This window comes from Dyadobacter sp. HNCC25DJ186 (assembly GCF_056895235.1).
On sequence record NZ_JBXHAS010000007.1, the window covers coordinates 57,672 to 115,342 of the forward strand.

The following is a 57,671-nucleotide window of genomic DNA, read 5'->3' on the forward strand; positions in this document are numbered from 1 at the left end:
TCAGTTGCAAGGAGATCATAAGCGGACACCTTCATTTGATCCGCAGGCTGTTGTTCCAAAAAAGATCCGTCCAAAAGCAATGGATTTTTATACACGTGGAGAAAGTCCGAAAGGAGAATTAGGATTTTTCTTCCGAACTGATGGTCGGTCGGATATTCCGGTACGATGCAAAGCCCGCTCCTGTTGTTTCCACAATTTATCTGTAATTGGAGAAATGTCAAAAGGAGCTTTGTTGGCAGATCTGGTTGCGATTATTGGTTCAATTGATGTAATAATGGGTGAGGTTGATCGTTGATTTTTTAGAAAAAAAGTTGCTTCTTTGGAGTCTCGTGTTTATAGAAAAATTCGCGATAGGTTTTTTTGAAGACCCGGCTCCTATGGAGCGAATAATCTGACAATAATTTGGGTTGCTAATTTTAATACCTATTAGTTATAAGAAAAGAGTGACCATCCGGCCACTCTTTTCTCGTTTATAACTTATTTGAAAAACCTTAAACTTCCTGTGCAACACCAACCAACTCGTGTTTTGCAAGAAATTCAGCGATCTGAACTGTGTTTGTCGCTGCACCTTTACGAAGGTTATCAGCAACAATCCATAAGTTCAAAGTTTTTGGCTGAGATTCATCACGACGGATACGTCCAACAAAAGTTTCGTCTTTTCCATGTGCAGTCAATGGCATTGGATAAAGGAAATTTTTCGGATCATCCTGAATGATTACGCCTTCCGCTTCGCTCAAAATCTGGCGAACTTCTTCCAGATCAAATTCATTTTCAAATTCAATATTAACAGCTTCCGAGTGACCACCGATTGTAGGAATACGAACTGTTGTTGCTGTTACAGCAATACTCTCGTCGCCCATAATTTTCTTCGTCTCATTCGTCATCTTCATTTCCTCTTTGGTATAACCATTGTCAAGGAAAACGTCAATATGCGGCAATACATTTAAGTCAATCGGATGAGGATAAACTTTTGAAACATTGCTATCTCCCGAACGTTCCGCAAAAAGCTGATCAACAGCCGCTTTCCCAGTACCCGTTACGGACTGATATGTTGAAACAACAACACGTTTGATTTTATATTTTTGATGTAACGGATTCAAAACCACCACCATCTGAATGGTTGAGCAGTTTGGATTCGCTATGATTTTATCTTCTTTGGTCAACGTTATCGCATTGATTTCTGGGACTACGAGTTTTTTCGTAGGGTCCATTCGCCATGCAGAGGAATTGTCGATAACGGTAATTCCAGCCGCGGCAAATCTTGGCGCCAGTTCCAGAGAAGTACTGCCACCAGCCGAGAATATCGCAATTTCAGGTTTAGCTGCAATGGCATCCTCAAATCCGATTACCTTAATCTGTTTACCCTTGAATGTAACTTCCTTACCAACAGATCTTTCAGAAGCAACGGCCAATAATTCCGTCACAGGGAAATTACGCTCTTCGAGCACTTTGAGGATTTCGCCGCCTACCAGACCGGTAGCGCCTACTACTGCGATTTTCATTCTAAAACCAGGATTAATGTGATTTGTAAAATTGTTGTGACTCAACATATTCCGGTAAAATCTGCCGGATTTGAAAAGTGGTGCAAATTTACGAGGATTTTAATAACAAATTGCGTTTTTATTGTATAAATGCGTTGGATGATAAATTTGAGAATTTCAATTTGTTGGAAAATTAACTTGATTATTCCATAATTCATATGTCACCCCGTTGGGGTTTTAGAGGATTTGAGTTCGTAATTTTTCTATAATACTGCCATCCCTTCGGGATTATGTAGTGGCGAATTTTTCGAAAAGCGATTCATTTCAAAAATCGATTTTAAATGGATATGAAAATCAACATAGGCTATAAAGAGATTTTAAAAAATATTATGAAAACACTGCCTTCCAATTCGCAATCCCGAAGGGATGATATTATTGTAGAGATAAATTAAACAGGTTCAACCTAACCCGGAACAGGTGACATCACCTTAGCCAAATTTGATTTCTTCATCCGGTTTTCCCGAAAATTATAGTTGGAATTTGAAAAACATATTACGAATGCACTTTGCTCCAATCCACAATCCCGAAGGGATGATATTATTGTAGAGGCAAATTAAAGACGTTCAACCCAACGCGGAACGGGTGACATAACCGTAGCCAAATTTGATTTCTTCTCCGGTTTTCCCGAAAATTATAGTTGGAATTTGAAAAACATTTTACGAATGCACTTTGGTCCAATCCACAATCCCGAAGGGATGACATTATTGTAGAGGCAAATTAAAGACGTTCAACCCAACGCGGAACGGGTGACATAACCGTAGCCAAATTTGATTTCTTCATCCGGTTTTCCCGAAAATTATAGTTGGAATTTGAAAAATATATTACGAACGAACTTTGCTCCAATCCACAATCCCGAAGGGATGACATTATTATAGAAGCTCATTATTCACGACTTTCCCAACCCGGAACGGGTGACATAACACTGGCATAATCTTAATTATTGCAGACCAATCCCTGGCAACATTCATTAAGCCTCTAAAATTCGACAACCCCAAAAGGCGTAATACAATAATTCATTGCCACATCAAATGAATCTACGTCATCAATTTCGTCCACTGGATCAAAAAACGATAAACCAATTTTAATAACATCAGGTCTGCATTGAACCAAAAATCTGTCATAATAACCTCCACCATAACCAACCCGAAATCCTTTTTTGTCAAAAGCCAGAAGTGGAATTAGCACAGCATCAATTATCTGAGGGTCGATTTTTAAAGAAAATTCAGGGTCCGGTTCCGGAATTTCCCATTGATTACTGATAAGTATCGTTTCCGGTGTTAGCAGATAATGCTCCATTTTTCTGGTACCGGGAATGGTTCTTGGGGAAATGATTTTTAACTGGTCGAAATTGCGAAGGAAGGAAATGATTCGCCAGGTATCAATTTCAGTTTTACCAAGTTGGGGAAGAAATATATGAATTGTTTTTATTCTGCTTATTTCAAAAAAACATTTGATGTTTTCCAGAATCGCCTCGTTTTTTTCTTCAATTTCCTTTGCAGAAAGTTCCTTCCTCTTTTGTAAAAACTCAGAACGCAGAAGGAATTTATTCATAACTCGGAGCAGAAATTAATGGTCTGGGATATTATTAGGCGTCAATATTAAAAAAATTATCCGGCGATCGTTTACATTTTCTAAGAAACCGGGTAGATCAGGTTTATTGCCGCTTTTTATAGGGCGATAATAGCTTTAGCGCGGTGTAAAATTTGAAAAAATGAATTATAAATTCAAACTTACTTAGTGTTCTGTTTCGCCTTTTCAGTCTATAATTGTACTTTCACCGTCGCATTTCAATATCTTTAACTTTCGAATAGTAAATAATAATCATGAGCAAAATTAAAGTTGCAAATCCCGTAGTAGAATTGGACGGAGATGAGATGACTCGTATCATCTGGAAGTTTATCAAAGAAAAACTTATTTTACCATACCTTGACGTAGATATTAAATACTACGATTTAGGTGTTGAATATCGCGATGAAACCAACGATCAGGTTACGATCGACGCTGCTAATGCGATTAAAGAATATGGTGTAGGTATCAAATGTGCTACCATTACGCCTGACGAAGATCGCGTAACGGAGTTCAATCTGAAACAAATGTGGAAATCTCCAAACGGAACGATCCGTAACATTTTGGATGGAACTGTTTTCCGTGAACCTATCGTAATGAGCAATGTGCCTCGTTTGGTAACAAACTGGACTGCTCCTATCATCGTTGGTCGCCACGCTTTTGGTGATCAATACAAAGCAACAGATTTCGTTGTACCCGGAAAAGGAAAACTTACCGTTAAGTTTGAAGGCGAAGACGGAAAAGTGATTGAACACGAAGTGTATCAATTTCAGGGACCAGGTGTTGCAATGGCGATGTATAACGTGGACGAGTCGATCCGTGGTTTTGCGCGTTCTTGCTTCAATGTAGCAATGGGCAAAGGATGGCCTTTATACCTTTCTACAAAAAACACCATTTTGAAAAAATATGATGGTCGTTTCAAAGATATTTTCCAGGAAGTTTACGATGCTGAATTTGCAGGAAAAGTACATTACGAGCACCGTTTGATCGATGATATGGTTGCTTCTGCACTTAAATGGGAAGGTAACTTTGTTTGGGCTTGTAAAAACTATGATGGTGACGTTCAGTCGGATACAGTTGCACAAGGATTCGGTTCGCTCGGTTTGATGACTTCTGTTTTGTTGACTCCGGATGGAAAAACATTGGAAGCTGAGGCTGCACACGGAACTGTGACACGTCATTACCGCGAGCATCAAAAAGGAAGACCAACTTCTACCAACCCAATCGCGTCAATTTTTGCCTGGACACGTGGACTTGAATTCCGTGGAAAACAAGATGGCAACCAGGAGCTTATCGATTTCTGCCAGACTTTGGAAAGAGTTTGCATCGAAACGGTTGAAAGCGGAAAAATGACAAAAGATTTGGCTGTTTGTATTCACGGAAATAAGGTGAATCACGGAGAGCATTATCTATATACAGAGGAATTCCTTGAAGCAATTAACGACAATTTGCAAGCTGCGTTAGCTTAATATAATTGAGGTAAACACTTTTATAGCCGTCAGTTCTTCTTAGAGCTGGCGGCTTTTTTTGTTGATTAATTTTCAAAACGGGGTTATTTTTCAGACTTAGAAAAAACTTAGAACTCTTATTTTCTGGTACAGAATTTGTATTTTAAACTACATTTGGACTCACCTCATCCGACTTATAAACTTGTACAAAGCCGTTCCATTTATTTTTTTCTTTACGGTCTTCAACGCCTTTTGCTTGAATATTCAGGCGCAGGTAGTCATTCCGGCACAGTCTTCCTTGCGTGTGGAAACGAGTGTTATGCCGGACAGTTCCGGCGTTCTAGACAAGGTTGAGGATAAAGATATCATGGACATACTTGGTCAGCTGAAACGGAAAAGTAAAACAGAGTTGATGGAGGCCCGGGACAGAAAGCCACAAAAAGTACAGTATTCTATAGTACCAGCGATCGGATATACGCTTTCGACGGGTTTTGTAGGTTTGTTAAGTGCCAATGCTGCGTTCTATGTAAGCGATTCCGCAACAACAAATATTTCCAGCGTCAGTACCAGTTTTAATTACTCGCAGTATAATCAGATTACAATACCTATTCAGGCAAATATCTGGACCAGGGATAATGCATATAATGTGATTACAGAGTGGCGCTACTTCAAATATCCTCAGGACACGTATGGTTTGGGAGGTCAAAGTCTGTTGGAAAATGCTGATCGAATAGATTATTCTCATATCCGGTTGCACCAAACGGTATTGAGAAATATTACGGGTGCTTTTTATTTAGGCCTTGGCTATCATCTTGATTATCGCTGGAAAATTAAACAGGAAGGAATCAATAAAGATGTTTCTGCTTACGGTTTGCCCTCAAAATCTGTTTCGTCGGGCGTCGTTGCCAATGTTTTATATGACAGTCGAAAAAATTCAATCAATCCAATAGGCGGAGTGTACGCCAATGCTCGTTATAGAAATAATTTGAAGGTACTAGGCAGCGATACACATTGGGAGTCACTCGTTCTGGAATTTCGAAAATATGTGAACTTCCCAAAAGGCAGCAGAAATACGTTGGCATTCTGGGATTTTAACTGGCTGACGCTATCGGGAAAACCGCCGTATCTGGATCTGCCCAGTACCAGTTGGGATCCTTCAAATAATACAGGCCGTGGATATATTCAGGGAAGGTTCAGAAGTCCGAATATGCTGTATTTTGAGTCCGAGTATCGGTTCGCAATAACGCAGAATGGATTATTGGGTGGTGTCGTTTTTGGTAATGCGCAAAGTTTCTCAAACTGGCCGGCCCAAAAATTCAACAAAATAGCACCCGGTGCAGGTATGGGTATCCGAATAAAAATAAATAAAACTTCAAGAACGAATATTGCTGTGGATTACGGTTTTGGAGTAAAAGGTTCGAGAGGATTGTTTGTAAATTTGGGAGAGGTTTTCTGAGAAAAATGTGTTAAAGATCTGTCCATTGAACAGAAAATATATCCAGCAAACAGTACTTGATTTAATATGATCGCTTCTATTGAAATTCAGAATTATCGTAATCTTAAAAACATCAACATTGATTTGACAGGACAGTTAAATCTTATTACCGGAAAGAATAATACCGGAAAAACCAATTTCCTCGAATCGATTTTTTTCTACGCATCACAGAAGGAAATTCATTTGGGAGAGCGGATTATTATCAATGATCAGGCAACAGATTTGCTTCCGGACGACGAAATTCTGAGCCCTCAGAATGTTAAATTTATAAGGGCTCATTCAAGTATTCAGAGTCTGCTTCATGAAAATTCTTTTGACTGTTTTACCAATTTAATTACTGAGAAGGCTGTTAAATTTTTAAAGAGAATTGATGACCGAATTTCAGAAGTTGACTTTCTCGCTGATAATCTTCGTAACCCGATTGCAACTTTTAAGGATGGGAAAACGGTCGCGTTGTTACGCATGGGGAGTGGCGTTCATAGAATTCTGACAATTCTGCTGGCATTAAGCACTTCGAAAAATGGCATCGTTCTGATTGATGAAATTGAAAACGGTTTTCACTACGGTGTCGAAGAAGAACTTTGGGCGCTTATCTCAGCCATTGCAAAGGATCAGAATATTCAGGTATTTGCTGCCACGCACAGCATCGATACGATCAGAGCTTTTGGGGAAATAATTAATGACGAAAAGGAGGCCAAAGTACCAGGCTTGCTGATTAAATTCGAAAATATTGAAGGTATCATTGAACCATTGACTTTTGATCCAGAAGAGTTAAAAGTTATCGTGGATAATTCAATTGAGGTTAGGAAATAAATTATTGATTATCATCAAATTAAGTTGATTGTTGGTGCTGAGTTCATATCATCTGGAAATAGATTTTCTCAGGCATATATTCTTTTTTTTCTTTAAGACCTCCTATTTCTTCAACTCTTCCAAAAAAGCAGTAACTTTGCGGGCAATTTGTTGATGCAGGTCACAACTTATTCAGTTTCAGTGACCAAATCTTCAAGCCCTATATTTTCATTTAACTTAATTTTTGTTGCAATGTCCGCAGTAGCAGAGCAAACCCAGGTGCTGGCCGACCGTATCAACGCCCTCGAAGAATCTTCGACGTTGGCGATGACGAAAATGGCCCGTGAATTGGCTGCCCAAGGCCACAAAGTGATTAGTCTGAGCGTGGGAGAGCCAGACTTCAAAACGCCCGCATTTATCTGTGAGGCTGCCAAGAAGGCAATTGATGATGGATTTCATGGATATTCGCCGGTAGCAGGTTACCCTGACTTACGAAAGGCGATTGCTGATAAGCTTAAGCGCGACAATAATATAGATTGGAAACCTGAAAATATCGTGGTTTCTACAGGAGCAAAACACTCTCTTGCCAATGTGATCCAGGTTTTGGTAAATCCAGGTGATGAGGTACTTATCTTTGCTCCTTACTGGGTTAGTTACTCCGAAATGGTGAAACTGGCAGAAGGAAAATCGGTGATCGTGGAAGGTGCTTTTGAAAACGGTTTCAAAGTAACGGCTGCACAATTGGAAGCAGCGATCACACCTCGTACAAAAGTGGTGATGTATGCCTCTCCAAATAACCCGACCGGTGCTGTGTATTCAGAAGCTGAGTTGAGAGAAATTGGCGCTGTTTTGGAAAAACATGAAGGAGTTTATGTTTTAGCTGACGAAATCTACGAATATATCAACTTTACGGAAGAAGGACATTTCAGCATGGGATCAATTCCTGCTCTGAAAGACCGCGTGATTACCGTGAACGGCGTAGCAAAAGGATTCGCTATGACAGGATGGAGAATCGGGTTTATCGGTGCTGCAAAGTGGATCGCTGATGGTGTTGAAAAATTACAGGGACAAGTTACTTCCGGTACCAATTCAATCGCTCAAAAAGCGGCTACGGCTGCATTCAACGGGCCTTTGGATACTACAAGAGAAATGACAAAAGCATATGCCCGTCGTCGTGACCTTGTTGTTGGTTTGCTGAAAGAAATTCCTGGTTTCAAAGTAAATGTTCCGGACGGAGCATTTTACGCATTTCCTGATGTAAGTTATTATTTCGGCAAATCGGACGGGACAAATCTGATCAAAGATTCGGATGATTTCTGTAACTGGTTGCTGAATAATTCTTACGTTTCTACCGTTGCTGGTTCAGGTTTTGGTGCACCAAATTGTATCCGGATTTCAACTGCGGCGTCTGACGAATCATTAGCAGAAGCAGTACAAAGAATCAAAGATGCGGTTGCAACTTTGAAATAATATAGAATAAATTTATTGCCAGGCCTCATGGATCTTCAACACCATGAGGCTTTTTCTTTTGATAAGCGAATTACATTTAACCATTTATTGTTAGAGATAAAAAGCACCATAAACTCTGAAATATCAAAGGCCGACTGCTGATAGCCGAAAGCCGACCGCCAATTCACCATGAGCAAATATTATTTTTTAAAGGTTAAAGAAATAGAAAAGGAAACGGAAGATGCATCGACAATCCATTTTTGGCATCCTCTGAATGAAGTAGTTGCCTATCGTCCGGGACAATTTATTACGCTTCTTTTGCCGGATGGAGACAAAAAAGTACGGAGATCTTACTCCATGTCGAGCTCACCCTATACAGATGTTTCACTGGCGATCACGATTAAACGTGTTCCAGGTGGATTTGCCTCCAATTATTTACTGGATACAATCAAAGTAGATGACGTACTGGAAGCCATGGAACCCATGGGAATATTTTTTCCAAAACAGGAAGATGATCAAACCCGTCAGGTTGTTTTTATAGGTGCCGGAAGTGGAATTACGCCTTTATTCTCAATTGCCAAATCCATTTTGATGGTGGAGCAGGAAAGTGAAGTTGTACTAATCTACGGCAGCCGGACAGAATCGAGTATCATTTTTAAGGAAAAGATCAGACTTCTTCAGGAAAAATATAAGGAGCGTTTTAAAGTGATTTATACGCTTAGCCAGCCTGACGACAACTGGGAAGGCGAACGTGGCCGTTTGAATAAAAGCCATATTCTGAAAATCATGGAAGGTTTGCCGGATCTGAAAGTCAGTGAAGCGGAATATTTTCTATGCGGACCGGAAGATATGATGGAAGAAGCAAACCGTGCCTTGGCAATTCGAGGCGTTGCATTAAATAAAATCAGACAAGAGAGTTTTCTAACTGCCACTACGCCAAGTCATGGAGAAGTAACATTGGAAGAAACAGACGATTCCCCGAAAACGCACGAGATTACGCTATTTTATGAAGGAACGGAATATAAAGTTCCTGTAAAACCTTTCGAAACCGTTCTGGAAGCTGCAATGAATATGGATATCGATCTTCCCTATTCTTGCCAGGCGGGAATGTGCACGGCCTGTATGGGGCGTTGTGTGTCTGGAAAGGTGGCGTTGGATGAGGAAGATGCTTTATCAGAAGCTGAGTTAAAAGAGGGTTTTATTTTAACCTGCGTGGCCCATCCGATGAGTGATGATGTGGTGATTGAAGTGGAGTAATCCGATACAAAAGAACTTAATGATACAGTGCTATACAAAAGGATATTGACGCTCCTATTGTATAGCACTTACTTTTTTACGGACTAATACGGGTAACTTTGCATTTTATTTGAGAAACAAACATCTTCAAAGGAAATACTATGGAAATAGGAATTGATAGTTTCGCCGCCATGTTCAGTGGTGAAGCGGTTTCAACAATTGATGATGTGGATGCCATGGCTCAGTTACTGGAAAGAATAGAACACGCGGATCAGTGCGGTCTTGATGTATTCGGAATTGGCGAGCATCACCGGAAAGGATTTCTGGATTCTGCACCTTCGATGATACTCGCTGCTGCGGCTTCGCGGACGAAGAAAATTCGTTTGACAAGTGCGGTGACAGTATTGAGCGCTGCGGATCCGGTACGGGTTTTTCAAAATTTTGCGACACTGGATCTAATATCTCAGGGAAGAGCCGAAATGGTTGTAGGTCGTGGTTCTTTCACGGACGCATTTCCTTTGTTTGGATTGAACCTGCAAGATTACGACAAGTTGTTTTCGGAAAAACTGGATTTGCTGCTCAAAATCAGAGATAATGAATTTATAACCTGGTCTGGTAAATTTCGGCCTGCGTTGCAGAATCAGCCTGTTTATCCAAGACCATTACAGGAAAAAATACCGATCTGGTTAGGTGTGGGCGGTACGCCCGAATCTTTTATCCGTGCCGGTGCACTGGGTTTGCCTTTAATGGTAGCGGTTATTGGTGGCGAAACGCACCGTTTTCGTCCATTGGTTGATCTTTACAGGGAAGCAGGAAAAAGAGCAGGATTCAAACCTGAAGAACTACAAGTGGGTCTGCATTCGCTTGGTTACGTAGGTGATTCGACGGAAGAAGCGATCGAAGAATTTTTCCCGGGATATTCTGAATCATTCACAAAAATAGGAAAAGAACGTGGCTGGCCTCCAATGACGAGGGCCCGATTTGAATCTCAAATGGGACCGGAAGGGGCATTATTGGTAGGTGGACCAGAAGAAGTTGCAGAAAAAATACTTCGCCATAGTGAAGCACTTGGCGGAATATCGCGACTTACTTTTCAAATGGATAACGCTGGAATATCACATGAAAGACTAATGAAATCGATTGAAATTATTGGTCAGAAAGTTTCTCCTTTGGTTAATAAAAAATAGAAAATTGTTAAAAACAGACCGGCTTACTACATTAAGAGGCAATAGGCCGGTCTATCCTTTTTGTTATCTTTTAACCGGTGCAGGTGGTGCCGGCGGAGTTTTTGGAGAAGATGCCGGTGCAGCAGGCGCGGGAGGAGCTGCCATGACAGGTTTCATCTTCGCTTTCGGTGCTCTTGGAGGCCTCGGTGGCGTAGGATGCAAATCTTTAAGTCCCAAAGATGCCAATCCCATATCCGCTCCAATTTTATCTATTTTGCTACCCAAGTCTTCCATTTCTTTTTCCATCTCCCGATAGGGTTCTGTCGCTTTTTCTGCTTCCTTCAAATTGTTTGCAAGATCAGCGTTTAATTTGGTAACAACCAGTTCCTGCGCTTTGATCTGTTGTTCAAAATCAGCCAGTTGTTTTTCCAGATCTGCTTCATTTAATTTTGTTTTGGATTTACTATCCGGGTGTAAAAGAGCAGAACGTTTTTCCAGTAATCCCTGACGGATCTCATTCGCATTTTCTTTTTTCCAATCAATTTTTTCGCGGTCTCTGTCAAAATGTTCCATTTCAAACTGACGTTTTTCCATTTCAAGTTGAAGCTCGTGCATACGGCTCTGCAACGGCTCCATTTGTTTCTGTAGAACGGCCATTTTTTTATGGAATTCATTCATCTTATTTTTAAGAGAATCACTCATAAACAGAAGTTCCGATTCATCAAAATCTTCATTAATGTTTATATTGATGTTTTCATTGATCTCAGGTATTTCAATATCCGTTTCCGGTTCAACTTCCACAACCACTCCGTTTTCATCTCTTACTGAAACATTTCTGGATTGTCTCGAGGCAACCTGATGTGTTCTGGCTTTCGCTTTTTTCTTCTTTAAAGTATCTTGTCCAACAGCATAAACAGAAACGCCGATCAATGCTGCTATAAATAACATCGTAACCGGTAACCCGCCAAAAATTCTGGTCGACTTAGGAGCGACGCCCAATACGCGTTTAACACGTTGTAATAAAAGTGGTTTTTTAGATGCAAAAGCCATAGCCAATGAATGATTTGTTTTAAATTCAGCAATTCCAACCAATGCATGAGCTAGCGAAAGACGATCTCCACATGCTTCAATCGCTAGATCATCGCAGCAATGTTCACGCTCAACTCTCACGCGCTCGGACAACCACCAAAGTGCCGGATGAAAGAAGAAAACGACTTCCACAAAAGATTGCAGCATATTAACCAGATAATCGTGGCGGCGAATATGCGCCAGTTCATGTGCAAGAATGGCTTCAATCTGAGCCGTAGGAAAACCCAACAATAATCCGATTGGAATTAATACCACGGGCTGTAAGGTTCCGATGACCATCGGGGTCAAAATTTTCGAAGATTCTTTCAGTTCTATGGATTGATAAACTTTTAGTTTCGCTGTCAAAACACCAAATCTCGCTCTCCATTCCTTGTTCATAACCAGACGTGCATTATGACGAAGATATTCTGTGTAAATCCATCCTCCCAGAAATCTTACAATCAAAACAGCAGCTCCTATAAGCCAGCATATAACAAGTTCCTGAATATGTGCTGTCAGCCAAAGCTGAACTTTTGAGGTAAGCGAAAGTTCGTAGGTTAATGTTTTCCAGTCCGCTACATTGTGCGCAGTATTCTTAAATGCAGTGCTTAAAACTTTGGGAGTTGAATTATAGTAATAATAAAGAAATGTAACAATTGAAGAAATGACCTGAGCAGAAAGAGCCAGAATTCCTACATTGTAACGTATTGCAGCTGGACTTTTTCTGAACAAATGAAGAATAATACTGGTAATCAAAACCAGCAAAGCGCCTTGCCACAACGAATGAACCAGCATCCATCCAAAGGATGAAACCAGCGCGTCAGAGAATAAGTTGAAAAACGATTTCATGGCTATTTTTTGTTTTCAAGGTTGTTTAACAATTCACGAATTTCATCTAATTCTTCTTTCGACGTGGAATGATTTCCCAAAGCCTGCATGACTAAACGGGCAGCCGAACCACGGAATGTTGATTCAACAAAACGGCCCAAAAGATCCTGCTGTGTTTCTTCTTCGTCCAATAATGCTACATAAATGTGAGAGCGGCCGTTTTCAGTTCTGTACAAAACGCCTTTGTCATGCATAATCTGCATCAGTTTAAGCGTTGTTGTGTAACCTGTGTCTTTGGATGCGGAAAGGAAATCATGAACTTGTCTCACGGTAGAAGGGCCTTCTTTCCATAAGTAGTTCAGAATTTCCAATTCAGATTCTGTTGGTTTTATGATCATGGCTAATAAAATTTTATTAAATTGATTCTCAATTCGAAAGGTCAAATTGGCTATGTACGATTTAGTTCGTAGCAAATCTCTACGAAAATATTCGTATTTGCAAGAGCCTATTACGATTATTTTCGTACTTAGGTATTAATTTTTGGGTTTTTGAATCTAAATAACTGATTAACAGATATATAAAAAATGCCAGCAGGAATTTCCTACTGGCATTTTTTATTATTTTAACAAAAATTAAGATAGTCGAATATCTCAATTTCGATTGGTATAACTTCTAAACGTAAGTATTTAACATTACCGGCATCACCAGCATAAGAATATCTTCATTTTCTTCCTGATCAACCGGGATAATTAAACCAGCACGATTAGGTGCAGAAAGTTCGAACGTAATGGTTTTGCTTGACAAGTTTCCAAGTACTTCGATCAGGAATTTCGCGTTGAAACCGATTTCCATGGCATCACCATTGTACTCGCACATCAAACGTTCGTTCGCTTCATTAGAGTAATCAAGATCTTCCGCAGAAATCACAAGATCATTCAAAGACATTTTCAAACGAACCTGGTGTGTGGTACGGTTTGAATAAATGGAAATACGACGTAATGAGCTCAGAATTTCCATCCGGCCAATGGTCAATGTATTTGGATTATTTGTTGGAATTGCATTTTCGTAATCCGGGAAACGCTCATCAATCAAACGACAGATCATACGGATATTTCCAAAACTGAAAAATGCGTTGGAAGCAGTAAATTCGGCTTTCACAGGCACATCATCAGAAGGCAGACAAGACTTCAGCAAGTTTAAAGCCTTACGCTGAATGATCATAGACGTGTCAACATCTGATTTGATATCAGAACGACGGTAGCGCACCAAACGGTGACCATCCGTAGCTACAAATGTTGCATTTTCAACGCCCATCTGAACAAAAACCCCTGTCATAGCAGGACGAAGGTCATCTGTGCTGGTTGCAAACAATGTATTAGCGATTGCAGCTCCCAAAGCAGAAGAAGACAAATCAACAGATTGTCCGCGGTTTACAGACGGCGTTTTCGGGAAATCGATCGGATTTTCACCAGACAATTTATAACGACCGTTGTCAGAAATAATTTCTGTTCCGAAAGTTTCGCTGTTAACCTGAAGCGTAATTGGTTGTTCAGGAAGACCACGTAATGTATCCAGTAAAAGTTTTGCAGGAACCGCGATAGCGCCTTTTTCTGTGGATTCTACTTCGATTTCAGTAATCATAACCGTCTGCAAATCGGATGCAGTAACAGTCAGGCGATTACCTTCAAGGGAAAGTAGAAAGTTTTCTAATATAGGTACGATAGGGTTCGTTGAAACGACACCATTAATTGCAGACAGTTGCTTGAGCAGTACCGATGACGAAACGACAAACTTCATAATTCGTGACGGAAGTAGTTAATTAAAAAATTATAAAAAATCCAGGCAGATCTGAAAATCTGTCTGGTAGGGAACAAAAGTAAGAAAAAAAATGTACTCCGCCGACTTATTTGTCAGGCAAATTTGCGCTTGCGGATATAGTAACGGATCGCTCCGAAAATACCGAGAATCACCAGTGGCAAAAGAAGATTCAGGACCTGCCAGAATTTTTTGTCCTTATGCACCGCAATCTTATCCAGCGCACGAATGCTGATCTGTTTGCTGCGTGAATTGATGATCCCATTTTCATCCGTCATATAATCCAGGGCATGCATGACAAAATCTTTATTGCCAAAAACATTGGTTGAAGCACGGTCATAACCTAGTGGAAGCGGCGTGTTTCTGCGGTAATCAAAATCATTCACAACGACATCGCCGTCTGCGCAAATGATAATTTTCCCCTGCCCCGTCGCTTTAAAAGTCTTGGAACGCGGATCGTTTGGTAAAATTCTGTTTTCAAAAAGTGAATTAAACGAACCTTCTAAAAGAACAGCAGCCAGCATTATACCTCCTTTGTACTCAGAAGGATCAGGCTGTTGACGCGCTTCATTATAACCCACCAAAGCAGGCGTATTAACCAGATTTGTATAAGGCGAAGTCATCAAAAGTGGGATTTTCTGAATTCCTGGCGCACCTCCTACGGTATCAAGAGAACTTAAAAATCTGGAATAAACGGCATCCGTATTTCTTGTAATTGGACTTGGCCCAAAATTATTCAGCAACGGAAAAAACCGCCATGGAACGGCTTTGATCTCAGGTTTGTCGCCCATGTTTCCAACGTTCATTGGAATCGTTGCGCTGTTCAAATCCTTGACAAGATTGTTATTAATCCGCGCTCCCCATCGGAAAAACAGGTCATTCAGGTTTAAATCAAGCGGTTGTACATAATTTCCTTCCAGACTGACACTATCCACTTTGGCACCATCGACAAAGAAAAGTGCTTTGCCGCCGCCGATGACGTACTGATCCAGTTTGTATTTTTCTTCCTCAGAAAACGGAACATCCGGTTTTAAAATCATCAAAGCATCAAGTCCCTCATAAGTTTCCGGATCATTGACGACCATGAATACATCATAACTTTGCTGCATCGTCGCGATCAGATCGCTTAGTCGGGCCGGCGGAAGTTTTTGTGTATGATTTACAAGTAAGCCAACTTTCTTTTTTGCAGGATTATCAAGAACGCGAATCGCGGATGCCAGTTGAAATTCCACGTTTTCATAAGATTGATTCAATTGTTCTTCCGGAGAACTGCTTTTATTTCCTTTCAAAAGTTGAACAGGAATCGCAAGCGTATCTGCCTGAACGATCGCTCCCGGAAAAATCAGTTTTTCTGTACGTTTCCCATCTTCGTTCGCGAAAAGATTAGTGGGCGTTAATCCACGATCGACCAGATTCTGATATTGTTTTTTCCTTTCGTCTTCGCTAGCTGCATCAGAAGGATCTGAAAATTGGAAGGATAAGTGTCCGTTGGAATAGGTTTTAAATTCTTCAAGTGTTTCGCGGGTAGCACTTTCCAGGCGTTCGAAACCCGGTGGGAATTCACCGGAAAGATAGACGTTGACAATCACGTTTTTATCCAAATTGCTCAACAGCTGCTTGGTCGCGTCCGAAATGGTATATCGCTTATCTTCTGTTAAATCCCAGCGGAAAAAGAGTACAGAGGCCAGCCAGTTGAGTCCGGCCAGGATGATCAATACAAATAAGAACCTGAAAATTGTTTTTTTCATGAAGCAGTAACGCCCGTTTTTCAGCAAAAATATAAAAACTAAACGGAGTTATTGCGGCAGGAGGTTATTTCTTGTATTTACAGCTTTTATTATCAGCAGATCGGTAGTATGATTTGTAGTTGGAAGCTTTCGGATCCATACAGCCTTTCAGGTTCAGGATTTCTATATCTTTAAAATCAATCGGGTGACTTTCAGCCTGTAAAGCGATATAACCACTCGTTAGGGGCGTGCCATCTTTTTTGATCCATTCTTCGGCATTACTGAAATGTCCGGCTTTAAAATCGTGATCTTTTCCTACATAACCGCCACCGATTTTAGGTTTGGTAAAAGTGAAAACAACTTCGCCGTTGATGATATGATGAACAATAGAATCGCCCAGAACAATGGCCTCGGCAGAAACCCATTGATCGCCGTCATAAGTTTTGGAAGTAGAGTTAATACAATGTGCCTGATCAATTTTACCATTAACCTCAACGATGGTGCCCGGCGTACAAAGATTTCCAGTGGTGCGTTCTCCGGCATTCAGTCCGCCCAGATATTGCATTTCCAAAGAAACCGGGAAATCCTGGTCAAGTCCTAAACTCGCAGCAGATTGTGAATGTAACATGATGCCGCTATTACGAACATTCCAGGAAGCGCCGCCCGGAACCTGATTTCCTGTAAAGCGATATTTTAGGCGTAAACGGTAGTGCGAGTATGGTTTGTTGTAATAGATGTGCCCATATTCTGTGCTGAAAGTTTTATATTCCTTATAATTAACGCGGATCATGCCGTCTTCGACGATGAAGGTATTTTTATAATTGTCGTTGACTTTATGTCCTGCAATTTTAATATCCCAGTTTTTTAGATCCTTCCCGTTAAACAAGGATTGCCACTCTTCTTTGTCAGGATTATTTTGTGCGAAGGTGGTATAAGAAAGTAATAAAAGTATTGCAATGAGTTTACCGCGAAAAGTCATGTCTAAATCGATTTTTAGAGAAAAGGGATGGTAATAACTTTAATACTTATTTTCTTGCCACGAATACACGAATTTTCACTAATTGAGCACGAATATTATTTTTAGAGGATCCTATCTGATTTGATTTTGAACAGAATTAACACAACTCAAAAAGCCGAATTAGTCAGAAATGTATCATCCGTGAAAATTAGTGAAAATTCGTGCATTCGTGGCAGGAGAAAATCAGGGGCATTCAAAACCAAAATCTTTAATCTGTAGGAAAAAAGAGACATTTTCCAATGACCTTATTTTAATAAAATATCGAGGATATTTATTATAGTAACATTATCACTTTTCCTGCCACGAATACACGAATTTTCACTAATTGAGCAGTCATATTATTTTTAATGGATCTATCTATTTTGATTTTGAATAGAATTGACTCAATTAGAAGAATCGGATTATTCTGAGAAATTCTATCCGCAACATTAGTGAAAAATTCGTGCATTCGTGGCAAGAGAAAATCAGGGGCATTCAAAACCAAAATCTTTAATATGTAGGAAAAAAGAGACATTTTCCAATGGCCTTACTATAATAAAATATTGAGGATATTTATTATAGTAACATTATCACTTTTCCTGCCACGAATACACGAATTTTCACTAATTGAGCAGTAATATTATTTTTGACAAATCCCATTTTTTAATTTTGACTAGTTTAATGCAATTCGAATAATAGGATTGTTCTGAGATGTTTCATCCTTCAACATTAGTGAAAATTCGTGCATTCGTGGCAAGAGAAAATAAGAGGCGATTCAAAAAACCAATCTTTTATATTCAAGCTTTCCCCGGCCAAAGTTGACCAGAAGACCAAGTTTATTACCTGAAACTTTCAAGTAATTAATGGTTTGGGCGGTATGTTCATCTGTAAGCACAGAAACACATTTAACCTCCAAAATTATTTTTTCAAATACAACAAGATCAGCCCAAAATTTATGGGCTAACATGATTCCTTGAAAATATACAGGATATTCTTTTTCACGCAGATATGGAATTCTGTATCGCTTAAATAAAATTTCCAGAGCGTCCTTATATACAATCTCTGAAAATCCATGTCCAAGCTCATTATGAACTTCCATGCACCTACCTATGATTTCATAGGATTCTTCTTTATAAACAATGTTCATTTAGTGTGTGTTATATTAGCCAGGAATTTTAACTCCCGGCCAGGTAAAAAATTTTAAGTTTTACCTTCTCCTGCGTTTCGGTTTTGGTTCTGATGAAGCAGGTTTCTTTTTACGATCCGAAGATTTTCTTTCTCTTCCGGAATCCCGAGAAGAAGAACCCCGAGAACTTCTGCCACTTTTTTCATCAAATCCACCACCATTTCGTGAGCGAATGGAAGAAGTTGTGTTGCCAGCCAAATACAGATCCATGCTTCTGCGAGCCAGGTTCGTGTCTTTTACCTGCACTTTTACGGCATCGCCAAACGTGTAAATCTTTTTCGTACGCTGGCCGATCAGACGGTAATTGTCTTTATCATGTTCGTAATAATCATCGCCCAAGTCATTCATTCTGACCAAGCCTTCAGAAGCTGTTTCTGTTATTTCAACAAAAATCCCGAATTCCGTTACGCCGGTAATAATACCGTCAAAAACACGATCCTTGTCCATCGTGCTCATGAATTCAACCTGTTTGTATTTGATCGAAGCACGTTCTGCGTCAGACGCTAATCTTTCGCGTTCCGATGAATGTTTGCAGGCACCTTCGTACGTTTCGCTGTTTACCGATTCTCCGCCGTTCAGATAATGCTGCAACAACCGATGCGCCATGACATCCGGATACCGGCGAATGGGTGAGGTAAAATGCGTGTAACGCTTGAAAGCCAAACCAAAGTGACCCAGATCTTCAACGCTATACCGCGCTTTCGCCATCGTTCTCACGGCTAAAGATTCTATCAGATTTTGTTCTGGTTTTCCTTCCACTTCATGCAGCATACTGTTCATGGATTTTGCGATTTGTTTCTCGTCGTCCACTTCCAGTTGATGCCCAAGTTTGGCAACAAAAGAAGCAAATGTTTTCAAACGATCCGGATCCGGTGCCTCATGCACACGATAAACCATGGTATTTTTATTAGGTCCTTTGGACAGTGAATAGACAAATTCAGCCACGCGTTTATTCGCCAAAAGCATAAATTCTTCGATCAGCTTATGTGAATCGTGACGTTCTTTTTGATAAACACCCAATGGTTTTCCATTTTCATCCAGACGGAAGCGAACTTCGGCGGTTTCAAAATTGATTGCTCCGTTTTTAAAGCGTTCTTTCCGTAGTATTTTAGCGATGCTGTTCAGCAACGTTAATTCGTTTGGATAATCTCCTTCTTTTGTATCCAAGACCTGCTGCGCTTCTTCATAGGAATAGCGGCGTTCAGAATGGATGACTGTTCTTCCAAACCATTCTTTTAAAATTTTACCTTTCGGGCTCAATTCAAAAACAGCGGAAAAAGCTAATCGATCCTCATTTGGACGAAGTGAACAAAGATTATTGGATAATTTTTCAGGAAGCATCGGCACCGTCCTGTCGACAAGATATACCGAAGTTGCACGACGGTTTGCTTCTTTTTCAAGTTCCGTACCCGGTCGCACATAATGCGATACATCAGCGATATGCACGCCAACTTCCACATTTCCTTCATCCAGATAACGCACCGAAAGCGCATCATCAAAATCTTTCGCATCAGCCGGGTCAATCGTGAAAGTTAAAGTCGCACGCATGTCGCGGCGTTTTAAAATTTCTTCTTTCGGAATAACATCCGGAATTTTCTGTGCTTCTTTTTCAACTGATTCGGGGAATTCGTAAGGCAAGCCAAATTCAGCCAGGATCGCGTGCATTTCTACATCATTCTCTCCTGCTTGTCCTAAAACATGCGTCACTTCGCCTTCCGGTTGACGTGTTCTTGTCGGCCAGGTAGTCATTTTTATAATCACCTTATCGCCATTCGAAGCGCCATGAAGATGTTCTGGTTCGACGAAAATCGGATCAAATAATTTTTTATGATCAGGTTGAACGACAGCATATTTCGGCCACACTTCAATAATCCCGACGATTTCTTTTTGTGATCTTTCAACGATTTCAACAACACGGCCTTCCACTCTGGTTTTTCCTGAATCTCCGCGGCTCGTTTGTTGTCTTCTTCCTGATTTGGAAAGAATCTGAACCTTCACGATATCGCCATCCCAGGCACCGTTCAGCAATTCAGTTTCCACATATATATCATCTTCGCGACCTTCAATAATCACAAAAGCAAAGCCCTTATTCACTCGGTCGACACGACCGATCAGGCCAGGGTCTGCCTGTGGTTTATTAGGAGCGGCTGTAAATGTTCCGTCAACATTCGAACGGATCTGGCCGGATTCCTGAAGTTCATGTAAAATCTCGTTAAAAAGCGCACGAACTTTGCGGTCCTCTACGCCAAAATGCGCGTGTACGTCAAATGGACGAAAGGAATGTTCGCTATTTAAATCGAAAAAAGCGGCAATATCAGCTTTCAAACTATCGATATAGGAAACAATGCCATGCGGCGCTTTGACTGTCTTATTTTCTTTAAATTCTTTATTTGGTTTTTTCTCTCTCATGAAGTTTTATGAGTAATTGTTGATTAAGGAAGGTGGAATAATCGTCTTGTTAAACTAATAAATTTATTCCACTCTTGTAATATTATCGGCTCGTACGGGCTGAAAACTATGCATTTTCAAATATAATTGCGCCAGTACGACCACGTCTTCTCTGCAATATCGGCAAATTTTAGCGAGATCGTTCTCCTCGTAATAAACGCGTGTGACCTGATCGCCGCTCATTTCATTTTTGCTGCCGGGTATATCAAAAACCGCAGCCAGCAAATCCAGCGAAGTATAACTCTTGTAATCACCGAATTTCCAGAGTTCCATGGTATCCTGATGAAGGATTTCCCAGGGCTTTTTACCTGTGATCTGTAATGCTTTTGGAATTGCAATGCCCAGGATCAGCATGCGGCGACAAAGAAACGGGAAGTCAAATTCTCTTCCGTTATGGGCGCAAAGAACTAATTGTTCTGCCGGATATTTTTCTATAAGTGCTTTAAATTCAAGCAAAAGCTTAACCTCATCATCGCCGGAGAAGCTGCGAACTTTGAAGGCTATTTCATTATTTTCATCCCAATAAAATGCACCAAAAGCGATGCACACAATCTTGCCAAATTCTGCGTAAATAGCACTCCGGTCGTAGAAATATTCTTCATTCGAAATGGTATCATCACCCTTTTTCAGCATTATCGCTTTCTTGCCCCAAAGCTTTTGCATCCGCTCCGGAAGCTGATCATAGGACGCATGACCAGCTACGGTTTCAATGTCAAGAAGGAGAAAATTTTTTGCTTTGCGGCGAAATTCATCTGTCATCGTGTGTGGTTAATTAAAGCTTTAATCATGCAGGACACCTTCCAGTCCCAGTGGCTCAATTTCAATGATATTGTCCTCCACGATACTGTCCGGCACGAATATAAACTTTTTATCGTAAATCTGATTACCAAGGAAATAGCTGATCCAGAACTCGTTATTCAGGTGAAAAACTTCCGGCATGATCGGTTCTACAACCACATGATCCTGTGCTTTAATTTCAGGGAAAAAGTGACGCAGGGTTGATGTTTTTATCCCGGCGTTTTCACCCGATTCCGTATTCCCATATCCTTTTGAAGTAACAAATACGCCGGTGATTGGCTGATCGTTTCTATTAATTACGATCACATTCCATTGCGCCTCATTCAATTCGTCGATTGTGCGAACAATTGCCACCTTCACGCCTTCTACCGGATGAAATATAATATCCTTCTTCATTCTTTTCCTTTCTGCTTAATTTTCTAAAATATCTGTTTTTGAACAATATGGATTTGTCCAGTTCATTTCAAAAAGACTACCTAAGTGATTTTTTAACTGTGCGGAAACTTCATCAAACTCAACTTCGTGACCAAGTTCCTGAGAAATCGACGTAACCGCCTTGTCTTCAATTCCGCAGGGTACAATATTTCCAAAGTAAGCCAGATCCGTATTCACATTCAAAGCGAAACCGTGCATCGTCACCCATCGGCTTGCTTTCACGCCCATTGCGCAGATTTTTCTTGGATTTTTTTGTTCAACAAAATCAAGCCAGACGCCCGTTAACCCACTGATTCTCCCTGCACTAATGTTATAATCGGCCAGGGTAAGAATGATCGCTTCTTCCAGCGTCCGCATATATTTATGAATATCTGTGAAAAAATTGTCAAGATCAAGAATCGGGTAACCAACCAGTTGTCCCGGACCATGATAGGTGATATCACCGCCGCGGTTGATCTTATAAAATTTCGCCTGCTTCTGGCTCAGATCTTCTTCATTTAACAACAAATGATCCTGTTTGCCGCTTTTTCCCAAAGTATAAACATGGGGATGCTGACAAAAAATCACACGGTTGGGTGTAAGTAATTGTCTATCAACCGGAAGTGTGCGGTTTTGTGTTTTTATCGAAAGCGTTTCTGCAAACAGTTTTTCCTGATAATCCCACGCCTCCTGATAATCGATCAGACCTAAATTCTGGAATTCTACTTGTTTATTAATGAGGGTATTCATGTCTGAAGGAAATCGATTTGATCACGGAAAATATCAAATCAAATGGTTTGAAACAAATTACGCCTTTTTGGCTGTGGCAAATCAAATGCTGTTTTAATCAAAGATCGATTAAAACGTATAATCGATTTGGGATTTCTTTTACTTACTACGTTATAACACTATTTTGTACTAAAAATGTTCGAATGGCTATACACAACACAACCGGAAGCTGGGGTGAAACCCAGGCAACAACCTTTTTGGAAGGAAAAGGTTATGAAATTATTGAAAAAAACTACCGCCACAAACATGCGGAAATTGACCTGATCGTCAAGAAAAACAAAACGTTAATTTTCGTTGAAGTCAAAACCAGAAGCGGCACAGGTTTCGGAATGCCGGAGGAATTCGTGAATTATACCAAAGCCAAGTTAATCATGAAGGCGGCAGAAAATTACATTTATACCAAAGACTGGCATTTTGATATCCGATTTGATATTATTTCCATTTTGATTCTTTCGAGCGGTGGAATTAATATTAAACATATTGAGGATGCTTTTTCGTGAGATAGTATGGTTTTGGTGTTTTTGAGTAATAAGATTAGTCTGGATTCTTTGTTTAAAATATGGAATCCAATTATTGTTAGGAGTTTATGGAATTTTCAGGAGACTCCTACGGAGTCGGGAGTTGCCTGGGTAAATGCTATCTATAAACAGGATGCTCCTATGGAGCGGGATAATTCTAGATGACTGAAAATAGAATGTTTTGATTTCAAAATGCTTGTCATATTCCAGAAATTCCCCAGCAACTTCGTGGCTTCCTGTTTATAGAAAACGCTGTTAACCATGACAAATCCTGGCTCCGTAGGAGCCTCCTGATGCGTGATCTGATGATGCTTTAATTGGTGGAAATCAAGCATGTTAAGGATCCATTTTTGGAAAATATGATTCAAATGCTTTGGAATAAATAAGAAAGGGAAGGAAAATATAAAAGAGCAAACCGTCGATATTTCCAGACGACTCCTGCTGAGTCAGGAAAGCGAGTAATAAGATTTAAGCTATAAACAGGATGCTCCCATTGCAGCGGGATAATTCCTGAAAAGCAAAAAAAAACGGAAATATTAGATTCAAACTTTTGCAATAATCCAAATATTTACCAGCCACTTCGTGGCTTCCTGTTTATAGAAATGATGTTAACCACGCCCGAAATCCTGGCTCCGTTGGAGCCTCCTGATCTTGTTAAATATTTAAAAAAAATATGAATAGAATTCTCTGTCCAATACTCTTAATGCTGGTGGCCATAAACCTCCGTGCTCAGCCAGTAAAAATACATGACCTCCAATTTGATTCGCTCGCTACCGTTTGGGACGAAGCAATTCCGCTGGGAAATGGTACCGTAGGCGCATTACTATGGAAAAACGGAGAAAAATTACGGTTCTCCCTGGACCGTGCGGACATCTGGGATATGCGCCCGATGGCTGGTTTGCACCGAAAGGAATTTAGCTACAAATGGGTGCAGCAACAGGTTGAAAAGAAAGATTACAAACCCGTTCAGCAATATTTTGATGCACCCTATGACAAAGAGCCGGCTCCATCAAAAATTCCTGCCGGCGCACTGGAATTCGATTTTGCGGAGAAAAACAAAGTGAAATCCGTCCATCTTTCGTTGGACAAAGCTTTATGCGAAGTGCAATGGGAAGGCGGAATGACGTTGAAAACTTTTGTTCACGCCACGGAACCTGTTGGATGGTTTAAGTTTGAAAATGTCAAAACCGATATTATTCCGCAGCTAATTGCGCCGAAATATGAAGGCAAATTATCGGGAGGTGAAGTAAATTCCCTGGTAGGCGATGATCTCTCCAGATTGGGTTACAAACAGGGAGCTGTAAATCGACAGGGAAATAGCATTACTTACAAGCAGGAAGGCTGGGGCGGTTTTACCTATGAGATAACGGTTCAATGGAAAAAAACTGGAACAGAAACAATTGAAGGTGTATGGAGTATTTCGTCACAATACCCTGAGAAAAAGCTGAATCCTGTCTCCTCTTCACTTGTCAAGACAACTATATCGCATGGATTTGAGAAAGACTTTGTTAGTCATGCGAATTGGTGGAAAAAATTCTGGAACCAATCAGCGATCCACGTCCCCGACCCTGTTATTGAAAAACAATGGTATCTCGAACAATATAAATTCGGTTCTGCCGCCCGTCGTGGCGCTCCTCCGATTTCTTTGCAGGCTGTCTGGACGGCAGATAACGGCAGAATCCCGCCATGGAAAGGCGATTTTCACCATGATTTAAACACGCAGCTTAGCTATTGGCCAAGTTACAGTGGAAATCATCTGGAAGAAGGATTAGGGTATTTTGATCATCTGGACGAAAATCTGGCTAATTACAAGCGTTATACCAAAATGTATTTCGGCGTTGACGGACTGGCCGTTCCCGGCGTAACCACGTTGGATGGAACGGAAATGGGCGGCTGGATTCAATATTCACTTTCGCCGACGGTTTCGTCCTGGCTTGCGCATCATTATTATCTGCAATGGCGGTATAGTATGGATACCAATTTCCTGAAAACACGCGCTTATCCCTGGATAAAAGAAGTTTGTACTTTTCTTGAAAAGATAACGGTAAAAGACGAAAATGGTCAGCGAAAACTTCCGATCAGTTCAAGTCCGGAAATTAAGGATAACAGTCTGGAAGCCTGGTTTCCACAAAATACGAACTATGATCTGGCACTGATGAAATTTTCATTCGGAGCCGGAGCTGAACTTGCTTTGGAGCTGGGTTTGGTAGCCGAATCAGATCATTGGAAAGAAATACTTTCTCAGTTTGGTAACTATGCGATCACGGAAAATGAAGAATTAATGTTTGCACCCAATTTACCTTACCAGGAATCTCACCGCCATTTTTCACATATGATGGCGATTCATCCTTTGGGTTTGATCAAATGGGAAGACGGCGAAAAATCGCAGACCATTATCAAAAATACGATTGCGTTACTGGATAAAGTCGGCCCGGATTATTGGTGCGGATATTCCTATGCGTGGCTGGCCAATATGAAAGCGCTTGCCAAAGATGGTGAAGGTGCAGCCAAAGACCTTTCCATTTTTGCCAAAGCTTTTGTACTGCCAAACAGTTTTCATGTCAATGGCGATCAGACAAAATCCGGTTTGTCAAAATTCACTTACCGGCCTTTTACGTTGGAAGGGAACTTCGCTTTCGCGGCTGGTTTGCAGGAAATGCTGCTTCAAAGTTATGCCGGATTTATAGAGATTATGCCAGCAGTTCCCGAAACTTGGAAGGATATTGCTTTTGAAAAACTTCGGGCAGAAGGTGCGTTTTTGATTAGCGCGAAAAAGGAAAATGGTCAAGTCACAGAAGTTAAAATAGAAGCGGAAAAAGATGGCGTTGCTACTTTAAAATTACCCTTCAAAAAATATCAGGTATTGTCTGCCAAAACAGTCACAACAAATGCCGTGGAAGACGGTTTTGTGGAATTAAAATGTAAAGCTGGTGGGAGCGTTATAATAAAAGCAGAGCTTTAAGAAAAAGCAAAACTTTATTTTGTCAAATGATTTAATGTGTAAGGTATTGACCATTCAAATATAATTTAACGGAATTTAAAGCAAATGAAGTATTTTTATTAATACCGGTTCTTTTAAAAAATCAGCGGGTCAAATTAATTCAGTTCCTGACAATGAAAAAGTGGCATTTTATTGGTTTGGGTGTGGCGGTGGTTTTACTATCGTCTTTCTCATGGTCGGGATTTTTCGATCATCAGGTGGATTATAATGAGGAGGTTAAACCGATATTGAACAAAAACTGCATGGGTTGTCATGGCGGCGTGAAGCAGGCTGGAGAAGTAAGTTTTCTGTTTGAACATGAAATGCTGGAACCCGGTAAATCCGGTAAAATTCCTGTGGTGCGTGGAGATGCGGATGCCAGTGAAATGATACGCCGAATTTTGTCCAAAGATCCGGATGAAAGAATGCCAAAAGGTGGTGCGCATTTGAAGGAAGAGGATATCAAAATCCTGAAAAAATGGATCAATCAGGGTGCGAAATGGGAAACGCATTGGGCCTATAAAAGAATTGAAAAACCGGAAGTACCTTCTAATAAAAATCTTTGGAATCTTTTTGGCCTGATCAATACAGGGAATGCCCAATGGCCCAAAAACGATATTGACGAATTTGTTCTTCAAAAATTAAAACAGGAAAAACTTTCACCTTCTCCCGCAGCGGATATGGCGACATTAATCCGTCGCGTAAGCCTGGATCTGACCGGCTTGCCTCCTACCGAAAAAGAAGTTGCTGATTTTGAAAAAGATAAGTCGCCGGATGCTTATGAAAAAGTTGTCGATCGGTTGTTAAAATCACCATCCTATGGTGAACGCTGGACTTCCATGTGGATGGATCTGGCGCGTTATGCCGATACCAAAGGCTACGAAAGTGACGGAGGCAGAAATATCTGGCGTTACAGGGATTATGTGGTGAAATCTTTCAATGCAGATAAACCTTTTGATCAATTTACGATTGAGCAATTGGCCGGTGATCTGATGCCGGAAAAGAAAACGGGAATGCCTTCGGATGAAAATATGATTGCCACGGCTTTTCACCGGAATACGATGATCAATAATGAAGGCGGAACGGATGATGAAGAATTCCGCGTAGCTGCTCAGATTGACCGGGTTAACACTACCTGGGAAGTTTGGCAGGGAACTACTTTCGCCTGCATTCAGTGCCATAGTCATCCGTATGACCCGATTCCGCATGAGGATTATTACAAATACATGGCATTTTTCAACAATTCCCGCGACGAAGATGTGTGGGATGAATGGCCTAAACTTCGTTTTTATAAAGGCGATGATTCAGCAAGGGTTGAAAAAGTGAAATCCTGGATCACTAAACATGATCCAAAAGAGACGCAAAAATTCACGCAGTTCATGCGTGTCATGGAGCCGAAAATCAATGCGCATAGTATCGTTAAAGGAGACGAATCAACAGTTTTGCTGATTTCTTACTATGGTGTGAAGGATAAGGGAAATGCAAAAATCCCGAATGTTAACCTGACCGGTGCTGGCAATTTGGTGATGAATATTTCTACCAAAGCGGAAAATGCCGTGATGACTTTTCATCTGGATAAAATTGACGGACAAATTATTTCTACCGTAAATGTTCCGACCAGAGACACGGTTCTGGTAACACCAATTCCAAAAATTGCCGGTAAACATGACATTTTTCTAACACTAAAAAGTACCAAAAATCCAACAGAATGGGTGCGGATTACCTGGCTTGCATTTCAGGAAGCTTTGCCTGGTGCAGGAGAACCTGAATATCCGGAAATCGTGAAAGATTATTCTACGATTTTAACCAAGTCAACAGAAAGTATGCCTGTTGTTTGGGAAGGAACGGGAGATTTTGCCAGGAAAACCAATGTTTTTGTCAGAGGAAACTGGTCGGTAAAAGGTGCCGAAGTAAAACCGGATGTTCCGAAATTATTGGCGCCTATGCCAAAAGATTATCCAAAAAACCGGCTTGGATTAGCAAAATGGATGGTTAGTCGCGATAATGCGTTGACTGCCCGCGTTATCGTAAACCGTTTTTGGGAGCAGTTATTTGGGAGAGGAATTGTGGAAACGGTAGAAGATTTTGGTTCTCAGGGAGCCGAACCTTCACATCCGGAATTGCTGGACTGGCTGGCTGTAAACTTTATGGAGGAAGATCATTGGAGCGTTAAAAATCTTCTAAAAACCATGGTCATGTCGGCGACTTATCAGCAAAGCTCAAAATCAGATAAAGCCAGACAGGAACAGGATCCGTACAACCGGTTTATTTCAAGAGGTCCGCGGGTAAGATTGAGTGCAGAACAGGTTCGCGACCAGGCGATGGCTGCCTGCGGTTTGCTTTCCAAAAAAATGTATGGTCCAAGCGTTATGCCGCCGCAGCCGGAAGGAATCTGGTTGTCGCCGTACAGCGGTGAAAGCTGGAAAGTGAGCGAAGGAGAAGATAAATACCGGAGAGCCGTTTATACTTATTGGAAACGTACGGCACCCTATCCTTCGATGACCACATTCGATGCACCAAGTCGCGAGTTTTGTCAGTCGAGGAGGATTTTAACGAATACGCCTTTGCAGGCTTTAGTGACTTTGAATGATCCGGTGTATCTGGAAGCTGCCGAGAAGCTGGCGACAACCATGCAAAAACGAGGGAAAACGCCTGAGCAACAACTTCGGGAGGGTTACAGACTTTTGACTTTTCAGCCAATCAATGATAAAAGTTTACAGGTTCTGGTAAAAATATATGGAGATGCTTTGAAATCTTACCGGGCCAAACCGTCCGATGTGGATAGTATTCTTGTATATGGGAAAGAAAGAAAATCGCCTGAACTGGCCGCGCTGACAATTTCCGCCAATGTGATGCTAAACCTGGATAATGTAGTGACTAAGGAATAACCGGAGATTTTCTCTGATTCTAATACTGATTACAGCTATGGAAAAGTTATTAAAAGAATTACAACATGCTGATCTGCACAGCCAGACGCGCCGGCATTTTTTGCAGTCGGCAGGTTTTGGCCTGGGTGCTTTGGGATTAGGTTCGCTTTTGGGGTCCTGCGGTAATTCAAATGCAGAAACCAGTGCAACCGCCGAAGCGATGGGAGCGAAGATTCCACAATTTGCACCAAAAGCAAAGCGTGTCATTTATATCCACATGGCCGGTGCGCCTTCCCAGCTGGAATTGTTTGATTATAAACCTGAACTTGAAAAATATCACGGGAAAGATTGCCCGGCTGAATTTTTGGAAGGAAAGAAATTTGCCTTTATTCAGGGCGTACCTAAAATGCTGGGTCCGCAGGGGAAGTTTAATCAATACGGACAATCCGGTGCCTGGATGTCTGATTATATTCCTTATTTACAAACCGTTGCAGATGAAATTACATTTATCAAAGCCATGCATACGGATCAGTTTAACCACGCTCCTGCACAGTTGTTGTTGCATACAGGAAGTGCACGGTTGGGTCGCCCGAGTTTAGGTGCGTGGTCCGTTTATGGGTTAGGATCTGAGAATCAGAATTTGCCCGGATTTATTGTTTTGGCTTCTGGTGGCAGACAACCGGATGCGGGAAAAAGCGTTTATGGAAGTGGATTTTTGCCGTCCGTTTATCAGGGCGTGCAATGTCGTACCGGAGGAGATCCGGTTTTATATGTGACCGACCCAAACGGGATGAACCGGAATATGCGGAAACAGACGATTGAAGCGATTAACGAGATTAATAAACAAACCTACGACGATGTAAAAGATCCGGAAATATTGACCCGGATTAGTCAGTATGAAATGGCGTTCCGGATGCAAATGTCTGTGCCTGAGGTAATGGACGTTTCTAGGGAACCACAGTTTATTCTGGATATGTACGGTGTAAAACCAGGCGAGGGTACCTTTGCCATGAATTGTCTTTTGGCAAGAAAACTGGTTGAAAATGACGTGCGTTTTGTACAACTTTTTGACTGGGGCTGGGACGGCCACGGTACTTCGGCGGGAGATAATGTCGAAGGAGGGTTAAGAAATAAATGTCGTTTGTCTGACAAACCTGTTGCTGCTTTGATTCAGGACTTAAAAATGCGTGGTTTGCTGGATGAAACCTTGATTATCTGGGGAGCTGAATTTGGCAGGACGCCGATGCAGGAGAACAGGAACGGTGTTGTAATGCCGTATATGGGCCGTGATCATCATTTGGAAGCTTTCACGATGTGGATGGCTGGCGGCGGTGTCAAAAAAGGTTTTACGCATGGAGAAACGGATGAATTAGGTTATTATGGAGTAAAAGACCGCGTTCACGTGCATGATTTGCAGGCTACAATTCTTCATCTGATGGGTTTTGATCATGAAAAATTCACCTACCCGTTCCAGGGACGAAATTTCAGATTAACTGATACGGAAGGAAAGGTTGTAAAAAATATTATTGCTTAACCGGATATAATCGATCAATTGTCGCCTTAAGCCTGAAATCAAACTTGAATCCAATGCAAAATGGTACCGTGCTTGCTTTCCGCATGCAATTGAACAAGGGAAATGAAGCGGAATACAAAAAAAGACATGATGAAATCTGGCCGGAATTGTCAGAATTGTTGAAAAATGCCGGGATTCAGGAGTATTATATTTTTCTGGATGAGGTTACGCTGGCACTTTTTGCCTTTCAAAAACTTTCGCCAAATGCAGACACATCCGGTTTATCGTCGCTGCCGATCATGAAAAAATGGTGGGATCATATGGCTGATCTGATGGAAGTTAATCCGGATAATTCTCCCAAAATTGTCGCGTGCCCGGAAGTTTTCCGGTTATAGTTCATTTTAATTGTTCTCGTTTTTCTATGCTAATCCTCTTTCAGGCCACAGACTGGACTTATTTTATTGGACGTTTTCATCCGGTTCTGGTGCATTTGCCGATAGGATTTTTGCTGATCGCGGCACTTTTGGAGATTGGCAAGCGTACAGGTAAAATTTCTGTAAACGATTCTTCTGTCACCTTTATCCTGTTTTGGTCGGCCATTGGTGCAACGATGGCTTGTATTGCAGGTTATCTTTTGTCGCTGGGTGGCGGATATGATGAGGAATTATTGAGTGACCATCAGTGGCAAGGAATTGGCGTGGCGGTTTTTGCCTGGATCGCCTGGTTATTTAAGTCAGGAAAAATTTCGATCGGTTCCGCTATCTATCTTCCGGCGTTAGGACTTTCCACGATTTTAACCTTTACAGCCGGTCATGACGGCGGCTCGCTCACGCATGGAGATGGTTATTTGACCCAATATACGCCTGAACCATTCCGGTCGCTGGCGGGAATTCCGCCTCGAACAGAAGAAAAGACAGAAATAAAAGCGATCCCGGACATTAACCAGGCGGTCGTCTACAAAGATATTGTTCAGCCAATTCTGGAAATGCGTTGCGTCCAATGCCATAATGCGAACAAGCAAAAAGGTGGTTTACGTATGGATAATATGGCTATGTTGCTAAAAGGTGGTGAAGACGGCCCGGTATTTGTTTCTGGAAAAGCATTGGAAAGTGCCATGATCAAGCGCTGTCTGCTTCCTGAAACAGACGACGACCATATGCCGCCAAAAGGAAAACCACAGCTCTCAGAATCACAAATCGCCTTATTGAGCTGGTGGATTGAACAGGGAGCTTCGGCAGAAAAAAAAGTGTCTGAATTAAAAATTACTGAAGAGGTTAAGCCTGCTCTGGCGTCGTTGACGTCTGGTTCCGGTGGTGAAAATTCAAAAAGTGCTGACTCTCCGGTTTTGAGTTTACAAGTTCCTATACCTAATGAAAAAGCTGTAGAGGCTATTAAAAAGGTTGGACTTCTGGTTATGCCGATTTCACATGATAAGAATCTGCTGGAAGTGAGTGCCGTGAATGCCTCAGCTTTTGGTGATCAACAGATCAATTTATTCTCGCCTTTATCGGAGCAGATTATCTGGCTAAAACTAGGCAGTACCAAGGTGACTGATACATCCCTGAAAGAACTTAGCAAGTTAAAAAATCTGAATAAGCTGCATTTGGAATATACGGCTGTGACCGATGCGGGTTTGACTTTCTTGAAAGATTTGCAACACCTGGAATACATCAATTTGGTGGGAACAAAAGTTACCGACGCCGGTTTGAAAAATCTTGCTTCATCGAAAAGTCTGAAAAATATCTTTATCTGGAAATCTGCGGTTACTGAAAATGGTGTTGCCGAAGTGCAAAAATTACATCCTGATCTACATATTGTGAGTGGATTTAATGAGGCGAAAGTTGCAGAATTTCTAAAGGCCGGAGATACGATTAAGAAGGAGGAAAAGCCAAGAATTCAATAAGGTATAAGCAGTATTTCGTGGTATATAGCAGCAGAGCTGCGAAATATTTGTAGACAAAGATAATTCCTGAGCTAAAAAGGTGCAGCGCACCGAAACATTTGCTAGCTGCATTTTATCAACGGTTTAACACATTTAATTTGTTTTACAATCCATTACGAAATGAATCGTAGAAAATTTATGAACACTGCAATCACCGGATTAGGCACCTTATCAGCCATAGAAACAATCGCTCAGGAAAATGCTCCGTCGTTTGAAAAAGTGAATGCGGTTTCTTTGAAAATCCTGGCTACGAACTGGGGTTACGAGGGTTCTGTTGACGCCTTCTGCGCAGATGCCAAAAAGGAAGGTTATGATGGTGCAGAGTTTTGGTGGCCGCAGAATCAGAAGGATCACGACGAGCTATTCGCAGCATTAAAAAAACACGATTTGCAGATTGGATTTTTATGCGGATCCGGACTAAAAGATTACGCAGCACATCTGGATTTTTTCAAAAAATCAATTGATGAAGCCACAACAAAATCAGAAATCAAACCACTATACATCAATTGTCATAGCGGAAGAGATCATTTCAGTTATGATCAAAATAAGGCATTTATAGACCATACCAACGAAGCTTCGGAGAAAAGTGGAATTCCGATTTATCACGAAACACACCGGGCAAGAATGCTTTTTGCGGCACATATTGCGAGAAATTTTATTGAGAAAAACCCAAAATTAAAATTAACGCTTGATATTTCGCACTGGTGTAATGTAGCGGAGACTTTGCTGGAAGATCAGGAAGAAACGGTGAAACTTGCACTTTCACGGGCAGGACATATCCATGCGCGTATCGGGCATCCGGAAGGTCCGCAGGTTAACGATCCGCGTGCTCCCGAGTGGGAATCCGCGTTAAAAGCGCATTTGGCCTGGTGGGATGTTGTGGTGGAAAGGAAAATAAAAAGCGGAGAACAAATTACGTTTTTGACAGAATTTGGTCCTCCGCATTATATGCCAACGGTTCCGTTCACAAATCAGCCGCTAGCCGATCAATGGGGAATTAATGTTTTTATGATGCACTTGCTAAGAAAACGATATAGCAAATAGCTACAATTTTCTTTCCAGAAGCGTTAAAATGCTTTGCAAACCTTCAGCATCTGTTTCAGAGAAATCATTTAATTGGTCGCTATCAACATCCAGAACCATGGCTATGGTACCGTTTCTATGAAAAACCGGCAATACGATTTCGGATTTGGAGGCAGAAGCGCAAGCGATATGACCGGGAAACTGATCAACATCCGGCACGATAATCGTTTTTTGCTGCGAATAACTTGCGCCGCAAACGCCTTTATGGAAAGGTATACGTGTACAGGCAATTGGTCCCTGAAAAGGTCCCAGAACGAGTTGTCCTTCTTTTGCTATATAAAAACCAACCCAAAAAAAACCAAAAGCTTCTTTCAGTGCAGCAGCAATATTGGCAAGGTTTGCAGTCAGATCGCTTTCTGTTTCGATCAAAGCATTAATTTGTGGTAATAAAGCGTCGTAAATATCTTTACGATCCGTTCCTGCGGGGATTATTAGTTCTTCGGCCATTTCTGTGGATGTACTATTTGATAAGTTCAACAGCGATTTCTTTTAAAAAGTTGGACGAATAGCGAGGAATTTTAACAAGACGGACACTAAAAATGTGTTATTTAGCGCATTATTATTCCGTATCCATTGAACAAATGAATCACCGCCATATATTGCTGATGGACGGCCCGGATCACAAAGGGCTCATTTATCAGGTAACCCGCGTACTTTTTGAGCACAATCAAAACATCATTCGAAATGATGAGTATGTAAGCCCTTCATCGTATTTTTTCATGCGGACAGAATTTGAAGGGAAAACGGATGCGACTGAATTATTACAAATCCTTCAAAAGGAACTGCCGGCTGGAATTAATCTGCGCTTAAATCCAAAAAAGAAAAAGGATATTGTCGTTCTGGTAACCAAAGAACATCATTGTCTGGGGGAGTTGTTGCTTCGATATGCTTTTGATGAGCTGGATGCCAACATTCTGGCGGTGATCAGTAATTATAATACCTTGCAACCGCTGGTCGGCAAATTCGGGATACCTTTTCATTTTATCACACATGAAAATAAAACCCGGGAAGAACACGAAGAAGCGATTTTAAGAACACTGGATGTTTACCGTCCGGAATATCTGGTCCTGGCAAAATATATGCGGATTATAACGCCGGAATTTGTCAATAACTTCCCGGATCGCATCGTCAATATCCATCATTCATTTTTGCCGGCATTTATCGGTGCAAATCCCTACCGACAGGCATACGAGCGTGGCGTGAAAATCATTGGCGCAACAGCACATTTTGTAAACAATGATCTGGACGAGGGCCCAATTATCGCTCAGGACGTGAAATCTGTTGACCACAGACAAACGGCGAGTGATATGTCAACGTTGGGGAGAGATACTGAAAAACGTGTGTTAACTTCGGCCTTAAAGCTGGTTTTCAACGACCGCGTTTTCATTCATAATAACCGGACAATCATTTTATAAACGAAAAAAAAGCCCTTAGTCAGACTCACCGAGGGCTTTTTGTAATCTGATGGATGTTATTGATATGTAATGTTACAAAAAAGCATTGTAACATCAAATTCATATTCAGGTAATTATCCAAAATAATGTATGGAAAATATTAAGCGATGACAACGGTACGTGCCAAATCCACTAAATCTTTATCGTTAACTTCTTTCTTCAAATCGGCTACATCAAGGAATTTTTTGTAAAGATCATCAAGGATCGCTTTCTCAAAAGTAAAGCCCAGAAGCTCTAAACGGTGTTTTAAAGCGTGGCGACCGCTTCGTGCTGTCAATACGATATCCGATTTATCAACACCCACATCCTGTGGATTCATGATCTCGTAATTCAGCGTATTTTTTAGGTGGCCATCCTGATGAATTCCAGACGAATGTGCAAAAGCATTACGTCCTACAATCGCTTTGTTGGCCTGAACTGGCATGCGCATCATTTTCGATACCAACTGACTTGTAGGATAAATCAATTGCGAATTCACACCCGTTTCGTAACCCAGTTCTTTGTGAACATTCAAAGCCATTACTACCTCTTCCAAAGAAGTATTTCCTGCACGCTCGCCTATTCCATTCATGGTAACCTCAACCTGGCGCGCACCTTCGCGGATACCAGCCAATGAGTTAGCGGTCGCTAAACCAAGATCATTATGACAGTGAATAGAAATTGTTGCGTTATGAATTCCTTTTACGTTTTCGAAAATATATTTGATCTTGGCACCATATTCCTCAGGTAAGCAATATCCCGTTGTATCAGGTATATTTACCACTGTTGCTCCCGCGCCAATCACAGCCTCAACCAATTGTGCAAGAAAAACAAGATCTGCTCTCCCGGCATCTTCGCAATAAAACTCTACGTCTTCTACCTTTCCTTTGGCATATTTCGTAGCAGCAATGGCTCTTTCAAGAATCTTCTCTCTTGTCGTATTGAATTTATGCTGGATGTGAATATCTGATGACCCAATCCCGGTATGGATACGTCCTCTTTTTGCAAATTCAAGTGCATCTCCGGCAGCGTCGATATCGCCGGTTACCGCACGGGAAAGCGCACAGATAATTGGTTCACGAACGGCTTTTGAAATTTCTACTACGGATCTGAAATCACCAGGACTTGAAATAGGAAATCCGGCCTCAATAACATCTACCCCCAGTTTTTCGAGTTGTGTAGCTACAATTATCTTTTCTTCTGTTGTCAATTGGCTTCCCGGTACTTGTTCGCCGTCGCGTAATGTTGTGTCGAAGATTTGAACTCGTTGACTCATTGTGGGTACTGTGATTAAAGATTGAATTACGAATTTACTAATTTTAGGACAATATAAAACCCTTTCCGTGTTAGAGAAAGGGTTTTTGATCTATTCAAGACAATGCCTTTCTCCTTTTTACGGGTTACTCTGAATGAGCAGAAAAATGCAATTGTCTAAAAGTTTCATCTTTATTTTATTTGCGAAAATTCGCTAACTGCGATTTTCTTCTGCAAAGTACTAAGAAGATTTTGGTTGCACAAATCATTCTTAATGAAAATTCAAAAAAAGATGTATTTTATAATGAAACGTATTTTTTATATTAAATACGTTTCAAAATCTCTTCTCCAATGGCGTCTGTTCCTAGAATAAATTCTGGGGCAGTGGTTGAATCAGCAATATCACGTGTACGGAAACCAGCTTTTAAAACCTGGTCAATCGCAGAGATAATAGCGTCAGACTCAGCCTTCAAACCGAATGAAATATCAAGAAGCAAAGCCGCAGAAAGTACCGAAGCCATTGGATTAGCAACACCCATACCAGTAATATCATGTCCTGAACCATGAATTGGTTCGTAAACACCTGTGCTGTCTCCTACCGAAGCAGATGCCAACATGCCCATAGAACCAGCGATCTGGCTTGCTTCATCTGTCAGAATATCACCGAATAAATTTGCTGTTACAACTACATCGAAACGGCGTGGATCTTTGATAAGCATCATCGCAGCAGAATCAACAAACTGGTGTTCTACGGTGATGTCCGGATATTCAGGAGCAAGCGCCTGAACGACTTCTCGCCACAGTCTGCTTGTTTCCAAAACGTTTGCTTTATCAACAGAACATAATTTTTTGCCACGTGTACGGGCAGCTTCAAATGCTCTCCGTGCAATACGTTCTACTTCATAACGACTGTATTCAGCGATATCGTAAGCAGTGTCTCCGTCGTTTTTACGGCCTTTTTCTCCGAAATAGATATCACCAGTCAATTCGCGGAAGAATAGGATATCAGAACCTTTAAGGATTTCTGGTTTGATTGAAGAAGCTCCCAATAGTTCATCAAAAAGTTTGATAGGGCGTAAATTGGCATACAAACCAAGTTCTTTACGCATTTTAAGCAAACCTTGCTCCGGACGAACTTTTGCAGTTGGGTCGTTATCATATTTTGGATGACCAACAGCTCCGAACAAAATCGCATCAGAAGCGCGCATTTTTTCCAAAGTTTCATCAGGAAGTGGATTTCCTGTTGCTTCAATCGCAACGTGGCCCATTAATGCTTCGTCATAAGTAAATTCGTGTCCGAATTTCTCAGCAATTTTAATTAGAACTTTTTTTCCAACTTCTGTAACTTCCTGTCCGATTCCGTCACCAGGTACTATTAAGATGTTCTTCTTCATTATTATGGTTAAAATTTATAACCCGTCGGCAGGCTAGCTGGCTTTACGGGTTATTATGGTTTTTGATTTAGATTTTATAGTATTCGTTATCAAGGTAATATGCCGCCCCTATGGGGCTTAAAGTTTTTGGCGGTCAATCATTTTTCTATAATAATATCACCCCTTCGGGATTAATTGCTTGTCAACAATCCCAACGGGATGACATTATTATAGAAATGGATAGATCGGGCTAAGATTTTAACCCTGAAAGGGTGACATAACCGAATTAACCTCTTCCAACTTTGGGCTCAAATTAAGCGCACTGGGGACCCCCAGCAAATTCAGCATTTTCTGCGTTGCCTGAATCGCAGAAACCGTTTGGTCAGAATCCAAACCTCTGGTTTTTACATCCTTACCGTTTATTTCCCAGGTAATGATCGTTTCGCAAAGTGCATCCGTTTTTCCTCCCGGCGGGATCCGCACGGTATAATCCGTTAACATCGGCAAAGAAATTCCTTTTTTCGCATAGATCTTTTTCAACGCATTCATGAACGCATCATACTGACCATCGCCCTGCGCATTTTCCTCAAAAATCTCGTCTCCAAAATTAATCTGTAAAGTTGCGGATGGTTTCAGATTTTTTGAATGTGTTAATACATAATTCAGGATGACAACCTTTTCTTCGATTGCATTACTATCAAGCACGTCGGAGATGATATAGGGAAGATCTTCCGGCGTTACAACCTCTTTCCTGTCGCCCAGCTCGATGATCCGCTGAGTAACTTTTTTAAGGTCAGCATCGGATAATGTAATCCCGATATCTTTCAGGTTATTCTCAATATTCGCTTTTCCGGAAGTTTTACCGAGAGCATAAGAACGCAATCTCCCAAAGCGTTCCGGCATCAGATTACTGAAATAAAGATTGTTCTTTTTGTCTCCATCAGCGTGAATACCAGCAGTTTGTGTAAATACGCTTTCGCCAACAATTGGTCGGTTTGAAGGAATTCTTATACCTGAAAATGTTTCAACGATCTTACTGATTTTATATAAAGAACGTTCAACAACCGAAGTTTCAACCTCCGGCATAAAATCTTTTATTACTGCAATCGTACTGGCCAAAGAGGCATTTCCAGCTCTCTCGCCCATACCATTTACGGTCAAATGAAGTCCATGTGCACCGGCGCGAATTGCTTCCATCACGTTTGCAATGCTCAGATCGTAATCATTATGCGCATGAAATTCGAAATGATTATCAGGATATCGATCGACGATTGATTTTACAAATTCATAGGATTCAGTAGGCGTAAGAATTCCTAATGTATCAGGCAACAGAATCCGTTTTACAGGCTGCTTTGTTAAAAAGTCGAGCGCGGCAAAAACGTATTCACGTGAAGTACGCATACCATTACTCCAATCTTCAAGATAAACGTTACAGCTTATTCCTTTCGATTGTGCAAGTTCGATAACTTGTTCAATATCCTCAAAATGCTGTTGCGGAGTCTTTTTTAACTGAAAGGTGAGGTGGTTCAAAGAACCCTTGGTAAGCAGGTTCATCACTTTTGCACCGGAATTGAGCATCCAGTTGATGGATGCGTTTCCGTCGACAAAAGTCAAGACTTCGATTTTATCAATAAAACCGTTTTCATTTGCCCAGGTTGTGATTTTTTTAACGGCTTCAAATTCTCCTTCTGAAACTCTAGCAGAAGCAATTTCTATCCGGTCAACTTTTACTTCTTGCAACAAGAGCTGAGCAATTGTCAGCTTTTCAGATGCGGAAAACGACACACCGGATGTTTGTTCTCCATCCCGGAGTGTCGTGTCCATTATTTCTATATAGCGTTTATTCATGGGGCTTTCGGCAGTCGGCTTTCGGCCTTCGGCTATCAGCCAAAAAAGCCGATTGCCGAAGGCCGATAACTAATAGCCATTTAGTATAGTCGCTGTGCTTCAAATTCCGTGATATCGCTTTTCATCGCCTGCAAATAATCAATATCATCAAAACCATTGATCATATTATGTTTTTTGTAGCCATTGATATCGAAAGACTCATGTTCTCCTGACGAAAGAATTGTGATCGTCTGGTCAGGAAGATTTACTTCAAGTTCTGCATTTGGATCCGCTTCGATTGCCTGGAATATTTTGTCAAGAAATTCTTCACTAACCTGAACTGGTAAAATTCCTATATTCAGAGAGTTACCTTTGAAAATATCTGCAAAGAAACTTGAAACGACACAACGGAAACCGTAGTCATAAATCGCCCAGGCAGCATGCTCACGGCTTGATCCGCTTCCGAAGTTGCGTCCGCCGACAAGGATTTTACCTGAATAAATCGGGTTATTCAATACGAAATCTGCTTTCGGAGTATCGTCGCCGTTGTAGCGCCAGTCTCTGAAAAGATTATCTCCAAAACCTTCACGTTTTGTAGCTTTTAGAAAACGTGCGGGTATGATCTGATCCGTATCAACGTTTTCAATCGGCAAAGGAACTGCCGTACTTTTTAATATGGTGAATTTATCGTAAGCCATTTTTAATTTTTTTAGGTTACACAGAGTTTCACTGAGATTGAAGGAGGGACACAGAGATTTTGTTTTTTATCAAACTCAATCTCCGTTGCGCTCTTTTTAAACTCCATGGTTCTCTGTGTCACGGTCAGTTTATGAATCTTTTTATACCGTTTTTTAATACTGAAACATTGAAATTGATTAACAGGCCTGCGTTCATTTCGGAAAATCTCATAAATGTGAGAATTTGAGCTGTGTGAACGTTATTAATTATTTCAACACTTTTCAATTCTACTACTACCTGATTTTCAACGATGAAATCCATCCGGTAACCATATTCGATTTGAATTTCTTTATAGCGAATGGGTAATGGCTTTTGTCTTTCAAAAAACAAACCCGAATTACTTAATTCGTAGGCCAGACATTCTTCATAAGCAGATTCAAGTAATCCAGGACCTAGTTCCTTATGAATTTCAATACAACACCCAATAATCTCTCCGGTAATTTCATTAATTTCCATTATTACTTTGTGGTTATGATTCAACATCATATACCACAAACTGATACTCAGGTCACACGGAAAAGGTTAGTAATATTTGTTCAAAAAACCTCTTTGGTTCTCTTTTTTTCCGCGCGGCGGCCGCTCTGAGAACCTCTGTGTAACCTTCAACCAGTTAAAGCAAATCCCTAGGATCCGTAACAACTCCCGTTACCGCGGCTGCAGCAGCAACCAATGGACTAGCCAAAAGCGTACGTGCTCCCGGGCCCTGACGACCTTCGAAGTTACGGTTTGATGTGCTCACAGCATATTTACCAGCCGGGATTTTATCATCATTCATCGCAAGACAAGCCGAGCAGCCTGGCTGACGAAGTTCGAAACCTGCTTCGGTCAGGATGTCAAGAATTCCCTCTTCTTTGATCTGCGCTTCAACAATATGAGAACCTGGTACTACCCATGCAGTAACGTTATCCGCTTTTTTACGTCCTTTTACGATCGATGCGAAAGCACGGAAATCTTCGATACGGCCGTTGGTACAGCTGCCGATAAATACGTAGTCAATCTTTTTGCCCAACATCGACTCATTTTCATGGAAGCCCATGTAATTCAATGATTTGTCGTAGGTTGCTTTTCCGCCTTCAACTTGTTCTGATGTAGGAATATTACGTGAAATCCCCTGACCCATTCCCGGATTTGTTCCGTAGGTGATCATCGGCTCGATATCCTCTGCGTTGAAAGTATATTCTTTATCAAAAACAGAACCTTCATCCGTTTTCAAAGTTTTCCAGTAAGCCAATGCCTTGTCCCATTTCTCACCTTTTGGAGCCTGGTCGCGGCCTTCGATATAATCAAAAGTAGTCTGGTCAGGAGCGATCATACCACCACGGGCCCCCATTTCGATACTCATGTTACAAACCGTCATACGGCCTTCCATGGACATATTTTCAAAAACATCACCAGCATATTCTACGAAATAACCCGTAGCGCCTGCCGTTGTCAGTTTTGAAATAATATATAAAGTAACGTCTTTCGGCGTTACCGCTTTACCTAGTTTTCCATTTACGTTTACACGCATTTTCTTAGGTTTTGGCTGCATAATGCACTGAGAGGAAAGTACCATTTCAACCTCAGAAGTACCAATTCCGAAAGCAATAGCGCCAAATGCGCCGTGCGTAGACGTGTGTGAATCACCACAAACAATCGTCATTCCTGGTAATGTAATACCATTTTCTGGTCCAACGACGTGAACAATACCATTTTTCACATTACCCAGACCCCAGTGCGAAATACCGTATTTTGCAGAATTTGACTCCAATGCATCCAGTTGTTTTGCTGAAAGCGGATCTTGTACAGGAAGGTGTTGGTTGATAGTAGGTGTGTTGTGGTCAGCCGTTGCGAAAGTACGGTTCGGATAAATAACACCAACATTTCTGCTTTCAAGTCCCAGAAACGCAACCGGGCTGGTTACTTCATGGATAAAATGACGGTCGATAAAAAATACGTCCGGGCCATCTTCAATTTTACGAACAACGTGTGAATCCCACACTTTGTCAAAAAGGGTACTCGCTTGATTACTCATTCTCAATTTATGGTGAAATAGGTAACTAATATTAACTTTTACTGATTTATAGCTGAAAACGAGCTACTTAAACCGGAATATGACCGGTAAAATAATTAGGGAAACAAATTTCATTAGAATACTTGAATTAAGTATAACGGGAAACGTTCAAAAAATAGTGTTTTTGGTTTGAAAAGGCAGGTTGAGCGGAAATCTTTATTGATTTCTGGGAATTTTTTTAAAATAGATTGGGTGAGTGCTATTGTGAAGGAATTTTGTCCGCAGATACTTTGGAGGTTTAACAGCGAATATTGATTATATTTAAAAGAATATCTTAGTATAAACCACTACTTACCCAAGTTCAAAATAATAGCGCATGTTATAATCTAATATGCTAAATTTGATCTGAGATAGATTTTATGTTATAACATTATGAAGACAAACATTATTAACATTGGCAATAGTCAGGGAGTTATCCTGCCTGCGTCAATATTGCGCCAGTTGAAGTTGTCACTAAAATCTGCTGTACAAATTGAAGAGGAAAATGGCGTAATTGTAATAAAACCTGCACCCCGTCAGGGCTGGTCTGATGCCGCAAAACAAATGAATGACTCGGGAGATGATTCTCCTCTGTTAGATGAAAGTTTGTCGAATGAATTTGATCAGGAGGAATGGACATGGTAAAAAATCTTCTTCAGTATGAAGTTTATTGGATATCACTGAACGCTACTCAGGGAAGTGAAATTGCTAAAACGCGGCCGGCTGTTGTGATTAGTCCCAATGAAATGAATCAATTTTTAAGGACCGTGATTATAGTTCCAATTACTTCAACTGTGAAAAGTTATCCTTGGCGTTTTGATTGTGTAATAGCGGAGAGAAACGGATCCATTGCAACAGATCAGGTAAGAGTTGTTGATAAAGCAAGAATCGGTTCGAGAATTGGGAAACTGTCAAAAGCAGAAATTTTTCAATTAAAAGAAATTTTGAAGCAAATGCTTATTGACTAATCGTTTATACATGCTTCTTAGGCGTTACCCCAAACTTTTCCTTATACATTTTTATAAAATGCGACACACTTTCATACCCAATTTCAGTACTGATCTCCGTAACGTTTTTGGTATTATTTCTTAATAAAAAGTCAGCGTAATCCAGTCGTTTATTTTTCAGCCAAAGCGCTGGTGAAGTTTTGAATTCTTCCTGGAAATCTCGTTTGAAAGCAGACAAACTTCTGCCGGATAGTCTGGCCAGTTCGTTTAATGTAAGCGGTTTGAGATAGTAACTGTTCATTAAAAATGACAGATCCACTTTTTCTCCGATATACAAACTGTAAAGATTTGCTCTCAGTTGTTTTGATTTATCCAATTCTAGCAGGTGAAGCAATAACTCCTGGAATTTCAACCTGAGAAAATGGTTTTTCAATTCTGTTCTCGATTTGAAATAAGGAAAAACAGACTGAATAAACTTTTCAAAATTCTCATCTGATTTCAGCGGCAGAATAGGATTTTCGAGGGTATTTGTTGCTTCGTCAGGATTAAAAAGTTCAGGGTGGAGGTTAACAAATTCTCTCAACAACTTTTCATCAAAAAAGAAAACGAGACTTTTGTAAGATTCATTAATTGATTCAGACATCAGATAAAAACCGCGCTGAATGAAAAGAATATCTCCTTTTTCAACATAAACTTCCTGTGTCGGGCTGCTGAATTTTTTTTCTCCTTCCAGAACCACAATCACGGCATGTTCCTCAAAAAAAACCTCGTAACGGGATGGATATACTTCATTGCGGTAAGCAACAAAAGTCATATCCTGAATCTTTAAGGATTCAAATTCCTGGGAGCTTATGTGGGACGGGACGCGTAGCAAGGGTTTTCAATTAAAGATCAATGTATTCAATTTCTTTTCTTACCTCACGTTGGACAAATGAAGCCATGCCTTCCCAAGTTAAAGGATCAACTTTTCTTTTGAGATTTTCTTCTAACAAATCTGCTAAATTCATATAGTTGCGGTATGTCTTCATTCCTGGCTTGAATTCAACAAGCAAGTCAATATCACTATCTTCCTTTTGTTCTCCTCTTACGAAAGAACCAAATAAGCCTAGTCGTTTAGCACCAAGTTTTAGAATATCTTGGGTAACGGTTTGTATTGATGTGATAACTTCTTTTTTGTTGTGTACCATTATAAAATCACTAAACCATAAACTGAAATAAATCCGGCTGATCATTCAAATATTCATACACAACCCTATTCTCATTCATCCGCTCGATCAACGGCTCAAAATCCTCACGATTTTTCAATTCAATTCCTACCAATGCTGGTCCTTGTTCTCGGTTGGTTTTCTTTACATATTCAAATCTTGCGATGTCATCATTGGGTCCAAGGACATTCAGGAATTCCCGAAATGCACCGGAACGTTGCGGGAAACGGATGATGAAATAATGTTTTAATCCTTCATAAAGCAGCGAACGCTCTTTAATTTCTTCGGTACGCGTAATATCATTATTTCCGCCGCTGATTAAAGCAACCACATTTTTTCCTTTGATCTCATCTTTTACCATATCCAGCGTGGCCACGGTTAATGCACCAGCCGGCTCGGCTACGATCGCTTCTTCATTGTAAAGTTGAAGAATTGTTGAGCAAACTTTTCCTTCCGGAATCAGTAAAACCTTATCCAAACTTTTGCTGCAAATCTCAAAAGTGATATCTCCTGCACGACGAACGGCTGCTCCGTCTACAAATTTATCAATGTGATCCAAAGTTACCACATGGCCTTCTTCAATAGATTTTTGCATCGTCGGAGAACCAAGTGGCTCTACACCGATCAATTGTGTTTTGGGAGAAAGTTGTTTAAAAACCGTCGAAATGCCGGAAGCTAATCCACCGCCACCAATTGCCATTAGCAAATAATCAATTCGGAAATTGGCATCTTTAAATATTTCCAATCCAACCGTTCCTTGTCCTTCAATAACTTGTAAATCATCAAAAGGATGGACAAAAGTGGCGTTATTTTCTTTTTGATATATAACTGATGCGTGATAAGCATCGTCGTAAGTATCACCTACCAAATGCACATCAACCCACTCTTTACCAAATAAACGAACCTGTTTTACCTTTTGAGCCGGTGTCGTTGTTGGCATAAAAATGGCGCCTTTCACTTCCATTTTCCGACAGGCATAAGCAACGCCTTGTGCATGATTTCCTGCGCTTGCACAAACCACACCACCCGCTAATGCCTCCGCGCTCAGACTTGCCATTTTGTTATAAGCACCTCTGATTTTATAGGAACGAACGGTTTGAAGATCTTCTCTTTTTAAGTAAATATTAGCTTCATACTGCTCCGATAAATGAGCATTATAAAGTAATGGGGTGTGATTTATGATTCCGCGAAGCCGTTCGGCAGCGAGAAAAATGTTGTCGAGTGTTGGTGATGAAGAATTCATTATTTCGGAGTGCAATGACTATTTATTGACCAAAAAACAAATCAAAAATTACTTTTGGATCTTTATTAAGGTGTTCAGCAATATCTTTAACGATACCACGTAAAGTATTTATTTTTATGGGTTTGTGATTGGGAATATTAGTATAATGTTGAAGGATTAGCGATATCAAAATGACATTCAAGAACCTCCTGAATATTATTTTTAAGTTCTTCCATGGTCTCTGCCTCGGTAAAAATGGACACTCCTAACGCTCTGGCAGTATATCCACCTTCTTCGGCTTCATTTATCAAAAAAACTATTTCCTTCATGATATTGTCTTAGTTGCTTACCAAATATACATTTTTTGAATCAGACAGCAATTTGAACTTTCATATTAACAGTTTGAGCAAATGATACTCAATCACAAAATCTAAATTGATAAAATACGGAGAAAAAAAAGCTTTAGAAGCTAAAAAAGTACCCCTGACTCTTAACGAAATCAGGGGTATATATTTTTCAAATTTCAAAAAAGAAACCTGACTCAAATCAATGAATTATCCGCGCTCCGGACGAAGGCTACGTACCGTAGCGCCTGCCTGCCAGATTTCTGATTCACGAAGTTCAGCCAATTCTTCTTCCAATTTCACACGGTAGTCAGGTTGTGAGTTACGGGTGATGGAAATCGTAGCTTGTTCGCCTGATTTTACTGAGTTGTAAAGTTGTTCGAAAACAGGCTTAGTAGCGTCACGGAATGGTTTCCACCAGTCCAAAGCACCACGTTGTGCTGTTGTAGAGCAGTTTGCGTACATCCAGTCCATACCGTTTTCAGCAACAAGAGGCATCAATGATTGCGTCAGTTCTTCAACTGTTTCATTGAAAGCTTCTGATGGTGTGTGTCCGTTTGAACGAAGCACTTCATACTGAGCAGCAAAAATTCCCTGAATAGCACCCATCAAAGTTCCGCGTTCGCCAGTAAGGTCAGACGTTACTTCACGGTAGAAATCAGTTTCGAACAAATAGCCTGAACCAACACCGATACCCATTGCGATACATTTTTCACGTGCTTTTCCAGTTGCATCCTGGAACACAGCGAAAGATGAGTTCAAACCTTTTCCTTCTACGAACAAACGACGAAGAGAAGTTCCTGATCCTTTTGGCGCTACAAGATATACATCTACGTCAGCAGGAGGAACAATTCCAGTCTGGTCTTTATAAGTTACACCGAAACCATGTGAGAAATACAATGATTTTCCGGCAGTCAAATTAGCCTTAACAGTTGGCCATAATTCGATTTGAGCGGCGTCAGAAAGAAGGTAGCAAATGATTGTTCCCTTTTGCAATGCTTCTTCAAGTTCGAAAAGTGTTTCGCCAGGAACCCATCCGTCAGCAATCGCTTTATCCCATGATTTTCCACCTTTACGTTGTCCAACGATAACGTTAAATCCGTTGTCACGCATGTTTAAGCTTTGACCAGGACCTTGAACACCGTATCCGATCACGGCAATGGTTTCAGTAGATAGTACTTCGCGGGCTTTTTCTAGTGGGAACTCTTCGCGGGTAACTACTTCTTCTTCGACCCCGCCGAAATTTAATTTTGCCATTGATTATTAATTGAATTATTGATTACTACAAAATAAAAGACAATACTATGAAAATTATGTTACTACATATAATATTCCCATTCCGCTTCCGGCAGGTAATCCACCAGCGTTTGAGGAGATTTGCTCACCGCAACACGTCCTGAGCGTACAAATTCAAGGATTTCATGTGGTTTGATATAATTGAAGAATTCGAAAATTTCTTCTTCCGTACCCGTTTTCTGAATGATCACATAAGTCAGGTGCCAGTAAACAACCCAGGCTTTGTACGTTTTGTTAATCGTTTCAATATCAAGCGGTTTTGCGCCGATGGGTGTTGAAATCTTGAACATCGCAATTTCATTGTAGGCGATATCGTCGTTCAGGTAACCGAAAACCGCAAGCACTTCGATGATCTTACGGATCTGGCGAACAAGTTTTTCAACCGCTTCGCGCGATTCATGACGAATGACGATGGTGAAGCGGGAAATACCCTTACGTTCCGTTTCCGAAACCGTCAGACTTTCAATGTTGATCCGGCGACGGGTGAAAATGGTTGTGATCTTGTTTAATATCCCAATCGTATTTTCCGTAAATACGCAAATGGTGTAAGTTGTCATGATTCTTTTAATGTCTAGTGAAAAAATGCAAGTGATTTTTATAAATTCATTTACATTATTCCAGTCTGATATCCGCTACACAAGCTCCCGTTGGAACCATTGGGAATACGTTTTCTTCTTTTTCAACCAATACTTCCAATAGATATGGTTTGTCGGAAGCAAGCATTTTATCAAGCGAATCGTTCAGGTTTTCTCTAGCTCCGCAGGTATGTCCGTCGATACCAAAACCTTTAGCGATTGTGATAAAATCGGGATTTTGCAGCTCAACGAATGAATAGCGTTTTGCGTGGAAAAGCTGTTGCCACTGGCGAACCATTCCAAGGAAATTGTTATTCAAAATGATGATCTTAACAGGCAAACCACTTTGCGCAATTGTTCCCAATTCCTGAATTGTCATCTGGAAACAACCATCACCGATAATCGCAACAACCTCACGGTCAGGTGCTCCTACTTTTGCTCCGAAAGCTGCTGGTAACGCATAACCCATCGTTCCTAAACCACCCGAAGTAATAAAGGAGTTTGGCTTTTTAAACTGATAATAACGGGCCGTCATCATCTGGTGCTGACCAACATCCGCTACAACTACCGCTTCACCTTTTGTTTTATTTGAAAGTGAACGAATCACTTCCGCCATTTTTATTTTTTCTGTTGTTGGAGCAAGTTCTGGTTGCGTGATTTTTTCGTCTTCAATCGCATCAAATTTCTTGAACTCTGCTCTCCACTCTGCATGATTATTTTCATTCACGAGCGGCAAAAGCATTTCCAAAGCGCGTTTGGCATCACCTACAACCGGCGCATCTGCTTTTTTGATTTTATCAATTTCCGCAGGATCAATTTCGATGTGGATAACTTTCGCCTGTTTCGCATAACGGCTCAAATCGCCGGTAACACGGTCATCGAAGCGCATACCGATCGCGATAATCAAGTCACAGGAATTGGTAAGGACGTTTGTTCCATAGTTTCCATGCATTCCTAACCAACCCACATAATTCGGATGATCAACTGAAACGGAAGAAAGTCCTAACAAAGTTGAAGCCGCAGGAACGTCTGTTTTTTCAATGAATTGCAATAATTCCTGTTCAGCACCAGCGATTTGAACTCCGTGTCCGAAAAATAAAAACGGACGTTTTGATTCATTGATAAGCTTTGCAGCCGCTTCCACCTGATCTTCTTTCGGTGACAAGCGTGGACGATAGCTCAGCAGTTTTTCACATTTTTTATAGACGAATGATTTTGACATCAATTTCAGCTGCGCATCTTTTGTGATATCAATCAGTACCGGACCAGGACGGCCAGATTTTGCTATATAAAACGCTTTTGCAATAATTTCAGGAATTTCATCAGGATTCGTGATCTGGTAGTTCCATTTTGTAATTGGAATGGTCACACCCATAATATCCGTTTCCTGGAAAGCATCCGTTCCCAGCAAATGTGATCCAACCTGGCCAACAATACAAACCATCGGCGTTGAGTCAATGATCGCATCTGCGATTCCGGTTACCAGATTCGTAGCGCCAGGACCTGATGTTGCCAAACATATTCCAACCTCACCGGTAATGCGGGCAAATCCTTCGGCAGCATGTGCGGCCCCTTGCTCATGACGTACAAGGATATGATTAATTTGTTCCTGATAATCATAAATAGCATCGTAAACCGGCATGATCGCGCCGCCCGGATATCCGAAGATCGTTTTGACACCTTCGATAATCAATGACTGGATCAGTGCGTGAGAACCGTTGATCAGTTCTGGTGCTGCTACCGAAACTGGCTGCTCAGCGATTTCGGCTGTTTGTGTTTGGTTTTCATTAAATTCCATGACCTCTACTTATTTAGTCGGATGAATTTTTTTTAATCTCAATTTTATAATTCGTGTTTTCGCATCGCGAAAACAGTTCTGTCCATTTTCGGAGGATTATTCAAATCAAATTGGAAAGCAATACTATTCAGGTAATTAGCCGCCATCAACCTTTCAGCTGACGTTTTAGGCTGATTTTTCGCGTAGTATTTTTCAGTTTCTTCATGCGTTCCGGCATGAGAAGCTGCTCTATCTAATTTGAATGTTTGTTTATTCACTCCGTTTTAATCTTTCAATATGTCAAAATTTCATTAAGGCCAGTTTTAACCTGACGCAATTCATCATCAGTTATTTGACCAATTTTATTTATCAAGCGACTTTTACTGATTGTCCTGACCTGGAATGAAATAATTTCAGAATCCTGCTCCAACTGATTTACATGGTCTTTTTTCAAAATCACACAACCAGCAAAATTTTTAATTTTTGATGACAAGGGGCAAACAATTGCTATATCTAAATGATCATTCATTGTATTCCCACTAATGATTACAACTGGTCTTTTTCCTCGCTGTTCGCTGCCTTGGACCGGATTTAGATCAGCCCACCAGATTTCCCTTTGCTTCATTCTTCAATCATTTTTAAATAATCTCCCAAGCCGTCCTCGGCAAGTTCAATTATCTCCGGCTCACCCTTTGCTTTTTTAAAAGAGGCTATATATTCCGCTTTTTTTATTTCTTCGAAATAATGGGTAAGAGCGGTTTCAATGACATCTTTTTTGCTTGTCTTCAACTTAGTTGCTACGGACTCTAATTCCTTAAGTAGCGTGTCTGGTAATTTGCTGGTGTATGTAACTTGCATAGTTGTAAATACTTTTTGTAAATATAAAAAATATTTACGCTTCGTCAGTAACACATCCTTCACTGGCAGATTTTACCGTGCGGATATATCTTCCCAACATTCCTTTTGTGAATTTTGGCTCTGGTTGAACCCATGCCGCTTTCCGTGCTACCATTTCCTCATCAGAAATATGCACAATCAGCTGACGCGTGTTTGCATCAATCGTGATTCTGTCGCCATCTTTCACAAGCGCGATCGGACCACCGTCAAATGCTTCCGGAGTAATATGTCCAACCACAAATCCGTGTGTTCCGCCTGAGAAACGACCATCTGTGATCAGTGCAATTTTATCGCCAAGTCCGGCTCCCATGACAGCAGATGTTGGTTTCAACATTTCCGACATTCCTGGTCCGCCTTTTGGTCCTGCATTACGGATCACTACCACATGACCTGCTTTGATTTCTCCTTTGGAAAGCATGGTAATAATCTCTGTTTCGTGCTCGCAAATTTTTGCTTCACCATCAAAGGTCAAACCTTCTTTTCCTGTAATTTTTGCAACAGAACCCGTTGGGGCCAGGTTGCCATATAAAATCTGGATATGTCCTGATGACTTAATCGGGTTTTCCAGCGGGAAAATAATTTTCTGGTTTTCAAAATTCAGGTCCGGTGCTTCGGCTAAATCTTCTGACAGGGTTTTGCCTGTTACAGTCAGACATTCACCGTGGATCAATCCTTTTGAATAAAGATATTTCATGACAGCCGGTACGCCTCCGATTTCAAGGATGTCTTCCATGAAGTACTTACCGCTTGGTTTAAGATCGGCGATGAAAGGCACTTTGTTGGAAATTTCCTGGATATCATCCAATGTCAAAGGAAGGTCTGCTGCACGGGCAATCGCAAGAAAGTGCAATGCTGCGTTTGTAGAACCACCCAGAGCCATCACCACTGTCAAAGCATTTTCAAGCGATTTTTTGGTAATAATGTCCCTTGGCGTAATGTTTAGTTCAAGCAATTTTTTCATTGCCGCACCGATTTTCCTGCATTCTTCCTGTTTTCCTTCGTGGGTTGCAGGGTAAGAGCTGCTGAAAGGCAAACTTAACCCCATCGCTTCAATCGAAGCCGCCATGGTGTTTGCTGTGTACATACCACCGCAAGCGCCTTGGCCAGGAATTGAATTTTGAATTACACCTTTATAATCTTCGTCAGAAATATTGTTGGCAAATTTTTGTCCGAGCGCTTCAAATGCCGAAACAATATCCAGTTTTTTACCTTTATAATGTCCTGAACGGATTGTTCCACCGTAAACCATAATCGCAGGACGATCGAGGCGCGCCATCGCCATAACGGCTCCGGGCATATTTTTGTCACAACCTACCACCGCGATAACCCCGTCATACCATTGCGCAGCAACAACCGTTTCGATTGAATCCGCAATGATGTCACGACTTGGAAGAGAATAACGCATCCCGTCATTTCCGTTGGTCATACCATCGGAAACGCCAATGGTATTGAAGATCAGGCCGACCATATTATTAGCCGTAATACCTTGTTTTACGTAAACAGAAAGTCCGTTTAAGTGCATGTTACAAGGGTTTCCTTCATAACCTGTACTGGCAATACCAATTTGTGGTTTTGCCATGTCCTCTTCTTTTAATCCAATGCCGTAAAGCATGGCCTGAGCTGCCGGATTAGTAACTTCCTGGGTTAAGGTTTTCGAAAATCTGTTTAGTTCTGTCGCCATGGTGATTATTAATTTAATAAAAAAACACCTCACTCAGCGGGTGAGTGAGGTGCGGATATATGCCGTTAACATCTCACTCACGTCAGGGACGTGACTACGATCAGTAGGAAGATGGAACGTACGATTAACATAAATCAATAAGAAAACGAAAATATAGTTTTTAGCGAAATTTCGCTAACTCTAACTTGGTGTTACAAATTAGGAGCCTATCTTTTTATTTTCCAAATTTTAGGGCAAATTTTTGCAGATATACTTAGATAAATCCCATATTATTTATTTGGTAAAGGTTGGTTCACAGAAAATAATTAATTTTGGATTTCAATCAATGCAACATTCCATGCTAACAACCGAATCGTCATCTCTCTACAATAATCTCGATCAGATGAGTGTCAATGAAATTTTGAACTCAATAAACCGGGAAGATCAGACGGTGCCTAATGCCGTTCAAAAGGTAATTCCTCAAATTGAAGCTTTGATCGAAGAGATCGTTCCGCGTATGAAAAAAGGCGGTCGTTTATTTTACATCGGTGCCGGAACGAGCGGTCGTTTAGGGGTTGTGGATGCTTCGGAATGCCCTCCAACCTTTGGCGTTCCATTTGATTTAGTTGTCGGAATTATTGCCGGCGGGGATATTGCGATTAGAAAAGCAGTGGAAAATGCAGAAGATAACTGGACACAGGCCTGGATTGACCTGGCATCCTACAATTTAAATGAAAACGATACTTTAATCGGACTGGCCGCTTCCGGTCGCACGCCGTATGTGATTGGTGGATTAAACGAAGCGAAAAATGCTGGTTTGCTGACAGGTTGTGTGGTTTGCAACAGCGGTTCTCCTATCGCAGCCGCTTGTGAGTTTCCTGTTGAAGTAGTTGTCGGGCCGGAATTTCTGACGGGAAGTACCAGAATGAAATCTGGTACAGCCCAAAAACTGGTACTGAATATGATCTCCACTGCTGTGATGATCCGTTTAGGAAAAGTGAAAGGAAATAAAATGGTGGATATGCAGATGACCAATGAAAAACTTGTAAATCGTGCAATTCATATGATTATAGATGAATTAGGTGTTTCTCCGGATGAAGCAGAATCCTTGCTGGATCAGTATGGAAGTGTTCGTGGCGCGATAGAGGCGGTGAGGAAGTAGTAGCTGCTAATCAAATTTTTCATATCATATGAATTGTTTGATTAGGTTATAAGCCTGAGATATTTTCTGTGTAGTAAATTGTATATTAATCCCTTGATAAATTATCCGTTCGATATTATCAAGGGATTTCACTTTTACGACATACACTTATGCAGGAAGTATTAAAGTCCGAAATTATCAACACGGAGAAAAGCAGATATAATCTCGAACTGATAAAAACGGCAAACGGTTTGTTTTATGTCTCAATTGGTCAAAGCGTATTTGTTCATCAATTGGATACAATAGAATCACATATCAGAATAAGGCCGTCTGACTTGGATGAGATTATTCAAATCTTAGTAAGCTATCAGTTAGAAATCAGAAAGAATCACCCTAGAAAGAAGGTATTTACGGATTTTAGGAAAAAGGAATTAATAAACAGATATCTAAACAAATGTTTGGAAATAGAGACTTTGGCTGTTCAGTTTGATTGTTCTGTAACTGAAATTAAACAAATATTTTTTGAAAATAATATCGCAGTTACTTCAAATTCCATAGCAGAGGACAAGCCTGTCAGCAGGAGGAGATTTTGGAGAAGAAAAAGAAAAAGGTCAGAATAATCGGAATTATCCCGATGATCCTGACCTTTTTCAAAATATTGTTAACAAATTAAATGTCCGAATACTCAGTTGGATACATGTAGAAACTTGTATTTTTTGATACGTTGTTCTGATATTCAGGATTAACTTTCAATTTGTTCCACTCTGCATCCTCACTGAAAGATTTCCAATGGGCATCACGGTCAGCTTTATTTTCGAAAGTTGTCATGTACATTAAATTTGGCTGATGACTTCCGGCAATTACTTCTCCGTAAAAAACTGCATTGAAACCAAGTCTTACAAAAAGGGGAATTTCTCCTCCATCGTTGAACATTTTTACCTTGTTCTGATATCTTCTTTCGGTATGCCCTTCATAACTGCGCATTTCATATACACGCTCGCTTTTCGGCGCACTTAATTTTGGCTTTGAATGCACCGGCATCGCCGTAAAAGCTTGAAGAATCGTCGTTTCGATACGTACATAAGGTGGATTTTTAAATGGCGCTTCCAGATAGTCTTTCCCCGCTTCCAGATATTTTGAATCCTTATCCAGCAATTTTGGAAGTGTCAAAAGTTGGTCCAGAGAGCTTAATGGTGTAAAAACATAAATTAATTTTCCACTCATGGTATCACTTGGAACAGGTTTGAAAACCCCCACATCCTTAATTCCTGCACGATGTAATGCGGGTATATATGCATCTTTCAGGAAAGCTTCTACAGCAGCTTCCTGCGTTTTGTCTTTCAAATGATACATTTTAATTTCATAAAATTCTCTTTTGGGCGCTGCTGCTATCGCGGCTACGGATAACGCTAACATAAAAAGGCTTAAAAGGAAAGTACGTTTTTGTGGCTTGTTCATAAAAGATCAGATCGCTCTCTTTATTATTGTATAAGTTTAAATTGAAAAGAGGCCGTCTTTAATTTTATACTGTATAAAAAAATGCAGACAAGGGTTTGTCTGCATCGAATCTTGGCAACAAAATCGATTTATTTTAAAATTTCGGGCAAGACAGCTGATTTTTGCTGCTTCTGGAACGTTTCGGTTTTGGAGTAAGCGGTTCGAAAATATACGAAAGAGAAATTTCATGTGCTCCGCCGCTTCCTGCTCCCAAGGTCGAAATGGTTAAATCATAACTATATCCGATCGAAAACTTATCCTGGCGAAAACCTGCAAGAAAAACCAGTGATTCATGGTTATTAATCGACGGTTCATATTTTTTGAAAGGAATTCCACGGTACCACATTCCTAAAACCAGGGGCTCGATCGTCACATAAAGCCCCATATCCAGCTGATCGTATTTTCCTTGTTTTTTGTATAAAATGGCTGGCGAGATACTTTTTTCTTTATCGATCTCATTTCCTAAAAAAGTATAACCGGCAAACGGTATCCGAAGACCAGCCTGCAAGCTTGCCTTTACCGGAAGTCTGGCTTCCGTTCCGCTAAATGCCTGATTAGGTCTGTTGATATGATGCGCCGCTAATCCAAGCCAGTACCAATCCGAATAGACCATCATGCCAGTCGAAAAATCAGCATAGGAAACATTAGGGCCTCCCTGTGCAAAAGGGTCTGTCGAAGGATTTCCGGTAAACCCTCCATTGGTAAACTGATCGCCAAATGTCAACCCGTAATAATCAAGCGACCGGGAAGCAAAACCACCCTGGATACCTAACCTAAGCGAGGTAACATCGTTTAAATTAATCTGATAAGCGTATTGAAGTGCTATGTCGGTAGCTTTAAGGTTTCCTAATCCCTGGCTGTCAGTTGTTACCTGAACTCCAATCCCACTATTATAGTTAGGAAGAAATACATCCGCTCCGAAGGATGCCGTTACAAAATTTGCTGAAAGCGCAGGCCATTGATTGCGGTAATTTGCCGTCAGGCGAGGTGCCAGCGCGCCACCTGCAAGGGCGGGATTAAGGTACAACGGGTTAGCATAAAACTGGGAAAATTGCGGATCCTGACTCCAACCTTTGAGGCAGATCAGTGTCATGATGAGAAGAGGAAGTATACGCTTTATCATATATTTTCAGGCTTTGTCCGCTATTTACATCGAATTGAGGATACGGACGTAAGAAATACCAAAATTTAATTCACAAATTGTCGCCACATTGCGTATTAATATTCAAATTACTATGGTTTTTAAGACATTACCACACAAAATTTTAACATATTATTTTCGTTAGAATGATCGGGTAACAAGAATATTTAATTGGCGGGGTAGGGATGATTGATTTAGTAACGAAACATGAGGCGATTTTATAATACACATCGGAAAATATTTTATTCATTTTTCTTTTTGCTATTCCTGGGAGCGGGTTTTGCGAACGCGCAGACTTTTACCTTTACGTACGAGGATGCCTGTGTTCCTAGCCCTGCTTGTGCGGAAGATGGTACCATGTTTAAGGACGATGATAATAGTACTGCCACCGCTTGGGCTTGGGTGTTTGGAGATGGAGGAACAGGCGATGTCCGTAACCCGCTTCATTCCTATAAAACTGCGGGAACTTACACAGTGACTTTAACCAGGACATTTGCAGCTGGGCCTCAAACGGTTGAAACGCAATTAATAACCATTGGAGAAGTGCCCCCACCTTTTCAGGAATGGAAATCTGATACTACTATTTGTCCAAATACGAGTGTGGTTTTAGATCCTTATCCGAGTGGAGCGCCTGTGGGTGCTAAGTACATCTGGTATCCGAAAGGAGATACAACACAAACACTGGAAGTGGATAGCTCAGGCTGTTATTCGGTTGAGGTGATTATGCCTAATGGTTGTAAGCTTCAGGACCGTGTAAACGTAAAAATCTGCATGGAGCCTGCGAATCAGGAAGGTGCAAAATGGTTTTTTGGAGGAAATGCCGGACTGGATTTTTCAAGCTCGCCACCAGCTCCGATTACAGACGGGAAAGTTAATACGCCAGAAGGTTCGTCATCGATTGCAAACTCAAAGGGTATATTACAGTTTTATTCGGATGGGATAAAAATTTACAATCGAGATAATGAAGAGATGAATTGCTCGGCCAGCATTTCTCCGTGTGTAGATCTTAAAGGAAGTCCCAGTTCAACGCAATCCGTGCTGATAGTTCCTCAGCCTACGTGTAAAGGCTGTGAATTTTTGTTCAACGTCTTTACAACCACAGAAATTGGGGGAAATAATTTCCTTACAAAGAGCGTCGTTGATATGAGGCGTAACAATGGAAAAGGCGAGATTATTGAACAAAATACCACCTTACAACAGCCAACCACCGAGCGGATTGCTGCTGTAAAAAATGACAGAGATAGTACTTATTGGGTAATTTCTCATGATTACGGTACCAACAAATTCCGTATTTTCCACGCTACCACCGGCGGTTTAACTGAAACCAGTTCTCCTGAATTAGGAATGGCGCATGATTCGCCAAACGAAGGTGAAGGTTATATGAAATTTTCTGCCGCAGACAGCACCGGAGCAAGGCAGTTGGCTGTGATTATCCCCGGTCCACCTACGAATTATGTTGAGCTTTTTAATTTCAATGATTCCACGGGCGTTCTTACCTATAATAAAACACTTGACCTCGGTCCTGCCCCGCCGACGGCGTATGGTATTGAATTTTCGCCCACCGGCGAAAAAATGTATGTTTCCTTTCAAGGGGAAGGCAGTTCCAAGTCTTATCTGAAACAATTTGACCTTACTTTTAGTGACAG

At 40.9% G+C, this 57,671-nt stretch carries 53 protein-coding genes (2 of these 53 cut by a window edge); 20 read left to right on the forward strand and 33 right to left on the reverse strand.

All coding sequences use genetic code 11. The features are described 5' to 3' along the window. Window positions 1-295, forward strand: the 3' end of a protein-coding gene (locus AC1XUO_RS20120; RefSeq protein ID WP_483331568.1) for an NADH-quinone oxidoreductase subunit D. Its footprint begins 923 nt before the window's first position; only the last 295 of its 1,218 coding nucleotides appear in the window; its start codon lies off the left edge, out of view; it ends in the stop codon at window positions 293-295. Between the two features lie 196 nt (window positions 296-491). Here the strand turns inward: AC1XUO_RS20120 and AC1XUO_RS20125 are convergent, their stop codons facing one another. Further along, window positions 492-1,502 (reverse strand): aspartate-semialdehyde dehydrogenase, encoded by a 1,011-nt coding sequence (locus AC1XUO_RS20125; RefSeq protein WP_483331569.1) that lies wholly within the window; start codon window positions 1,500-1,502, stop codon window positions 492-494. A gap of 1,014 nt (window positions 1,503-2,516) precedes the next feature. Then, window positions 2,517-3,092: a 5-formyltetrahydrofolate cyclo-ligase gene (locus tag AC1XUO_RS20130; protein ID WP_483331570.1), complete on the reverse strand. Its 576-nt coding sequence runs from the start codon at window positions 3,090-3,092 to the stop codon at window positions 2,517-2,519. 272 nt (window positions 3,093-3,364) lie between these two features. Between AC1XUO_RS20130 and AC1XUO_RS20135 the strand changes: the two genes are divergently transcribed. From AC1XUO_RS20135 to AC1XUO_RS20160, 6 genes are all read left to right on the forward strand, one after another. After that, window positions 3,365-4,576, forward strand: a complete 1,212-nt coding sequence (locus AC1XUO_RS20135; protein ID WP_090340717.1) for an NADP-dependent isocitrate dehydrogenase — start codon at window positions 3,365-3,367, stop codon at window positions 4,574-4,576. A gap of 235 nt (window positions 4,577-4,811) precedes the next feature. Beyond that, entirely contained in the window at window positions 4,812-6,011 is a 1,200-nt protein-coding gene (locus AC1XUO_RS20140; RefSeq protein ID WP_483331571.1) for a BamA/TamA family outer membrane protein, read from the forward strand. 66 nt (window positions 6,012-6,077) lie between these two features. Further along, complete coding sequence (locus AC1XUO_RS20145; RefSeq protein ID WP_483331572.1) at window positions 6,078-6,863, forward strand: AAA family ATPase; 786 nt, start codon at window positions 6,078-6,080, stop codon at window positions 6,861-6,863. A gap of 231 nt (window positions 6,864-7,094) precedes the next feature. Continuing rightward, complete coding sequence (locus AC1XUO_RS20150) at window positions 7,095-8,312, forward strand: pyridoxal phosphate-dependent aminotransferase (protein WP_483331573.1); 1,218 nt, start codon at window positions 7,095-7,097, stop codon at window positions 8,310-8,312. 168 nt (window positions 8,313-8,480) lie between these two features. Next, window positions 8,481-9,548: a 2Fe-2S iron-sulfur cluster-binding protein gene (locus AC1XUO_RS20155; RefSeq protein WP_483331574.1), complete on the forward strand. Its 1,068-nt coding sequence runs from the start codon at window positions 8,481-8,483 to the stop codon at window positions 9,546-9,548. A 140-nt stretch (window positions 9,549-9,688) separates the two neighbouring features. Then, window positions 9,689-10,714 carry an LLM class flavin-dependent oxidoreductase gene (locus tag AC1XUO_RS20160; RefSeq protein WP_483331575.1) on the forward strand — a complete coding sequence of 342 codons (1,026 nt, stop codon included), beginning with the start codon at window positions 9,689-9,691 and terminating at the stop codon, window positions 10,712-10,714. A gap of 63 nt (window positions 10,715-10,777) precedes the next feature. Here the strand turns inward: AC1XUO_RS20160 and AC1XUO_RS20165 are convergent, their stop codons facing one another. The 10 genes from AC1XUO_RS20165 to lipB all read right to left on the reverse strand — a co-directional run bounded on the left by AC1XUO_RS20165 (window position 10,778) and on the right by lipB (window position 22,724). Further along, window positions 10,778-12,610, reverse strand: coding sequence for a M56 family metallopeptidase (locus AC1XUO_RS20165; RefSeq protein ID WP_483331576.1), 1,833 nt, complete (start codon window positions 12,608-12,610; stop codon window positions 10,778-10,780). A gap of 2 nt (window positions 12,611-12,612) precedes the next feature. Continuing rightward, window positions 12,613-12,987 (reverse strand): BlaI/MecI/CopY family transcriptional regulator, encoded by a 375-nt coding sequence (locus tag AC1XUO_RS20170; RefSeq protein ID WP_194124120.1) that lies wholly within the window; start codon window positions 12,985-12,987, stop codon window positions 12,613-12,615. Between the two features lie 274 nt (window positions 12,988-13,261). After that, on the reverse strand, window positions 13,262-14,386 hold the full coding sequence (gene dnaN / locus AC1XUO_RS20175) for a DNA polymerase III subunit beta (RefSeq protein ID WP_090340695.1): 1,125 nt from the start codon (window positions 14,384-14,386) through the stop codon (window positions 13,262-13,264). Window positions 14,387-14,499: 113 nt separating this feature from the next. Beyond that, the gene (gene gldG, locus AC1XUO_RS20180; RefSeq protein WP_483331577.1) at window positions 14,500-16,152 is read right to left on the reverse strand and encodes a gliding motility-associated ABC transporter substrate-binding protein GldG; all 1,653 of its coding nucleotides are present in this window, start codon (window positions 16,150-16,152) and stop codon (window positions 14,500-14,502) included. Between the two features lie 64 nt (window positions 16,153-16,216). Next, the gene (locus AC1XUO_RS20185) at window positions 16,217-17,110 is read right to left on the reverse strand and encodes a 3-keto-disaccharide hydrolase (protein WP_483331578.1); all 894 of its coding nucleotides are present in this window, start codon (window positions 17,108-17,110) and stop codon (window positions 16,217-16,219) included. Between the two features lie 793 nt (window positions 17,111-17,903). Next, window positions 17,904-18,275: a GxxExxY protein gene (locus AC1XUO_RS20190; RefSeq protein ID WP_483331579.1), complete on the reverse strand. Its 372-nt coding sequence runs from the start codon at window positions 18,273-18,275 to the stop codon at window positions 17,904-17,906. 60 nt (window positions 18,276-18,335) lie between these two features. Next, window positions 18,336-20,723, reverse strand: a complete 2,388-nt coding sequence (gene rnr, locus AC1XUO_RS20195; protein ID WP_483331580.1) for a ribonuclease R — start codon at window positions 20,721-20,723, stop codon at window positions 18,336-18,338. A 63-nt stretch (window positions 20,724-20,786) separates the two neighbouring features. Then, entirely contained in the window at window positions 20,787-21,521 is a 735-nt protein-coding gene (locus AC1XUO_RS20200; protein ID WP_483331581.1) for a 3'-5' exonuclease, read from the reverse strand. A 21-nt stretch (window positions 21,522-21,542) separates the two neighbouring features. Then, window positions 21,543-21,956 carry a hypothetical protein gene (locus tag AC1XUO_RS20205; RefSeq protein WP_483331582.1) on the reverse strand — a complete coding sequence of 138 codons (414 nt, stop codon included), beginning with the start codon at window positions 21,954-21,956 and terminating at the stop codon, window positions 21,543-21,545. Between the two features lie 15 nt (window positions 21,957-21,971). Continuing rightward, window positions 21,972-22,724, reverse strand: coding sequence for a lipoyl(octanoyl) transferase LipB (gene lipB, locus AC1XUO_RS20210; RefSeq protein WP_483331583.1), 753 nt, complete (start codon window positions 22,722-22,724; stop codon window positions 21,972-21,974). Window positions 22,725-22,906: 182 nt separating this feature from the next. Between lipB and AC1XUO_RS20215 the strand changes: the two genes are divergently transcribed. Continuing rightward, entirely contained in the window at window positions 22,907-23,263 is a 357-nt protein-coding gene (locus tag AC1XUO_RS20215) for a YraN family protein (RefSeq protein ID WP_483331584.1), read from the forward strand. A 140-nt stretch (window positions 23,264-23,403) separates the two neighbouring features. Here AC1XUO_RS20215 and AC1XUO_RS20220 read toward each other — a convergent pair whose 3' ends face one another. After that, complete coding sequence (locus AC1XUO_RS20220) at window positions 23,404-23,616, reverse strand: hypothetical protein (protein ID WP_483331585.1); 213 nt, start codon at window positions 23,614-23,616, stop codon at window positions 23,404-23,406. Between the two features lie 338 nt (window positions 23,617-23,954). On the opposite strand from AC1XUO_RS20220, the gene AC1XUO_RS20225 reads away from it, so the two are divergent. From AC1XUO_RS20225 to AC1XUO_RS20250, 6 genes are all read left to right on the forward strand, one after another. Continuing rightward, entirely contained in the window at window positions 23,955-26,243 is a 2,289-nt protein-coding gene (locus AC1XUO_RS20225) for a glycosyl hydrolase family 95 catalytic domain-containing protein (RefSeq protein ID WP_483331586.1), read from the forward strand. Between the two features lie 152 nt (window positions 26,244-26,395). Beyond that, a complete protein-coding gene (locus tag AC1XUO_RS20230) occupies window positions 26,396-29,149 on the forward strand; it encodes a DUF1553 domain-containing protein (RefSeq protein WP_483331587.1) in 2,754 nt (917 codons plus the stop codon). A 37-nt stretch (window positions 29,150-29,186) separates the two neighbouring features. Further along, a complete protein-coding gene (locus tag AC1XUO_RS20235) occupies window positions 29,187-30,662 on the forward strand; it encodes a DUF1501 domain-containing protein (protein WP_483331588.1) in 1,476 nt (491 codons plus the stop codon). Window positions 30,663-30,715: 53 nt separating this feature from the next. Continuing rightward, window positions 30,716-31,036, forward strand: a complete 321-nt coding sequence (locus tag AC1XUO_RS20240) for an L-rhamnose mutarotase (protein ID WP_483331589.1) — start codon at window positions 30,716-30,718, stop codon at window positions 31,034-31,036. 26 nt (window positions 31,037-31,062) lie between these two features. Next, complete coding sequence (locus tag AC1XUO_RS20245; protein ID WP_483331590.1) at window positions 31,063-32,544, forward strand: c-type cytochrome domain-containing protein; 1,482 nt, start codon at window positions 31,063-31,065, stop codon at window positions 32,542-32,544. A gap of 159 nt (window positions 32,545-32,703) precedes the next feature. Then, entirely contained in the window at window positions 32,704-33,627 is a 924-nt protein-coding gene (locus AC1XUO_RS20250; RefSeq protein WP_483331591.1) for a sugar phosphate isomerase/epimerase family protein, read from the forward strand. Here the strand turns inward: AC1XUO_RS20250 and AC1XUO_RS20255 are convergent, their stop codons facing one another. Then, the gene (locus AC1XUO_RS20255) at window positions 33,628-34,113 is read right to left on the reverse strand and encodes a GAF domain-containing protein (RefSeq protein ID WP_483331592.1); all 486 of its coding nucleotides are present in this window, start codon (window positions 34,111-34,113) and stop codon (window positions 33,628-33,630) included. Between the two features lie 134 nt (window positions 34,114-34,247). On the opposite strand from AC1XUO_RS20255, the gene purU reads away from it, so the two are divergent. After that, entirely contained in the window at window positions 34,248-35,081 is an 834-nt protein-coding gene (gene purU, locus AC1XUO_RS20260; protein WP_483331593.1) for a formyltetrahydrofolate deformylase, read from the forward strand. Between the two features lie 139 nt (window positions 35,082-35,220). On the opposite strand, the gene AC1XUO_RS20265 is transcribed toward purU, so the two are convergent. The 6 genes from AC1XUO_RS20265 to leuC all read right to left on the reverse strand — a co-directional run bounded on the left by AC1XUO_RS20265 (window position 35,221) and on the right by leuC (window position 42,305). Next, a complete protein-coding gene (locus AC1XUO_RS20265) occupies window positions 35,221-36,375 on the reverse strand; it encodes a 2-isopropylmalate synthase (protein WP_483331594.1) in 1,155 nt (384 codons plus the stop codon). A gap of 301 nt (window positions 36,376-36,676) precedes the next feature. Beyond that, on the reverse strand, window positions 36,677-37,747 hold the full coding sequence (leuB, locus tag AC1XUO_RS20270) for a 3-isopropylmalate dehydrogenase (RefSeq protein ID WP_234650985.1): 1,071 nt from the start codon (window positions 37,745-37,747) through the stop codon (window positions 36,677-36,679). A gap of 237 nt (window positions 37,748-37,984) precedes the next feature. Further along, complete coding sequence (locus tag AC1XUO_RS20275; protein ID WP_483331595.1) at window positions 37,985-39,574, reverse strand: alpha-isopropylmalate synthase regulatory domain-containing protein; 1,590 nt, start codon at window positions 39,572-39,574, stop codon at window positions 37,985-37,987. A gap of 80 nt (window positions 39,575-39,654) precedes the next feature. Continuing rightward, complete coding sequence (gene leuD / locus AC1XUO_RS20280; RefSeq protein ID WP_483331597.1) at window positions 39,655-40,251, reverse strand: 3-isopropylmalate dehydratase small subunit; 597 nt, start codon at window positions 40,249-40,251, stop codon at window positions 39,655-39,657. Window positions 40,252-40,375: 124 nt separating this feature from the next. Next, window positions 40,376-40,747 carry a GxxExxY protein gene (locus tag AC1XUO_RS20285; protein WP_483331598.1) on the reverse strand — a complete coding sequence of 124 codons (372 nt, stop codon included), beginning with the start codon at window positions 40,745-40,747 and terminating at the stop codon, window positions 40,376-40,378. 154 nt (window positions 40,748-40,901) lie between these two features. Then, the gene (gene leuC, locus AC1XUO_RS20290) at window positions 40,902-42,305 is read right to left on the reverse strand and encodes a 3-isopropylmalate dehydratase large subunit (protein WP_483331599.1); all 1,404 of its coding nucleotides are present in this window, start codon (window positions 42,303-42,305) and stop codon (window positions 40,902-40,904) included. Between the two features lie 411 nt (window positions 42,306-42,716). Here leuC and AC1XUO_RS20295 point away from each other — a divergent pair, with 411 nt between their 5' ends. Continuing rightward, on the forward strand, window positions 42,717-42,968 hold the full coding sequence (locus AC1XUO_RS20295) for an AbrB/MazE/SpoVT family DNA-binding domain-containing protein (protein ID WP_483331600.1): 252 nt from the start codon (window positions 42,717-42,719) through the stop codon (window positions 42,966-42,968). Continuing rightward, on the forward strand, window positions 42,962-43,291 hold the full coding sequence (locus tag AC1XUO_RS20300; protein ID WP_483331601.1) for a type II toxin-antitoxin system PemK/MazF family toxin: 330 nt from the start codon (window positions 42,962-42,964) through the stop codon (window positions 43,289-43,291). Before AC1XUO_RS20295 ends, AC1XUO_RS20300 begins: the two co-directional genes overlap by 7 nt. 4 nt (window positions 43,292-43,295) lie before the next feature. Here the strand turns inward: AC1XUO_RS20300 and AC1XUO_RS20305 are convergent, their stop codons facing one another. The 11 genes from AC1XUO_RS20305 to ilvD all read right to left on the reverse strand — a co-directional run bounded on the left by AC1XUO_RS20305 (window position 43,296) and on the right by ilvD (window position 52,267). Next, complete coding sequence (locus AC1XUO_RS20305; protein WP_483331602.1) at window positions 43,296-44,144, reverse strand: helix-turn-helix transcriptional regulator; 849 nt, start codon at window positions 44,142-44,144, stop codon at window positions 43,296-43,298. A gap of 10 nt (window positions 44,145-44,154) precedes the next feature. Beyond that, a complete protein-coding gene (locus AC1XUO_RS20310) occupies window positions 44,155-44,457 on the reverse strand; it encodes a nucleotidyltransferase family protein (protein ID WP_483331603.1) in 303 nt (100 codons plus the stop codon). 10 nt (window positions 44,458-44,467) lie between these two features. Beyond that, complete coding sequence (ilvA, locus tag AC1XUO_RS20315) at window positions 44,468-45,718, reverse strand: threonine ammonia-lyase IlvA (protein WP_483331604.1); 1,251 nt, start codon at window positions 45,716-45,718, stop codon at window positions 44,468-44,470. A 137-nt stretch (window positions 45,719-45,855) separates the two neighbouring features. Further along, entirely contained in the window at window positions 45,856-46,026 is a 171-nt protein-coding gene (locus AC1XUO_RS20320) for a type II toxin-antitoxin system HicB family antitoxin (protein WP_483331605.1), read from the reverse strand. 225 nt (window positions 46,027-46,251) lie between these two features. Further along, window positions 46,252-47,298, reverse strand: a complete 1,047-nt coding sequence (gene ilvC / locus AC1XUO_RS20325) for a ketol-acid reductoisomerase (RefSeq protein WP_194124095.1) — start codon at window positions 47,296-47,298, stop codon at window positions 46,252-46,254. A 62-nt stretch (window positions 47,299-47,360) separates the two neighbouring features. Beyond that, window positions 47,361-47,894: an acetolactate synthase small subunit gene (gene ilvN, locus AC1XUO_RS20330; protein WP_159475470.1), complete on the reverse strand. Its 534-nt coding sequence runs from the start codon at window positions 47,892-47,894 to the stop codon at window positions 47,361-47,363. Window positions 47,895-47,949: 55 nt separating this feature from the next. Continuing rightward, on the reverse strand, window positions 47,950-49,710 hold the full coding sequence (gene ilvB, locus AC1XUO_RS20335) for a biosynthetic-type acetolactate synthase large subunit (RefSeq protein ID WP_483331606.1): 1,761 nt from the start codon (window positions 49,708-49,710) through the stop codon (window positions 47,950-47,952). A gap of 44 nt (window positions 49,711-49,754) precedes the next feature. After that, window positions 49,755-49,967, reverse strand: a complete 213-nt coding sequence (locus tag AC1XUO_RS20340; protein WP_483331607.1) for a hypothetical protein — start codon at window positions 49,965-49,967, stop codon at window positions 49,755-49,757. 14 nt (window positions 49,968-49,981) lie between these two features. Beyond that, window positions 49,982-50,314 carry a type II toxin-antitoxin system PemK/MazF family toxin gene (locus tag AC1XUO_RS20345; RefSeq protein WP_483331608.1) on the reverse strand — a complete coding sequence of 111 codons (333 nt, stop codon included), beginning with the start codon at window positions 50,312-50,314 and terminating at the stop codon, window positions 49,982-49,984. Then, window positions 50,311-50,547, reverse strand: coding sequence for a CopG family transcriptional regulator (locus tag AC1XUO_RS20350; protein ID WP_483331609.1), 237 nt, complete (start codon window positions 50,545-50,547; stop codon window positions 50,311-50,313). The genes AC1XUO_RS20345 and AC1XUO_RS20350 overlap by 4 nt, the downstream gene beginning before the upstream one ends. A 34-nt stretch (window positions 50,548-50,581) precedes the next feature. Next, window positions 50,582-52,267 carry a dihydroxy-acid dehydratase gene (ilvD, locus tag AC1XUO_RS20355; RefSeq protein ID WP_483331610.1) on the reverse strand — a complete coding sequence of 562 codons (1,686 nt, stop codon included), beginning with the start codon at window positions 52,265-52,267 and terminating at the stop codon, window positions 50,582-50,584. A gap of 337 nt (window positions 52,268-52,604) precedes the next feature. Here ilvD and murQ point away from each other — a divergent pair, with 337 nt between their 5' ends. Continuing rightward, window positions 52,605-53,408, forward strand: coding sequence for an N-acetylmuramic acid 6-phosphate etherase (gene murQ, locus AC1XUO_RS20360; RefSeq protein ID WP_483331611.1), 804 nt, complete (start codon window positions 52,605-52,607; stop codon window positions 53,406-53,408). A 149-nt stretch (window positions 53,409-53,557) separates the two neighbouring features. Further along, on the forward strand, window positions 53,558-54,007 hold the full coding sequence (locus tag AC1XUO_RS20365) for a hypothetical protein (RefSeq protein ID WP_483331612.1): 450 nt from the start codon (window positions 53,558-53,560) through the stop codon (window positions 54,005-54,007). Between the two features lie 49 nt (window positions 54,008-54,056). On the opposite strand, the gene AC1XUO_RS20370 is transcribed toward AC1XUO_RS20365, so the two are convergent. Both AC1XUO_RS20370 and AC1XUO_RS20375 read right to left on the reverse strand, forming a co-directional pair. Beyond that, a complete protein-coding gene (locus tag AC1XUO_RS20370; protein WP_483331613.1) occupies window positions 54,057-54,845 on the reverse strand; it encodes an NIPSNAP family protein in 789 nt (262 codons plus the stop codon). A gap of 133 nt (window positions 54,846-54,978) precedes the next feature. Continuing rightward, a complete protein-coding gene (locus AC1XUO_RS20375; RefSeq protein ID WP_483331614.1) occupies window positions 54,979-56,007 on the reverse strand; it encodes a PorP/SprF family type IX secretion system membrane protein in 1,029 nt (342 codons plus the stop codon). A gap of 225 nt (window positions 56,008-56,232) precedes the next feature. Here AC1XUO_RS20375 and AC1XUO_RS20380 point away from each other — a divergent pair, with 225 nt between their 5' ends. Beyond that, on the forward strand, window positions 56,233-57,671 hold the 5' portion of the coding sequence (locus AC1XUO_RS20380; protein WP_483331615.1) for a PKD domain-containing protein. 1,444 nt of this gene lie beyond the right edge of the window; 1,439 of the gene's 2,883 nt are visible here — the first part of the coding sequence; its start codon is at window positions 56,233-56,235; its stop codon lies off the right edge, out of view.

Excerpts from the sequence above, each read along its gene's own strand:
- AC1XUO_RS20250 (WP_483331591.1), top strand. The coding sequence starts at position 32,704 with ATGAATCGTAGAAAATTTATGAACACTGCAATCACCGGATTAGGCACC.
- AC1XUO_RS20200 (WP_483331581.1), bottom strand. The coding sequence starts at position 21,521 with ATGACAGATGAATTTCGCCGCAAAGCAAAAAATTTTCTCCTTCTTGAC.
- AC1XUO_RS20190 (WP_483331579.1), bottom strand. The coding sequence starts at position 18,275 with ATGAACATTGTTTATAAAGAAGAATCCTATGAAATCATAGGTAGGTGC.
- gldG (WP_483331577.1), bottom strand. The coding sequence starts at position 16,152 with ATGAAAAAAACAATTTTCAGGTTCTTATTTGTATTGATCATCCTGGCC.
- ilvB (WP_483331606.1), bottom strand. The coding sequence starts at position 49,710 with ATGGAATTTAATGAAAACCAAACACAAACAGCCGAAATCGCTGAGCAG.
- AC1XUO_RS20230 (WP_483331587.1), top strand. The coding sequence starts at position 26,396 with ATGAAAAAGTGGCATTTTATTGGTTTGGGTGTGGCGGTGGTTTTACTA.
- AC1XUO_RS20285 (WP_483331598.1), bottom strand. The coding sequence starts at position 40,747 with ATGGAAATTAATGAAATTACCGGAGAGATTATTGGGTGTTGTATTGAA.
- AC1XUO_RS20240 (WP_483331589.1), top strand. The coding sequence starts at position 30,716 with ATGCAAAATGGTACCGTGCTTGCTTTCCGCATGCAATTGAACAAGGGA.
- ilvN (WP_159475470.1), bottom strand. The coding sequence starts at position 47,894 with ATGACAACTTACACCATTTGCGTATTTACGGAAAATACGATTGGGATA.
- AC1XUO_RS20235 (WP_483331588.1), top strand. The coding sequence starts at position 29,187 with ATGGAAAAGTTATTAAAAGAATTACAACATGCTGATCTGCACAGCCAG.
- AC1XUO_RS20320 (WP_483331605.1), bottom strand. The coding sequence starts at position 46,026 with ATGAAGGAAATAGTTTTTTTGATAAATGAAGCCGAAGAAGGTGGATAT.
- AC1XUO_RS20255 (WP_483331592.1), bottom strand. The coding sequence starts at position 34,113 with ATGGCCGAAGAACTAATAATCCCCGCAGGAACGGATCGTAAAGATATT.
- AC1XUO_RS20295 (WP_483331600.1), top strand. The coding sequence starts at position 42,717 with ATGAAGACAAACATTATTAACATTGGCAATAGTCAGGGAGTTATCCTG.
- AC1XUO_RS20375 (WP_483331614.1), bottom strand. The coding sequence starts at position 56,007 with ATGATAAAGCGTATACTTCCTCTTCTCATCATGACACTGATCTGCCTC.
- AC1XUO_RS20125 (WP_483331569.1), bottom strand. The coding sequence starts at position 1,502 with ATGAAAATCGCAGTAGTAGGCGCTACCGGTCTGGTAGGCGGCGAAATC.
- AC1XUO_RS20145 (WP_483331572.1), top strand. The coding sequence starts at position 6,078 with ATGATCGCTTCTATTGAAATTCAGAATTATCGTAATCTTAAAAACATC.
- AC1XUO_RS20170 (WP_194124120.1), bottom strand. The coding sequence starts at position 12,987 with ATGATCATAAAACCAACAGAATCTGAATTGGAAATTCTGAACTACTTA.
- AC1XUO_RS20150 (WP_483331573.1), top strand. The coding sequence starts at position 7,095 with ATGTCCGCAGTAGCAGAGCAAACCCAGGTGCTGGCCGACCGTATCAAC.
- purU (WP_483331593.1), top strand. The coding sequence starts at position 34,248 with ATGAATCACCGCCATATATTGCTGATGGACGGCCCGGATCACAAAGGG.
- murQ (WP_483331611.1), top strand. The coding sequence starts at position 52,605 with ATGCTAACAACCGAATCGTCATCTCTCTACAATAATCTCGATCAGATG.
- AC1XUO_RS20155 (WP_483331574.1), top strand. The coding sequence starts at position 8,481 with ATGAGCAAATATTATTTTTTAAAGGTTAAAGAAATAGAAAAGGAAACG.
- AC1XUO_RS20220 (WP_483331585.1), bottom strand. The coding sequence starts at position 23,616 with ATGCTTGATTTCCACCAATTAAAGCATCATCAGATCACGCATCAGGAG.
- AC1XUO_RS20165 (WP_483331576.1), bottom strand. The coding sequence starts at position 12,610 with ATGAAATCGTTTTTCAACTTATTCTCTGACGCGCTGGTTTCATCCTTT.
- dnaN (WP_090340695.1), bottom strand. The coding sequence starts at position 14,386 with ATGAAGTTTGTCGTTTCGTCATCGGTACTGCTCAAGCAACTGTCTGCA.
- AC1XUO_RS20370 (WP_483331613.1), bottom strand. The coding sequence starts at position 54,845 with ATGAACAAGCCACAAAAACGTACTTTCCTTTTAAGCCTTTTTATGTTA.
- AC1XUO_RS20160 (WP_483331575.1), top strand. The coding sequence starts at position 9,689 with ATGGAAATAGGAATTGATAGTTTCGCCGCCATGTTCAGTGGTGAAGCG.
- AC1XUO_RS20225 (WP_483331586.1), top strand. The coding sequence starts at position 23,955 with ATGAATAGAATTCTCTGTCCAATACTCTTAATGCTGGTGGCCATAAAC.
- AC1XUO_RS20275 (WP_483331595.1), bottom strand. The coding sequence starts at position 39,574 with ATGAATAAACGCTATATAGAAATAATGGACACGACACTCCGGGATGGA.
- AC1XUO_RS20245 (WP_483331590.1), top strand. The coding sequence starts at position 31,063 with ATGCTAATCCTCTTTCAGGCCACAGACTGGACTTATTTTATTGGACGT.
- ilvD (WP_483331610.1), bottom strand. The coding sequence starts at position 52,267 with ATGGCGACAGAACTAAACAGATTTTCGAAAACCTTAACCCAGGAAGTT.
- ilvC (WP_194124095.1), bottom strand. The coding sequence starts at position 47,298 with ATGGCAAAATTAAATTTCGGCGGGGTCGAAGAAGAAGTAGTTACCCGC.
- AC1XUO_RS20310 (WP_483331603.1), bottom strand. The coding sequence starts at position 44,457 with ATGGTACACAACAAAAAAGAAGTTATCACATCAATACAAACCGTTACC.
- leuC (WP_483331599.1), bottom strand. The coding sequence starts at position 42,305 with ATGAGTAATCAAGCGAGTACCCTTTTTGACAAAGTGTGGGATTCACAC.
- AC1XUO_RS20130 (WP_483331570.1), bottom strand. The coding sequence starts at position 3,092 with ATGAATAAATTCCTTCTGCGTTCTGAGTTTTTACAAAAGAGGAAGGAA.
- rnr (WP_483331580.1), bottom strand. The coding sequence starts at position 20,723 with ATGAGAGAGAAAAAACCAAATAAAGAATTTAAAGAAAATAAGACAGTC.
- AC1XUO_RS20265 (WP_483331594.1), bottom strand. The coding sequence starts at position 36,375 with ATGAGTCAACGAGTTCAAATCTTCGACACAACATTACGCGACGGCGAA.
- AC1XUO_RS20350 (WP_483331609.1), bottom strand. The coding sequence starts at position 50,547 with ATGCAAGTTACATACACCAGCAAATTACCAGACACGCTACTTAAGGAA.
- AC1XUO_RS20345 (WP_483331608.1), bottom strand. The coding sequence starts at position 50,314 with ATGAAGCAAAGGGAAATCTGGTGGGCTGATCTAAATCCGGTCCAAGGC.
- AC1XUO_RS20365 (WP_483331612.1), top strand. The coding sequence starts at position 53,558 with ATGCAGGAAGTATTAAAGTCCGAAATTATCAACACGGAGAAAAGCAGA.
- AC1XUO_RS20215 (WP_483331584.1), top strand. The coding sequence starts at position 22,907 with ATGGCTATACACAACACAACCGGAAGCTGGGGTGAAACCCAGGCAACA.
- leuD (WP_483331597.1), bottom strand. The coding sequence starts at position 40,251 with ATGGCTTACGATAAATTCACCATATTAAAAAGTACGGCAGTTCCTTTG.
- leuB (WP_234650985.1), bottom strand. The coding sequence starts at position 37,747 with ATGAAGAAGAACATCTTAATAGTACCTGGTGACGGAATCGGACAGGAA.
- AC1XUO_RS20205 (WP_483331582.1), bottom strand. The coding sequence starts at position 21,956 with ATGAAGAAGGATATTATATTTCATCCGGTAGAAGGCGTGAAGGTGGCA.
- lipB (WP_483331583.1), bottom strand. The coding sequence starts at position 22,724 with ATGAATACCCTCATTAATAAACAAGTAGAATTCCAGAATTTAGGTCTG.
- AC1XUO_RS20185 (WP_483331578.1), bottom strand. The coding sequence starts at position 17,110 with ATGACTTTTCGCGGTAAACTCATTGCAATACTTTTATTACTTTCTTAT.
- AC1XUO_RS20135 (WP_090340717.1), top strand. The coding sequence starts at position 3,365 with ATGAGCAAAATTAAAGTTGCAAATCCCGTAGTAGAATTGGACGGAGAT.
- AC1XUO_RS20300 (WP_483331601.1), top strand. The coding sequence starts at position 42,962 with ATGGTAAAAAATCTTCTTCAGTATGAAGTTTATTGGATATCACTGAAC.
- ilvA (WP_483331604.1), bottom strand. The coding sequence starts at position 45,718 with ATGAATTCTTCATCACCAACACTCGACAACATTTTTCTCGCTGCCGAA.